This window comes from Streptomyces sp. NPDC006476, from assembly GCF_040612015.1.
Lineage (GTDB): Bacteria > Actinomycetota > Actinomycetes > Streptomycetales > Streptomycetaceae > Streptomyces > Streptomyces griseorubiginosus_B.
Genome location: NZ_JBEXPK010000009.1, coordinates 111,295 through 166,679, shown reverse-complemented (window position 1 = coordinate 166,679; position 55,385 = coordinate 111,295). Strand labels below are relative to the sequence as shown.

The following is a 55,385-nucleotide window of genomic DNA, read 5'->3' as shown; positions in this document are numbered from 1 at the left end:
GATGTAGTCGGTGCCCTTGGGGCGGCCGTAGCACATGAGCAGTTGGGTGAGCCGGTAGCGGCCGAAGACGGGGGAGGCCTCCTCGTACTGGGCCCGGAGCCGGGCCAGGTCCTTGGTGAGCTGCTCGGCGCTGGGGCGGTCGGGATCGTCGGCGCAGTTGATCGCCATCAGCGCCGCGGGGAGATTGTCGAGCGGGACGTCGTCCTCGTCGACCAGGCCGCCGTCCCCCGCGTGCGGTGCGGAGGGCGAGAAACCGCCGTGCGCGAACGCCATGACGCCGCGGGTGTCGCCGTCCTCCACGAGTTGGGCCAGGGCCCGCTCCAGCGAGGGCCACAACTCCTCGCTGTACAGGCCCTGTCCGATGGCGCCCACGAGGTCCTGGCCGGTGAACTGTTGGCCAATGTCGGTCGACACCGGGTCCTCGTCGAGGGAGTGGACCAGCTGCACGACCTGCTCACCGGCGCGCCGGGCGTCCTGGCCCAGCGGGCAGGCGATGTCCTTGACGCACCAGTCGACGAAGTCGTCCAGCGCCGTCTGCTGCCCCTCGGCGCCCGCGATGCCCTGCTCGGACATCGGTTCGGTGAGGGTGTCGACACCGTCGAGCACCAACCGGCCGACCTTCTTGGGGAACTGGGCCGCGTACACGGCGCCGAGCCGGGTTCCGTAGGAGAAACCGAGGTAGTTGAGCTTTTTGTCGCCCAGGGCCTGGCGCATCACGTCCAGGTCGCGGGCGGCGTACATCGTGCCTATGTACGGCAGGACGGGCCCGGAGTGCCTGGCGCACTCGGCGGCGGCCTTCCGCAACTGCCGCAGCACGTCCTGCGGATGGGCCAGGTCCGGGTCGCCCGCCTCCGCGACCGACGCCTCGTCGACACCGTTGCCGCAGCTGACCGGGGAGGACCGGCCGACGCCGCGCGGGTCGAACGTGACCACGTCGTAGGCGTTCGTCAGGCCCATGAAGTCCTTGCCGCCGCCCGCGAGTTCGCTCACGCCCGCCCCGCCTGGCCCACCGAAGTTCAGCAGGACCGAGCCGCGCTTCGGGCCCGTCGCGCGGTAGCGGGCCAGCGCGAGGTCGAGCGTGCCGGCGCGGGGGCGGGCGTAGTCGAGCGGCACGGTGATCTTGCCGCACTGCAGATCCGTCGGCACGTCCGCGCCCTTGCACCGGGTCCAGTGGATCTGCTGCCCGTAGAAGCGGGACAGGTCGGGGCCGGCGCGTTCGGCGGCGGCCGTCGGCAGCCCCGCGGCGAGCAGGGTCGCGGCGGCGGTCGCGGTCACCGCGCAGCGCCGCACCGCGGGCCGCGTCGACAGCTTGGCCAGCATCGATGCCTCCATGGGCGCCCGTCGCGGACCAGCAGAACGGCACCCTCGATCACGATAAGCGGACCCCGGAGCGCGCGCCTCCGGACGGGCGGGAGTGTCCGGGGTGCCGTACGCTCCGGCCGCGCCGGCAGTGATCGGACGGTTTTACGGCCAGTTCGACAACCGTGCCGCTCGATGGGGTGAAAGGCCGATAAGCCATAACTCGGATCGTTCGCCCGGCGTTTTACGCGGTGCGGGCAGCTGCCCGTCTCCCCGGCGCGGGCGGTGGCCCGCGACCACGTCTGGAAGGCAGCCAAGCCATGAGAAGGGTTACCCGAAACGGCGTGATCGCCGTCGCCGCCGCCTCCGGCGCGATGGCGCTGACGGCTCCCGCCCACGCCGACTCCTCGGCGGACGGTGCCGCGGCCGACTCGCCCGGGCTGATCTCCGGCAACACCGTGCAGCTGCCGGTGCACGTGCCGGTCGAGGTCTGCGGGAACACCGTGAACGTCGGGGGGCTCTTCAACCCCGCGTCCGGCAACCGTTGCGCCGACGAGGGCGGGCACCGCACCCCGGGCGCGCCCGCGGCCCACGACAGCCGGGCACACGGCGGAGGAAAGGATTCACCGGGCGTCCTGTCCGGCAACGGCCTGCAGCTCCCCGTGCACCTCCCCCTGAACGTCAGCGGCAACACGGTGAATGTGGTCGGCGTCGGCAACGCGGCCGTGGACAACCACTCCGCCAACACCTCCGGCGACCGCCCCCGCCACCCCACCCACCGCACTCCCGAGCCACCTGTCCCGTCCAAGCTCCACCCCGGCCCGCCTGCCGCCCCCGAGCACACCGCCGCGTCCCTCGCTCACACGGGCACGAACGCGACCTTGCCGGCCGCTGCGGCGAGCGCCGCGCTGATTCTGGCGGGAGCAGTTGTCTACCGCCGCTCCCGTCCCCGCGCGGACCGCTGAGCACACAGACCCACAGGCCGGAAGGCCGGCCGGCGAGCGATGGGCGGGGTTGCCGACGCGCCCTCGCGGGCGGGTGATCGGCGCGGCGCATCACTGAGCCGTCACGGCGGCGCGCCGACGCCGCCGGCTCAGCGAGCCGTTGCTGTCAGGAGGACCATGCCCGAGTCGCCATAGTTCGGGAGTGTCGGGTCGGTGTCGATCCGGGTGACGGACAGGGTCCGGGTGAGGGGGGTGAAGACCTTGGTGACCGTTTCCGGGCTCACCGGGCAGCCGGGCCAGATGGAAGCCGGGCCGATGCGGTACGTCGGCATGTTCTCCATGAAGGCCGCCACGAGATACCCGCCCGGTGCGACGCAGCGCACGAAGGCGCGGCAGAAGTCGGCGAACTCCGCGAGGTCCTCCGTGGCGCCCTCCGCGACGAAGTGCATGGACGCCAGGCCGTACGCCCCGGGTTCCAGCCCGCGCGCGTCGGCGTGGACGACGTCGACGTACGCCAGCGCTCCCGCCAGCGTGGCGGGTATGTCCGGATTGAGCCTCCGGCACAGCGCGTGGAACGGCAGCCAGCTTGCGTCGGGCCCGTGCCGCAGTTGCCGCTCCAGATAGGCGACGTTGCCCGCCCCCGCCTCCACCGCCTCGATACGACGGCTCGCGGCGGACGCGAGGATCAGCGGGTAGAGATTGGGCCCCGCGCCGAACTCGACCGACCGCTCGACACAGCCCGGTGCCAGCCGCCGGTAGAACTCCGAGTGGTGGGCGATGACCGCGGCGTCCGACGGATGCAGGTCCCGGTAGTTCTCCGCGAGGTAGTCCGCGATCGGCCACCGGTCCCAGTCCACGTCGTCGTTGTGCGTGGTCACGGCCGGCTCAGCCCTTCGCCTTCAGCGGGAAGCGCGCGGCCAGCCGACTGAGCGCGCCGGTCAGCACGTCGATGTCCTCGTCCGAGTTCAGGGCCGTGATCTGTATCCGGAACCCCACCCGGTCACGCGGTACGAGGGGATACGAGGCCAGCGTCACATAGATGCCCTCCTCCCACAGGAAGTCCGCCACCGCGTTCAGGTCGTCCGCGTTCGCCAGCGGGATCTCGATGATCGGCAGCCGGTCCCGGTTGAGCGTGCCGACGTTCAGGCCGTCGAGGTGTTCCAGGACCCGGACGGTGCGGCGGTACAGATCGGCGCGCAGCGCGTCGCCGCGGCGCTCGTTGACGTCGAGCCCCGCCAGCGCGGTCGCCAGGGAGGCGGTCGGCGAGGGGCCGGAGTACAGATACGGACCCGCGGCCGTCTTGAGCCGGTTCTTCAGTTCGGACGGCAGCGCCAGGAAGGCGAGCAGCGACGAGTACGCCTTGGAGAACCCGGAGCACAGCACGATCCCGTCGTACGACTCACCGGTGTGCCGCACGATGCTGTTGCCGCGCGAGCCGTAGGGACAGGGCTCGAGCGGCCCGCGCTCCCCGATCACCCCGAAACCGTGAGCGTCGTCGACGTACAGCGTCGCGCCCCCGGCCCGGCACACCGAGGCCAGCGTGGGCAGGTCGGGGATGTTGCCGCTCATGCTGTTGACGCCGTCGAGGCACACCAGCCGCGGCAGGCCCGCCGGCACCGAGGCCAGCAGGGCCTCCAGTTCGTCGGGCCGTTCGGCGTGGAAACGGTGCAGGGTGGCGCCCTGGCCGCGGGCCACGAGACAGCCGTCGTACACCGTGCGGTGCGCCGTCGCCTCCACGAAGACATGGCCGCTCTCGGCCAGGACCGGGATCACGGACGAGTGGATCAGGGTGAGCGTCGGCAGCAGCAGCGTGTCGGGGGCGCCCAGCAGTCCGGCGAGCCGCTCCTCGATGTCCGGGTACAGCCGCGGGCTGCCCAGCAGGCGGGACCAGCTGGGATGGGTGCCCCAGCGCCGTACCGTCGGTTCCACGGAGTCGATGATCTCCGGGTCCCAGTCGAAGCCCAGGTAGTTGCAGGACGCGAAGTCGATCAGCCAGTGACCGCCGCTGCGGATGTGCCGGCCGCGCACCTCGTCGAGGACCGCGTCGCTCATCGGGCTGGTCCGCCGCAGATGTTCGAGGTCCGCCCACCGCGCCACCCGCCGCTCCCCGTCCTCGGTCCGCGCGACCGGGACGCGCGCCGGCCCCGGGGCGACGGCGGGTGCGGGGCACCGTCCCTGGTGCTGCCGTAGCACGCGCTCGCTCTGCTGCACCGTCATCGGCCGGGCGAACAGGAAGCCCTGCCCGAACCGGCAGCCCATGGCCGCCAGCAGGTCGCGCTGTGCCGGTTCCTCGATGCCCTCGGCGATGACCTGCAGGCCCAGGGTGTCGGCGATGCGCACGATGCCCTCGACGAGCGCGACCTGCTGGGCGTCCCGGGTGATGTCGTCGATGAAGGTCTTGTCTATCTTCAGCGCGTCCAGGGGGAAGTCCCGCAGATAGCGCAGCGAGGAGAAGCCGGTCCCGAAGTCGTCGACCGCGATGTGCACCCCGAGTTCCTTCAGGGAGCGCAGCACGGCCTGGATCTGGGTGTCGCGGCGCAGCAGTACGGTCTCGGTCAGCTCCAGCTGCAGGGACCCGGGCGCCAGGCCGGGTGTGCGCAGCGCCTGGTCGACCTGGTCCAGGAAGCCCACGTCACGGAACTGGCGTGCGGAGACGTTCACGCTGACGTACGGCGGGACGGCGGGCCCGGGCAGTCTCTGCAGTGCGGCGATGTCGTTGACCGCGTTCTCCAGCACCCACGCCCCGAGCACCGCGATGTGCCCGGTCTCCTCGGCCATCGAGATGAACTGCTCCGGCGGCACCGGCCGGGACAGGGCCTGCGGCCAGCGGATCAGCGCCTCGAAGCCGACGACCTCGCCCGCGGTGATGTCCACGACGGGCTGGTAGCGCAGGGCGAACTCGTTGCCCTCGACCGCGCGGGCCAGCCGGCTCTGCAGGTCGTGCCGCTCGACCATCCGGGTGTGCAGCAGGGGCTGGAACCGGCGCCACTGGCGTTTTCCGGCCGCCTTCGCCGCGTACAGCGCGAGGTCGGCGTGGCCGAGCAGTTCGTCCGCGTCGGTGCTGTCCCGGGCCGTGGCCACGCCCACGCTGGCCGAGACGGTCACCGACTCGGAGGCGACGTGGAAGGGCCGGGCGAGGGTCTGGATCACCTGGGCGGCCAGCAGCTCCGCGTCCAGGGGTTCACGGGCGTCCTCCATCAGCACGGCGAACTCGTCACCGCCCAGCCGGGCCGCGGTGTCGGTGCGCCTGAGGGTCTTGGAGAGGCGGTTGCCGACGGAGACGAGCAGATGGTCGCCGGCCGAGTGCCCGAGCGTGTCGTTGACCAGCTTGAAGTCGTCGAGGTCGATGAAGAGCAGACAGGTCAGGGAGGACTCGCGGCGTCCGCGCAGCAGGGCGCGTTCGATGCGCTCCAGCAGCAGGGTCCGGTTGGGCAGACCGGTCAGCGAGTCGTGGAAGGCGCGCTGGGTCAGCTCGTGCGCCAGCCGACGCTGCTCGGTCACGTCGCGCAGGGTGACCACCAGGCCGTTCACTGTCCGCTCGTCCCGGAAGTCGCTGCACCGCACCTCCACCTCGACCCGGCCGTTGCGGCGCCGTACCCACCAGTGGTCGTGGGTGGCCCGCGGCCCGGACTCCCGCACGGCCCGCAGCTCGCGTACCGCCCGGTTGCGGTCGCGGGGGTCGACCAGGTCCGGCAGACAGGCGCCGACCACGTCCGCGGTGCCGAACACGCCGGCGGCCGAGGGGCTCGCGTAGCGGATGGTGTCGTCGTCCTCGACGATGAGGATGACGTCCGAGGTGTTGCGCACGAGGGTGCGGAAGTACGCCTCGCTCTCCCTGCGGACGATCTCCTGGCGCAGGGAGACCCGCTCCATGGCCAGGCCCGCGTGCGAGGCCAGGATCTCCAGGGAGCTGCGGGTCTCACTCAGCGGGCCGACCGGTCCGGCGACCAGCAGCACGCCCGGGACGTCTCCGTAGGGACGGTCGGGCGGGATCATCAGGCACACCAGGACGGTGTCGGCGGCATCGGGCCCGGTGTCGATGTCGAGCTCGCGGGCGGCCACGATCCGCCCGTGGTACTGCGCCAGCTCCGCCGCCCGCTCGGCCGGCAGCAGCAGCGTCCGGTGGCCGACGGCCGTGCCCAGCAGCCGGTCCACGGCTGCCTCGCAGGACTGGGCGACCTGCCCCGGCCGTACCGCCGAGACCAGTGAGGCGGCCGCCCGGCGCAGGGTCAGCTCCCGGGTGACGGCGCTGCGGTGGGCCACGACCAGAGCCGACAGCCGCAGGATCACCAGGAGGAAGAGCAGGCCGGAGAACGCGGCGATCACGGACGCGTCGTGGGCCTTGCGCGTCAGCCCCTCGTACAGCAGGATGCCCGGCGCGATCAGTGTCGCCGCGGCCAGGAGCAGCAGGCGTCGGCGGGGCGCCGGCAGAGCCCGCCGCTGCGGTTCGGCAGCGGTCAGCTGGGCCATGTCCGGGTGCAGCGCGGCCTGGGCCCACGCGGTGTAGAAGATGATCCAGCCGGCGTCGAGTGCCGTGCCGGTCTGCCACGAGGAGTTGAGCTGCAGGATTCCGTAGGCGATGTCGAAGCCGAGCAGGGTGACTGTCCCGATGACCAGGAGCTGCACCGACCGGTTGTGTCCGTCGACCGAACTCAGGGTGAGCAGGCGCGCGAGCAGGGCGAGGACGAGTACGTCACCGAGGGGGTAGGCGATGCTGATGGCCCGCTGCTGCCAGGTCAGCCCGTCCAGCTGGGTGAGCGGCTGCACCAGGTAGACCCACACCGGCAGGGCCAGGGCGGCGGTGAAGATCATCGCGTCCAGCAGGCTCGGCAGATCGTGGCCCGCCCAGCGGTAGTGCACCAGACCGGACAGGCCGATGGCGAACAGGGGATAGGTGGCCAGGTAACTGGCGTCCGAGGGAGAGGGGAAGGGGTTGGAGGCGTGGAAGTACTGCTCCAGCACGTTGTAGTACGTGTCCCCGGCGACGAAAGTGATCAATCCGGCGGCCAGCACCCACCAGGGCCAGCGGTGGGCGGGTCGGTTGACCTGGCTTCCGGCCACCACGGCCACGGCGCTGGAAAGGCCGATCAGGGCCCACAAGGGCGCACGTGAGGACGGAACCGTCATGTACACGACCGTGGCCGCGGCAACCAGCGTGCCATGAGCGGCCATTAGCCGTTGTGCCTGCATCAAAGGCAACGCCTCCCCTACGGGAGGAGACCTGGCGGTCCGCCTGGTCTGGTACCCCCAGATCGTAGGCACCCCTGACGCGGGGCTGCATCTCGGACGGCTTCGTGCCTCAGACGTCCCGGTGGTAAAAGCGCCGGTGCAGGGCGCGCACCTCCCCGGCCAGCTCCGGTACCGGACCGTCCACCGTTACACCCGGTGCCACGTCGTTGACGGACAGTGTGCGCACCGGCGGCGCGGGCACGCCCAACTCCGCCAGCCACCCGGCGAGTTGCTCCGAGGAGGCGACGTACACGATGCGGCCGAGGCCCACCCAGGCGTGCGCGGCCGCGCACATCGGGCAGTGCTCGCCCGAGGTGTACACCGTGGCGGTCGCCCGCTCCTCGGGGGAGAGCCGGGCCGTCGACCAGCGGGCCAGTTCGAACTCGGGGTGCCGGGTGCGGTCGCCGGAGGCCACCCGGTTGTGGTCCTCGGCGAGCACGGTGCCGTCCGCTCCCACCAGCACCGACCCGAACGGCTCGTCCCCGGCCTCCAGCGCCTCTTCCGCCAGCTCGACACATCGGCGCAGATACGGCAGTTCGGCGTCCCTCACGACCATGACGTACGGCCCTCCTCGCGTGGCGATCTTCGCGGGCAGCCTAGGCACGCCGCGGCGCGCCCGGAAAGTCCGCGCGGTGCAGCGGCGTAGCTGGGTGCGTAAAGCGGTTGCCGGGCGCGCGCCCCGATGCTGGAGTGATCACATGGATCACGCAGCGGTGCTCGCCCTCTTCGACCGGGACATGCGCGAGGGGGCGCAGCCGGACAGCCCCGACGCGCGGGTGGAGCGGGTGGGCGGCGTGGTCCGTCAGGTGTCCTCGGCGCGCGGCTGGAACGGCGTCGTGTGGTCCGACCTGGACGAGACGAACGCCGACGAGGTGATCGCCGGGCAGATCGCCTACTTCTCCGGGCTGGGTCGGGAGTTCGAGTGGAAGCTGTACGGGCACGACCTGCCGGTGGACCTGGGGGAGCGGCTGCGGAGCGCGGGGTTCACGGCCGAGCCCGAGGAGACGCTGATGATCGCCGAGGGCGCCGCCCTCGACCTCGACGCCCGGCCGCCCGAGGGCGTGCGCCTGCTGCCGGTCACTGACGCGTCGGGCGTCGACCTGGTGGCGGACGTGCACGAGAAGGCCTTCGGCACCGACGGCTCCCGGCTGCGCCACCAGCTGCTGGCCCGGCTGACGGGGGAGCCGGACACGATCGTCGCCGTCGTCGCGCTGGCCGGGGACGAACCGGTGAGCGCGGCCCGGATGGAGCTGGTGCCCGGCACCCGGTTCGCCGGGCTGTGGGGCGGCGGCACCGTGGAAGGCTGGCGCGGCCGAGGTGTCTACCGGGCCCTGGTCGCCCACCGCGCCCGCGCCGCCGTGGAGCGCGGCTACCGCTACCTCCAGGTCGACGCCTCCAGCCAGAGCCGCCCCATCCTGGAACGCCTCGGCTTCGCACCCCTGACCACGACGACGCCGTACACCTACGTGCCCTGGCGCAGCCCTGGGGCGGCGGCCCAGGGACCGGATGTCACATCCGCGGCGGTTCGATCCGTCGCAGGGGCATGACGACGAACCAGAAGAGCCAGAGCATCCTCCTCGCGGGCGCCAGCGGTGTCCTCGGCGGTCACATCACGCGCGCGCTGACCGAGGCGGGCCACAAGGTCACCGGCCTCGGGCGCGGGCCGGCGAACGGCGTACGGGCCGACCTGATGGACCGCGACGCGCTGCTGCGCGCGGTCGACGGGCAGCACTTCGACACCGTCATCCACGCCGCGACCGCCCTGCGCAAGGCGCCCATGCGCCACCGCGACATGTACGCCACCGACGCGCTGCGCACCGAGGGCACCGCCCATCTCGTCGAGGCCGCACAGGCCACCGGCGCCCGGCGCCTGATCAGCGAGTCGATGGTCTTCGGCTACGGCTACGGGGACTTCGGCGACCACGTCATCACCGAGGATGACGTGTTCGGTCCGCGCGGCACCACCCCGGAGCTGGAGCGGCATGTCGAGGGCATGCGCGTCAAGGAACAACTGACCTTCGAGGCCGCCGGGTTGGCGGGCATCTCGCTGCGCTTCGGCCTGTTCTACGGTCCCGGTGGTACCGACGCGATCCTGCCCATGCTGCGCAAGCGGCAGTTGCCCGTTCCCGCCGACCACGGACGGCTGCTGCCGTGGATCGAGCTCACCGACGCGGCCCGCGCGGTCGTCGCCGCCGTCGAACACGGTCGGGCCGGCCAGGCGTACAACATCACCGACCGGACCCCGTTCGGCTTCCGCGCCCATGTCGAGTGCGTGGCCGAGGAGTTCGGCCTGCCCAGGCCGATGACCGTGCCGCGGTGGCTGACCCGCCCGATGTCCTACGCGCACACCATGTTCGCGACGAACATGCGCGTGTCCTCGGCGAAGGCGGAGCGGGAGCTGGGCTGGACGCCCGTGCACCCGTCCTGCCGGGACGGTCTGGCAGCGCTGGCCGCACAGCGTTGACCGGCCGACCGGGGCCGTTCGGACCGGGTCGGGGGCCGAACGGCCCCCCGCCACGCAAGTCCGCGGCTGGGAACCTGACACGGGGGAGAGCCTCCCGGCGCCCGACTCTCCCGCTCGGGGCGCACGGTCGAGGCGGCGGGCCCGCCGATCGCCGAGGGGAGCCGCATCGGCGGGCCCGGCCCGGGCCGGGCGGGCGGGGGCCGTTATGCCTGTGCCCGCGCCGAGCCGCGTGGGCGGGATCGGGTTGGGCTGTGGTGCCCGGGCTCGTGAAGGGCCGGGTCGGTGGGCGGGGCTGGGGTCGCGGTGCCTGTGCCGGCGGCGAGCCGCGTGGGTGGGTCGGGCTCGGGCGGCGACGCCCACGTCGCGGCGAGCCGCGTGGGTGGGGTCGGGTTTGGGCGGTGGTGCCCGGGCTCGCGAAGGGCCGGGCCGGTTGGCCCGTCTCGGGCCCGACGCCCGCGCCATCGAGGGGCCGCATCGGCGAGCCGGGCTGGGGCCCCGACGCCCGTGCCCGCGCCGAGCCGCATCAGCGTGCCGGGTTGGGGTTGCGACGCCCGATTCCGCGCCGAGCCGGATCGGTGGGCCGGGCTGGGGCCCCGACGTCCGCGCCCGCAGCGGGCCGGATCGGCGGGACGGGCTCGGGTTGCGACCCCGTGCCCACAGCGCTCCCGGCGGGGCACCACACGCCCGCGCCCGCAGCGGCCGGGCGGGGCGCCGCACGCCCCGTCCGGACCCGTGCCGTCGTCTAGGGCCGCCCCGCCATCGTCAGCGGTGCGCCTTCGCCCGGTCCAGTGCGGCCACGCCGACCGCGGCCAGGCCGATCTGGATCAGCCACTCGATCCAGTCGACTCCCTTGGTGTCCTGGACCCCGATTCCGGCGGCGATCGCCGAGCCGATCAGCGCGGCCACGATGCCGACGAGGATCGTCCACAGGATGCCGATGCGCTGGCGGCCGGGAACCACGAGGCGACCCAGCACGCCGATGATGATGCCGATGAGAATGGCACTGATGATGCCCGAGATCTCCATCTCCGCCCCTCTTCGTCCGTACCCCCGCTCTTTCTCTCTGCCCCCAGAATGCGGAGGCAGTCCGCCCCTGTTATTGCCGGGACTTTCTGTTCACGCGGCAGTCGTGCCATGTACCTTTCAAGCGTTCAACGCGTGTAGAAGTCTGAACCCCCCATCTACGCGCGCAGATTGGCGCCCGCACCGCCTCTACCCCACCCCCTCACGGAGGTTCGACGGATGCTCCGATCCAGAAGATCCCGCCGCGGACTCACCACCGCCCTGGCCGGCCTCGGGCTGCTCGTCACCGGGGCAGCCCTCCAGGTCGCCACCCCGGCCACGCCCGCTCACGCGGCCACCACGCACCGTGTCCTGTTCGACGACGGCCACGCCGAGGAAGCCGGCAACGCCGACTGGATCATCTCCACCAGCAAGCCCGACCCGCTCGCCCAGGACTCCTCCCCGTCCGCCGAGACGGACTGGACCGGCGCGTTGTCGTCGTGGGGCGTCGCCCTGCAGAAGACCGGCAACTACAGCCTGAAGACCGCCACCAGCGCCCTCACCTACGGCGGCTCCTCGTCCACGGACCTGTCGAACTTCGACACCCTGGTCCTGCCGGAGCCGAACACGCTGTTCACGTCCGCCGAGAAGACGGCGATCATGAACTTCGTGAAGAACGGCGGCGGTCTGTTCATGATCTCCGACCACACCGGCGCCGACCGCAACAACGACGGCGAGGACGCGGTCGAGATCCTCAGCGACCTGATGACCAACAACAGCGTCGACTCCACCGACCCGTTCGGCTTCTCCATCGACTCGCTGGACATCAGCTCCGGCTACCCGGCCGCGATCAGCGACAGCAGTGACCCGGTACTGCACGGCTCCTTCGGCACCGTCACCAAGAGCCTCATCGCCGACGGCACGACGGCCACCCTCAAGCCGTCCGACAACTCCTCCGTCAAGGGCCTGGTCTACCGCTCCGGCTACTCCGGCAACACCGGCGCCTTCTTCCTGACGTCCACCTTCGGCAGCGGCCGCGTCGCCTTCTGGGGCGACAGCTCGCCGATCGACGACGGCACCGGCCAGTCCGGCAACACCCTCTACGACGGCTGGAACGACTCCGGTGCCACCAACGCCGCCCTCGCCCTGAACGCCACCGCGTGGCTGGCCGGCGACGGCAGCAGCAGCGGTGGCGGAGGCGGCGGGGGCAGTGGCACCTGCACTGCCGCCCAGCTGCTCGGCAACAACGGCTTCGAGTCCGGGAACACCACCTGGAGCGCCACCAGCGGAGTGATCACCAACTCCAGCAGCGAGTCGGCCCGTACGGGCTCGTACTACGCCTGGCTGGACGGATACGGCAAGGCCACCACCGACACCCTCTCCCAGACGGTGACCATCCCCTCCGGCTGCACCACCGCCGGGCTCAGCTTCTATCTGCACGTCGACACGGCGGAGACCAGCACCAGCACGGCGTACGACACGCTGAAGGTCCAGGTCCTCAACAGCTCCGGGACGGTCCTGAGCACCCTGGCCACCTACTCCAACCTCAACGCCGCCAGCGGCTACACCCAGCGCAGCTTCAGTCTGGCGAGCTACGCCGGCCAGACCGTCACCCTGAAGTTCACCGGCACCGAGGGCTCCACGCTGCAGACGTCCTTCGTCGTCGACGACACGGCGCTCAACGTCAGCTGACCCCGGTGGGGCCCGGCTTTCCCGCCGGGCCCCACACCGTCACTGCGCGGGGACGGTCCGCTCCGGCGTGTTCCAGCCGGAGACCCGCACACTCGGCGCCGAACCGCGCAGATCCGCCGTCCGGTAGGTGGCGGTCAGCGTCACCGACTCGCCGGGCCACAGGCTCACGTCGTCGTCGCTCCACTGCACGGGGAGCACCGGCTGCCCGTGCCCGTCCACGAGATGGACGTCGGTCAGCAGCGACGGCGTCCTGCCGCTGCCGGTGTTGCGCAGGGTGACCGTCGTCGTGGACGTACCGTCCGAGGAGACCGTCGAGGCGGTGGCCGAGACCGGCACCTGCGCCATCGAGGTCAGCCCCTTCAGGTCGGCGTAGCTGGTCGTCGGCGTGTAGTACCAGTCGGTGTTGGCCCAGTCGAGCGTGTCGGGCTTGGTGGACAGCCAGTAGACGTTACGGCTGACCTCCTTGCCGGAGCCGTCGGTCAGGGTCAGCCGCAGCAGATACGTCGTCACCAGTCCGCTCACCGACGAGGGCAGGGTGAGGGGCGAGGCGTGCGCGCCGTCGCCGTTGACCTTCACACCGGTGACCGTCTTGTCGTACTTCTGCGTACCGTCGGGGTTGAACAGCGTCGCCCGGACCGTGAGCCCGGAGGCCCCCGCGTGCCGGTTGTCGACGACCACCACCGAGCGGTCGTCGTAGGAGTACTGGACGTGCAGCGGCTCGTTCGCCTTCTTGGCCCCGAAGTAGGCGCCGCCCTGGTCGAGGTAACGGTCCATCAGCTGCCAGTGCAGCGATGTCCAGCCGCTGTTGAACATCCAGTAGACGACGCCCGTCGAGGGCTTGGAGGAGTCGGTGGCGTTGCGCCCGTACGCCTCGAACTGCGCCCGGACGTTCTCGTACTGCGCGAGCTGGGCCTTCCTGACGTAGTCGGTGAGGCCGGTCGGGGCGCCGTACCGGCCGGTGAGGGCGTTGTCGTAGAGCTTGAGGGTGCCGAAGGTGGAGGACGGCGAGCGGTGGTACTGCTTGGCGCTCGGGTCCTTCCACAGGGTGTCGAGTTCGGCCGGGGACATCATGCGGCGCAGCGTGTCGAGGGTGGGGATGTCGGGGCCCGCGCTGGTCTCGGAGTTGAAGCCGGTGGCGCCGCCCTCGCGCTTGGCGTACCAGTAGTTGGGCGGGATCCAGTCGTAGGGGCCGGTCATCTTCATGCCCGAACTGCCCAGCTGCGGTGAGGAGTTGTCGGAGGCGGCGGCCACGACGGGGACGTTCCAGTCGGCCGCCTTCAGGGCGTCGAGGTAGTTCTTCTCGATCGTCGCGTCGGGGGCGAAGTCGCTGCCGATGAGGAAGGAGATCACGCTCGGGTGGTCGCGCAGCCGGGCGGCCTCGGCGGCCATCGATGCCTGCGCGACCGGGTAGTCGGCGGCCGTCCACTTGTCGCCGGACTCGCCTCCGTTGACCTGGCCCTCCCACTTGTCGCAGCACTCCCAGCCGGGCAGCGTCAGGATGCCGTAGCGGTCGGCGAGGTCGAAGAACTCGTCGGGTTCGAGGTGGCCTTCGAGGCGGATGGTGTTGAGGCCCAGGTCGAGGGCGTACTTCAGCCGGTCCTCGACGTACGTCCGGTCCCAGCGCAGGAACTCGTCCGGCGACCAGCCGCCGCCCTTGATCAGCAGCTTGCGGCCGTTGACGCGGTACTGGCGGGTGCCGTCCGAGTTCAGGGGCGCCTGGACGTCACGGATGCCGAAGCTCTGGTGCGCGGTGTCGGAGGGGGTGCCGGAGACGGACGCGGTGAGGTTCAGGTCGTACAGGGGCTGGCCGCCCATGCCGGCCGGCCACCAGACCTTCGGGGAGGTGAGGTGGAGGCCGGGCACGTCGGACGGGGTGAAGGTGACGGTCTTCGTCTCGTGCGCGGCGAGGGAGACGGGCCGGGTGAACGTCGTCGGACCGATGCTGCCGGAGACCGTGGCCGTCACCGGCGCGTCGGAGTCGTTGCGGGCCTGCGCCCTGACGGTGAGGTCGGCCGAGGCGAAAGAGGGGACTTCCAGCTTCGTCACCACGTGGGCGTCCCGCAGGGCGACCGGGCCGCCGCGCCGGACGACGACGTCACGGACGATGCCCATGTTCTCGTCGGGCGGCGGCTGCAGCCAGTCGATCCAGCCCATGGTGAGGTTCTTGTTCGGGTCGTTGGGCTGGATCCGGAACGCCACGGTGTTCGTGCCCTGACGGACCAGCGCGGTGACGTCCAGTTCGTGGTCGGTGTAGGCGCCGGTGACGTCCTTCGTGGTGGCGACCTGCTTGCCGTTGACGTAGACGTCGGCCGCCGAGATCACCCCGCTGAAGTCGAGGTAGGTGCGCTCGGCGGTGTCGGCGACCGTGAAGTCGGAGCGGTACCACCAGGGGACCTGGAAGTCGGCCTTGGGGATCTTCTGCTGGTTGGTCGAATAGAAGGGGTCGGCGTGGACGCCGTCGGCGAGCAGGGCCGCGAGGACCGTGGAGCGGGGGCCTGCCGCATACCAGCCGCTCGCCGGATAGCCGGGGGAGGAGACGTCGGACGCCGGGTCGGAGACCTTCGCCGTCGACTGGATCGTGTAGCCGGACAGGGCCGTCGTACTGCCCGCGGCGGACGGGACCCGGGTGAGCCGGCCCGGTGGGGCGGCCCGGTGGTGGGGGTCGGCCCAGGCGCTGGTCGTCAGGGGACCCAGCAGACCCAGGACTACGGCGGCCGTGGCGAGACGGTGTCTGTTCACGGAGTCTCCAGCCCCTTCGTAAAGTTAGGAAACTTTACTAACGCGGGTCACGCTAAGGCGCCTCGTGGGCCGTGTCAATCACCGTGTGGCCCGCGCGAGTTGCTCAGGACGCGGCCGAACGGCGCTCGAACACCACGTCCCGGGCCGTCCCGAGCGCCGTCGCCACCGCGCCCAGCAGCACCGCGTCCTCGCCCAGCCGGCTGGGCGCGATCCTCGGCCGCAGCGGGGTCAGCGTCCGCAGATGATCCCGCACCGGCTTGAGCAGCAGGTCCACGCTGTGGCCGACTCCGCCACCGAGCACCACCAGATCGGGGTCGAGTACGGCCGCCGCGGCCGCGACCGTGTGCGCGATCCGCTCGCCCTCCAGCCGCACCGCCTGTACCGCCGCCTCGTCCCCCCGCCGGGCCGCGTCGAACACGGCCTTCGCGGTGAGCTGCCCGCTCATCCCGAACCGGCGTGCCGCCTCCACCACGGCCACCCCCGACACCGCGTCCTCCAATCGCTCCGGCTTCTGCTGCCCCGGCCACGGCAGGAACCCGATCTCCCCGGCCAGCCCGTGCGCCCCGGTGAACAGCCGCCCGTCGCTGACCACGCCCATGCCGAGCCCGGTGCCGATCAGGATGTACGCGAACAGCCTGCTGCCCGCGCCGACGCCGTAGGTGTACTCGCCGAGCGCGGCCAGATTGGCGTCGTTGTGCACCTCCAGCGGCACGCCCAGCTCCTCCCGCATCCGGTCGAAGAGCCCGGCCCGCCCCCAGCCCGGCAGGTGCATCGCGTACCGCACCCGGTGCTGCTTCTCGTCGTACACCCCCGGCGTGCCCACCACCGCGTGCACCACCTCGTCCGGCGCCACCCCGGAACCGGCGACCACCTGACGGGCCGTCGTCACCACCAGGTCGGCCATCGCCCGGGAGCTGCGGGCCCGGTTGCGCACCTCGGAGCGGGCGACCACGGAGCCGTCCAGGTCGGCGACCGCGACCCGCAGCCAGCTGCGGCCGACGTCGATGCCGAGCGCGTAGCCGGCCGCCGGGTCGGGTGCGTACAGAACGGCGATGCGGCCTCTTTCCGGTGCGTGCGTACCCACCTCGTGTACGAGTCCCGCCGCTGCCAGGGAGGCGAGGGCGCTGGACACCGTCGGCTTGGACAGACCCGTCTCCCGCGCGAGCTGGGCACGAGAGGCCGCCCCCGCGGCCCGCAGCCGGTCGAGCAGCAGGCGCTCGTTGGTGCTGCGCAGCCGCCGGCGGTTCCAGGGCTGTTCCTGCTGGTCTACGGCGTCACTGGCGGGCATCGCACCATTCTCACTTATCTGTTGGGGCCTCTTGACGCATCAAGTAAGCCTCCTTAACTTTATCGGCCAGTCAGTCTCGCCGGGCCAGCCTTGGGCTGCCCAGCGCCCGGTGCCTCGGGAGTCCCCATGTCCGGTAGTCCGCCACCCAATGGTGGTTTCGTCCGTCGCGTAGGCCTGTTCCAGGCCACCGCCATCAACATGAGCCAGATGTGCGGCATCGGCCCGTTCGTCACGATCCCGCTGATGGTCGCCGCCTTCGGCGGTCCGCAGGCGGTGATCGGGTTCGTCGCGGGCGCGGTCCTCGCCCTCGCCGACGGGCTGGTGTGGGCCGAACTGGGCGCCGCGATGCCCGGTTCCGGCGGCAGTTACGTCTATCTGCGCCAGGCCTTCCAGTACCGCACGGGCCGGCTGATGCCGTTCCTGTTCGTCTGGACGGCGATGCTCTTCATCCCGCTCATCATGTCGACCGGTGTCGTCGGCTTCGTCCAGTACCTGGGCTATCTCGCCCCGGACCTGACCAAGACCCAGGGCGATCTGATCGGCCTCGGCGTCATCGTGCTCGTGGTTGTCCTGCTGTGGCGGGGCATCGAGAACATCGCCCGGATCACCGCGGTGATGTGGGCGGTCATGATCGCCTCCGTGGTGCTGGTGATCCTCGCCGCGGCGACCGACTTCAGCGCGCACCTCGCCTTCACCTACCCCGCCCACGCCTTCGACCTGGGCAGCAACCACTTCTGGATCGGCTTCGCGGCCGGTCTGACCATCGGCATCTACGACTACCTCGGCTACAACACCACCGCCTACATGGGTGCCGAGATCAAGGACCCCGGCCGGGTCCTGCCCCGCTCGATCATCTACGCCATCCTCGGCATCATGACGATCTACCTGCTGCTGCAGATCGGCACGCTGGGTGTGATCGACTGGCACCGGATGACGGACGCCAAGGACATCGCCTCCACCTCGGTGGCCTCGGCGGTGCTGGAGAAGACCTGGGGCAAGGCGGCCGCCGACACGGTCACCGTGCTCATCCTGATCACGGCCTTCGCCTCCGTCTTCACCGGCCTGCTCGGCGGCTCGCGGGTTCCCTACGACGCGGCCCGTGAGCGGGTCTTCTTCCGCCCCTACGCCAAGCTGCATCCCAAGCACCGCTTCCCGATGCTGGGTCTGGCGACCATGGGCGTGTTCACGGCGATCGGCTTCCTCATCGGCCGGCACACCGACCTCGCGACCCTGATCCAGCTGCTGACCACGGTGATGGTCATCGTCCAGGCGCTGGCCCAGATCATCGCCCTGACGGTGCTGCGCAAGCGGCAGTCGACGCTGAAACGGCCGTACCGAATGTGGCTGTACCCGGTGCCGAGCATCGTCGCCTTCGTGGGCTGGTGCGTGATCTACGGATACGCCGACAAGAACTCGCCCGGCCGCCATCCCATCGAGTGGTCGCTGGCCTGGCTGGCCCTCGGCTGTCTCGCGTACGTGCTGTGGGCGCGCTTCGAGAAGGTGTGGCCGTTCGGCCCGAAGGAGATCTCCGAGGAGTACCTGACCCCGCCGGAACCGGAGCCTGCGGCCACCTGAAAAAGGCGCGGTGCCCCTGCCGCGCCTGGGCTAGAGTCTCGTCATCCGTGAAGCCTCCCCGGGCGGACCACCATCCGCCCGGGGAGGCTTTTCCCATGCCCGCTGAAAGGCAGGACCCCCGTGCCAGACGTGTCCGTCCGCCCCGCCACCGCCGAGGACCGCCCCACCGTCGAGCGGTTGTGGCTGATGTTCCGTCACGACCTGTCCGGGTTCATGGGCGTCCTGCCCCACCCCGACGGGACGTTCCGCAGCGAGCGGGTCGACGCCGCCTTCACCGAGGAGGGCTGGGCGCCGTACCTGCTCCTGCGCGGGGACCGGCCCGCGGGGTTCGCGTTCGTCCGCGGGCTGAACGGGCCGACACGCGTGCTGAACAGCTTCTTCGTGGTACGCGGCGCGCGCCGCGAGGGCATCGGGACACGCGCGGTCCGCGAGGTCGTACAGCGCCACCCCGGCCCGTGGGAGATCGCCTTCCAGTACGAGAACGAGCCCGCCGTCCGCTTCTGGCGCCGCGTCGCCTCCGCACTCGCCCCGGGCGCCTGGACCGAGGAGACCCGCCCGGTCCCGGACCGCCCCGACCTGCCGCCGGACGTGTGGATCTCCTTCCGCGCCGGGGGCGGTGCGGGGGAGGGGGCCTGACGCCGCCGGCCGCAGCGATGCGGTCAGTCCGCCGCCTTCATGAACCGGGCCCAGGCCCGCCCGGCGTCGGTGCCCCACAAGGGGTCGAGATCGGGGTCGTGGGCGATCCAGTCGCCAGTGAGGGTGCTGTCGGACGTACGCAGGCTGCGGTCGAGCTGGTTGAGGGCGGCCCTCGTGCAGTCCTGCAGCCAGTGGCCGGCGTCGTAGCCGTCCGGCAGACTGTCCTCGGACAGCATCATGGCGAGGGCGAGGAAGCACGCCGCGTTGTAGTGGGTCATCCAGCCGGCCGACCCTTTGCGCACCGGGCCCCAGTGCCGTGACGTGGCCCGCGGACGGGTGATGTTGGCGTGCCTGGCGGCGTCATGGTCTGAGCCGGCGCGGTGGTCGTCGAAGAGCAGCCGGCGGATCCCGGTGCCCCGCGGGCGGTACCAGGTTCCGACCAGCACCTCGTCGGCGACGCGGTCGAAGGCCCCACTGACCTCGCGCCGCTGCTCGTCGGGCTCCGCGCTCAGCGCCTGCTCCACCGCATTGCCCACACCCATGCCGCCCCCGCCGAGTAGTGCCGACGCATGCCGATGACATATCCGGAATAGGTGCGGAATAAGCCATTCGCCCCTGGGAGAACACCAGTTGACCGACGACACGTCTCGCGGCGGGCCGCTGAGGGGCAAGTGGGGACGACGGTCGGGCGGGCCTGCGGCGGCCGGAAACTCGCATCGGTCGTGCGTCGTAAGGTGGTCCCATGAGCCGGCCGCCCCCGCCCGGGCACACCGCGACCACCGGCGACGGCTCGCTGCGGGCTGCCGAGGCTGGCGGCGACGTCTCCTTGACCACGGGTGCGCTGGCACGCCGGCTCGGTGTCTCGCCGACCACGCTGCGCTCGTGGGACCGCCGGTACGGCATCGGGCCGGCGGTCCGCGCCGACGGACGGCACCGGCGCTGGAGCCCTGGGGACGTGTCGGTGCTGGAGGCGATGTGCCGGCTGACCTCGTCGGGGGTACCGCCCGCCGAAGCCGCGCGCGCCGCCAAGAAGACGGCCGGCGCGTCCCCCGGACACACCCCCGCGGCCCGTGGAGCCGGCGGCCCCGGAACGCTCGAAGGCAGCCGGCTCGCTGCCCCTCGGAGACGTGCGTCTGGAGTGCCGGGGGCTGGCCCGCGCCGCCGTACGCCTGGACGCCCCGGCCGTCGAGGAGCAGCTGACCGGGGCAGTGGCGCGGTACGGAGTCGTTGTCGCGTGGCAGGAGGTGATGGTGCCGACGCTGCACGCGGTGGGCCGCAAGTGGGCGTCGTCGGGCGACCGTTACGTCGAGGTCGAGCACCTGCTCTCCTGGCACGTCTCCACCGTCCTGCGGCGCAGTACCCGGCCCCCCGCGCCACGGGCCGAGGCAGCGGTCACCGGCCCCGTGCTGCTGGCCTGCGTACCGGCGAACAGCACACCCTGCCGATCGAGGCGCTCAACGCCGCGCTGAGCGAACTCGGCGTGCCCAGCAGGATGTTCGGCGCCGCCGTACCGGCGGAGGCGCTCGCCGCGGCGGTGCAGCGACTGGGACCGTCGGCCGTGGTGCTGTGGGCGCAGGCGCGCTCCACCGCAAGTGCGCCGTTGGCCGGTCATCTGGCCGGCACCCAGTGGGGGATGAAGGGCGCACGCCGCCGGCCCGTGGTCGTACTCGGCGGACCCGGCCGGTCCGGCCGGTCGGCCCGCGGCATGCTCAGGCCCCCCAGCCTCGAGGACGCCCTCGCCGTCCTCTCCGGCACACACCGCACCGAATCACCGCGGTAGACAGCGCTCAGTCGCCGCCGCGCCCCTGCCGGAAGCGGGCGAGACCGGCGGAGAGTTCCACCACGGGATCCGGGTAGTCGTCGATGGCGGCACGGTCCAGGCCCTGGAGTTTCCACGGCTCATGCACCGCGGGGCCCTCGACAGCGGCGAGCTCGGGGACCCAGCGGCGGACGTACGCCCCGTCGGGGTCGTAGCGCCTGGCCTGGGTGACGGGGTTGAGGACCCGGTTGGGGCGGCTGTCGGTGCCGGTGCCCGCCATCCACTGCCAGTTGAGCTGGTTGTTGGCCACGTCGCCGTCGACCAGGAGCTCCAGGAAGTGCCGGGCGCCCACCCGCCAGTCGACGTACAGGGTCTTGGTGAGGAAGCTCGCGGTCAGCAGCCGTCCGCGGTTGTGCATCCAGCCCTCGTGGCGCAACTGCCGCATCGCCGCGTCGATCACCGGGTAGCCGGTGCGCCCCTCCTTCCAGGCCCGCACGTCCTCGCGGGCGGTGCGCTCGGAGCGCCAGCGGTCGCGCTTGGTGCGGTAGTCGGCGGTGGCGGCGGTGGGCCGCGCGGCCAGCACCTGCCGGTGGAAGTCCCGCCAGGCGAGCTGCCGTACGAACGCCTCTGCGCCCGGGCCGCCCGCCGCGCGTGCCCGGTGGACGAGTTCGACGGGGGAGAGCGTGCCGAAGTGCAGGTGCGGCGAGAGACGTGACGTGCCGTCGCCCGCCAGGTCGTCGTGCTGGTCCTCGTACGACGCGATCCCGGCCCGCAGCCACGAGGCCAGCCGCCTCCGGCCCGCCGTCTCCCCGCCCTCGGCCAGGCCCGCCGCGAGCCCTTGAAGGCGCGTGCGCGAGGGAAGCTCCTCGGAACCGACACCGTCCGGGACGCGGAGGGCGCGCGGCGCCGCCAGCGCCTCACGCAGGTGCACCCCGGTCCACTGCCGGTAGTACGGGGTGAAGACGGCGAAGTGGTCCGAGGAGGCCGGGGTCAGCGCGCCGGGCGTCACGGCCGTGGTCACGGTGTCGTGGACGTGCAGCCGCCGCCCCTCCGCCTCCAGCGCCCGGCGCAGCCGCAGCTCGCGCCGGTGCGCGTACGCGCTGACGTCGGCGGCCATGTGCACCTCGTCGGCGTCCGTCTCGGCGGCCACCTTGCACACCTCCTCGACGACGTCACCGGAGCGCACGATCAGCCGGCCGCCGCGCTCGCGCAGCCCGCCGTCGAGATCCCGCAGACAGTCGGCGAGGAACGCGAGCCGGTTGGGCGCGGCGAACCCGGCGCCGGTCACGCCTCTGTCCCGGACGAAGAGCGGGACGACCTCGCGGGACTCGTTCGCCGTCCGCAGAGGCGGGTGGTCGTGCAGGCGGAGGTCGGCGGTGAACAGGACGATCGAGACGTTCATGGTGGTGCTCCGGGGGCGTGTGTACGGCTTCCGGTGACCTGCTTCCGACGCTGTGGACACGGCGGATGCGGCCGTCAACCGCGGGGTGCGTGTTCCCCCGCCGGGGTGACCGGCTCGCGGGCCGCCGCGAGGGCGATGTTGCGGGCCATGCCCCCGAAGACGACGGCGTGGAAGGGGGAGACGCTCCACCAGTAGGCGTGCCCGAGCAGCCCGTGCGGATGGAACAGCGCCCGCTGTAGGTAGCGGGTGCGGCCGTCGGGACATGTCCCGGCGTGCATCTCCAGCCAGGCGAGCCCGGGCAGGCGCATCTCCGCGCGCAGCCGCAGCAGACGGCCCGGCTCGATCTCCTCCACGCGCCAGAAGTCCAGCGAGTCGCCGGCCCGCAGCCGGGCCGCGTCACGGCGCCCCCGGCGCAGTCCCACACCGCCCACGAGCCGGTCCAGACGGCCCCGCACCGCCCAGGCGAGCGGGAAGGAGTACCAGCCGTTGTCGCCGCCGATGCCCTCGATCACCCGCCACAGGGCTTCCGGGGAGCCGTCGACGAGCACCTCCCGCTCGTCGCTGTACAGGCTGCCGCCCGCCCAGTCGGGGTCGGTGGGCAGCGGGTCGCTGGGCGCGCCGGGCACGGACGCCGAGGACCAGCGGGTGGCGACCCGGGCTTCACGGACTCGCTGCAGGGCCAGCCGTACGGCATCGTCGAAACCGATGGGATGCCCGGGAGGGTCGGGCACGTACCGGACGATGTCCCGCTCGTGGCAGACGACCTCGTGGCGCAGCGACTCGGTCAGCGGTCGCGCGATCCCCGCCGGGACCGGGGTGACCAGCCCGACCCAGTGACTGGACAGACCGGGGGTGAGGACGGGCAGCGGCACGATGATGCGCCGTGGCAGGCCCGCCACGGCCGCGTAGCGCAGCATCATGTCCCGGTAGGTCAGCACGTCGGGACCGCCGATGTCGAAGGCGCGGTTGACGTCGGCCGGCATCCGGGCGCTGCCGACGAGTTGGCTTAGCACGTCGCGCACGGCCACGGGCTGGATCCGGGTGCGCACCCAGCTGGGAGTGATCATCACGGGCAGGCGTTCGGTGAGGTAGCGCAGCATCTCGAAGGAGGCCGAGCCCGAGCCGATGACGACGGCCGCCCGCAGCACGGTGGTGGGCACGCCCGAGTCCAGCAGGATCCGGCCCACCTCGGCCCGGGAGCGCAGATGCGGCGACAACTCCTGCTCCGCGACGCCCGAGGGCGTCAGACCGCCCAGATAGACGATGCGCCGCACGCCCGCGGCCCGGGCGGCCTCGCCGAACAGGCGGGCGGCCCGGCGGTCGGTCTCCTCGAAGTCCTCGCCCGTGCCCAGGGCGTGCACCAGGTAGTAGGCCACGTCGACTCCGCGCAGGGCCGCGGCGATGGAGTCGGCGTCCGTGACGTCGCCCCGCACCACCTCCACCCGGCCGGCCCAGGGGTGGTCGCGCAGCTTGCCCGGCGACCGGGCCAGGCAGCGCACGCGATGGCCGGCGGCGAGAAGCTCGGGCACCAGCCGGCCGCCGATGTATCCCGTCGCCCCCGTGACCAGGCACGTCAGACCCGGTGCGTCCTCGTCAGCGTTCATCGGCTCCAGTCCCTCCGCGGAAGTTGCTCCCCGATATCACTTCCACTGTCGCCGCCGTCGCGGATGCAGCGCCTCCGCAGTCGGCCGCGCTCACGCCTGTCGACAGGTCCGTCCGTGAACGGTGGACATGTCCGCGCCGATAGGGGGCACGCGAACACTACGCAGCCGTTGTCGGAAGTCGAGGTTGAAACTGGAGGTGCTGCTGCTATGGGCGCGAAGGTGTTGGAGCGGTTTCCTGCGGGAGCTCCGCGCGGATCGTGGCCGGCAGAGGAGTACGCGGCGAGGCGCCGCGCCGAGGGCGAACCGGCGACGGTCGTCATGGACCTGAAGTCCGACGCGTTCCTCGTGGTGATTCCGAGCGGCGACGAGGACTGAGCGGGTCTCCGCAGCTCCGGTCACCCGCTGGGGGTGAGGCCGTGGGGCGTCGGGACGGTCGATTCTGCGAGGGTACGGCCGACCGGGGCATGACGCCTCCCGCCGGAAGGAGTGCCCGTGACCACCGGCAGCGACACCCACTGGGCGGTGGACCGGCTGCGGGCGGTCCCCGGGGTGCGAACGCTGTCGGACTACCAGCGGCCGTGGCTGGTCAAGGACGTGGTCGCCGGGGCCGCCCTGACGACGCTGCTGGTGCCGCAGGGCATGGCGTACGCCGAACTCGCGGGTCTACCGCCCATCACGGGTCTGTACACGACGATCCTCTGTCTGCTCGGCTACGCGGTGTGCGGTCCCTCCCGGATCCTGGTGCTGGGCCCCGACTCCTCGCTCGGACCCATGATCGCCGCCGCCGTCCTGCCCCTGGTCGCGGCGGGCGGCGATCCGGACCGGGCGGTGGCCCTGGCGTCGATGCTCGCCGTCATGGTGGCCGGCATCATGATCCTCGCCTCCGTGGCGCGGCTCGGTTTCATCGCCGACCTGATCTCCAAGCCGACGATGATCGGCTACATGAACGGCCTGGCCCTGACCATCCTCGTCGGTCAGCTGCCGAAGCTGCTGGGCTTCAAGGTCGAGGCGGACAATCTCATCGGCGAATGCGCCGGCCTGGTGCGCAAACTCGCCGACGGGGCGACGGTACCGGCCGCTGCCGCCCTCGGAATCAGCGGACTGGTGCTGATCCTCGTACTGCAGCGGTTCCTCCCGAAGGTCCCCGCGGTGCTGGTGATGGTCGCGCTGGCGATCCTCGCGTCCTCGGTCTTCAGCCTCGGTGAGCACGGCGTCGGACTCGTCGGGCCGCTGCCGGAGGGCTTCCCGCCGTTCACGGTGCCGCATGTGCGGGTCGACGACCTGGCGCCGCTGTTCGGCGGTGCGCTGGGCATCGCCGTGGTGTCGCTCGCCGACACCATCTCCAACTCCTCGGCGTTCGCCGCCCGCACCGGTCAGGAGGTCCGCGGCAACCAGGAGATGGCGGCGGTCGGAGTCGCGAACCTGGCGGCGGGGCTCTTCCAGGGCTTCCCCGTCAGCGCGAGCGGCTCCCGTACGGCCGTCGCCGAGCGCGCGGGCGCCAGGAGTCAGCTGACCGGGGTCGTCGGAGCGACCCTGATCGTGCTCATGCTGGTCCTGGTACCGGGCCTCTTCCGCAACCTCCCCCAACCCGCCCTGGCCGCCGTGGTCATTGCCGCGTCCCTCTCGCTGGCCGACCTGCCCGGGACCGTACGGCTGTGGCGGCAGCGGCGGGTGGAGTTCCTGCTGTCGGTCGCGGCCTTCCTCGGTGTGGCCCTGCTCGGGGTGCTGCCCGGCATCGCGATCGCCGTCACGCTCTCCGTCCTCAACGTCTTCCGGCGCGCCTGGTGGCCGTACGACACCGTGCTGGGCAGGGTCCCGGGCATCGAGGGCTACCACGACATCCGTTCCTATCCCGAGGCCGAACGGCTGCCCGGGCTGGTGATCTACCGGTTCGACGCGCCGCTGTTCTTCGCCAACGCCAAGACCTTCCGCGACGAGGTGCGCCGGCTGTCCGCGACCAGCCCGCCGCCGCGCTGGATCGTGATCGCGGCGGAGCCCATGACGGACGTGGACACCACCGCCGCCGATGTCCTGGTCGATCTCGACGTGGCGCTCAACGCCCGGCACGTGCATCTCGTCTTCGCCGAACTCAAGGACCCGGTGCGGCGGAAGATCGAGCGCTACGGACTCACCCGCACCATCGATCCGGCCCATTTCTACCCCACCGTGGAGACCGCCGTGGCCGCCTTCCGCCGGCACACCGGAGCCGAGTGGGCCGCCGGGGCCTCCACGCCAGCACTCGGTGAGGGGTGAGCGCGATGAGCGTTCCCGACAGCCCGACCCCGCCCGTGCCGTCGCCCGACGGCTCCTTCCTGCACGCCACCCGCCTGGCGCTGGGCCTGACCGACCTGGCCGTACGGACCGCGGCGAGGGCAGGAGGCGTCCGGGTACGCGAACGGCACCCGACCGCAGCGGCCGCTTCCGATGCGGCTCTCGGTCTCGCCCTGGAAGCCCAACACCGGCTGTCCACGGCGCTGTTGGGTGCTGCGGCGCGGACCGCGCCCGCTACCCGGGCGGCCGTGCGCGGTCTCGTGCCGTCCGGCGCCACCGATGCCGTCGGCCGTCGTGTGGCCCACTGGAGCGCGCGTGGCGCTGCCGAACGCCTGCGGGCGCGGGACGAGGCGCTGTCGGCGGCCCGGAGGCTCGTACAGGTGCTGGCGGCGGCCGTCCTCGACGAGATAGACCTCGACGCCGTGGCCGACCGGCTCGATGTCGATCGTGTCGCCTCCCGGATCGACATCGACGCGGTCCTCGCCCGCGTCGACCTGGTCACGTACACCGAACTGGTCCTGGAGGAAATGGACATCGGCCGGATGGTGCGGGACACGGGCGGCAGCATCACGGCGGAGACGCTGGACGCGTTCCGGGAACAGAACGCGCGCGCCGACCGGCTCGTGCAGCGCATCGCGGACCGGCTGCTGCGCAGAGCGGGCACGGATTCCACCGACCGGCCCGCCGCCGGGCCCGTTCCCCAGGTGGAGGCGCTGTGACAGCGTCGACGCGCCCGCGTGGCCTGCCGGTCGTCCAGGGAGTGCCGGCCGGGCTCGTGTCGCGTACGGTGGCCGCCGCCGTTGACGTCCTCGTCGTGCTCGCGCTCCTGTTCTTCCTCGAACTCGCCTACGCTGCGGCGCGGTTCCTGCTGACGGGCCCTCCGTTCTCGTTCCCCGACCCCGATCCCGTCGTCACCGCCGTCCTCGGTTACGTCCTCTTCGTCGCCTATCTCGCGGGCAGTTGGTTCCTCGGCGGTCGCACGGTGGGGGACCAGATGATGGGCCTGCGCGTGACCGGTCGTTCAGGGCGACGGATGTCCCCGGGCAGGGCCCTCCTGCGTGCCGTGCTGTGCGCGCTCGTGCCGCTGGGGCTGCTGTGGATCCCGGTCAGCCGACGCGGCGCCTCCCTCCAGGACCTCGTCGTCGGCACCACCGTCGTACACGACTGGTACGGCAGCACGGGCCCCCGCCTCGGCGGCCCGGGCGGGCTCACCTCCGGAGGGTGAGGCGCGGGCGGGGCCGATCGGGCTTGATGAGTCCCGGGCGGGGGAGAGGAGAGACGCCATGACGACACTCGGGCCCGTGCAACTGGTGACCCTCGGGTTCGGCCCGGACACGCAGTTCGAGGGCCGTGTCCTCGAAGAGCTGGGAGCGCTGGAGAGCAGCGGGCAGATCCGTGTCCTCGACGTGCTGTTCCTGCAGAAGGACGGCGAAGGGGACACCGTCGGACTGGACTACCGGGCCGAGGGCATGGGCGAGATGATCGAGGCGCTGCTGGGGCTGGCCCCGCACTTCGAGGAGGCGACGGGGGCGGAAGCCGGCGCGGGGGAGGAGGACGGCCCCGCACCGAAGGACGTCGGGTTCACACCGGACGACCTCAGGTCTCTCGCCCAGGAACTCCTTCCGGGCACCGCGGCCGGGTTCGTCCTGCTGGAACACCTGTGGGCCAAGCACCTGCGCGAAGCCGTCCGTGAAGCGGGCGGCCTGCCCCTCGCGGAGGGGTTCCTCACGCCCGAGGCACTCGCGCCGGTGGCGGCCGAACTCCTCGCGACGACCCAGACCGTCGACGACCTGACCGCCGCGCAGGAGGCCGCCGGGCGACCGCACGACCGGCCTCTGTGACACAACTCCCCGCGCTGTCAGGGAGCTTGGCCCGGGTGGACGCCGAAACGGCGTACCACTCGGGCCGATTCGGCTCAGGTGGCGGGTGCGCTCCGTCGGCGGTGCGGGGCGAGGCGGCCCAATCCGAGCCTCGCCGCGCGGGGCCGGTCCGTGGGGGGCGCTGGGCGAGCTCACGGCCTGGCGTCTGTGGCACGATTCGCTGCGTTGTCAGGGGTTTTGGCCCGGGTGGACGCCGAACGGGCGTGCCACTCGGGCCGATTCGGCTCAGGTGGCGGGTGCGCTCCGTCGGCGGTGCGGGGCGAGGCGGCCCAACCCGAGCCTCGCCACCCGCGGCCAGTCCGCGGGGCCACCGGACGCCGGCACTCCGGGCCGGTGACGCGGCACGACCACCCGCAGGGCCGCGGGGGCGGACCGGCACACCACCGGTGCCGGCAGCGTGACGTACTCCCCGTCGATGCCGACCGCCACGGCGTCCGAGTCCGCCTCGACCACGACTACCTCGGCGTTCAGCCGCATGACCGACCCGGACCGCGGGCCGCGCATCAGACGGGCCGCCTGAGCGGTGTTGCCGACGCGGACGCACAGCACACCGAGCCGTCCCGAGTCCAGCCGTTCCCGGCGTCCCGGATGGGCCGAGTCGACCGCGCGCCGGTAGGGGTTGTTGCTGACCAGGAGCGCCTGCAGGCGCTCCGCCTCGGAGCCCCCGGCCCGCATGCGCAGCGCGGGCGCGTCCTTGCCGGTGAGGAGTTCGGGAAGGGTCTGCAGGGCGGTGTGCACCTTGGCGTCCCGGTAGGCGGGGTCGGCGACCACGGACGCGTAGGTCCCGAAGGACGCGTTGTTGACGAACACCCGGTCGGCGGCGAACCCGAGGTCGACGCGGAGCTCCACGCCGTCGGTGAGTGCCTCCAGGCTCGCGGCGGGATCCTCCCGGTCCAGGCCGAGGTCGAGGGCGAAGTGGTTGCGGGTGCCGGCGGGGATCACGGCGAACGGCACGTCGTGATGCGCCGCCACCTCGGCCACCAGCGCCTGGGTGCCGTCCCCGCCCGCCACGGCCAGCAGATCGGCCCCCTCGGCCACGGCCCGGCGCGCGAGGTCCACGACGTCCTGCCCCGCCTCGAGCAGCACCACCCGGGCGCCCGCCGCCCGTGCCTTCTCGGCGAGATGGAACCGGTTCACCTTGCCCCCGCCGGAGCGCGGGTTCATCAGGATCCAGGGGCTGTGCGGGGTCTCGGCCGTCTTGGGCTGCCGGGCGGTCTGCGAGGGTGCCAGCGCGGTGTGCGCCGCGGCGACGGCCAGGGCCCACAGGGCCAGCGACAGACAGGCGGGACCCAGCATGCCGGAGGACGCGTACAGGGCGAGCACGGCCAGGGGCGCGGTCACCGACAGCACCACCCCGAGGACACGCAGCACACCGGTGTGGGCCAGCGTCCACCACACGCCGACGGCGGCGAGCGCCAGGCCGGCGAGGCCGACCAGCGCCCACAGCACGCTGCGCAGACCTGCGACGATCAGCGGCACGAGCACGCTGCCCAGCAGGGCGAGCAGCGCGACCCGTGCCCTGAGGACACTGCCCGAGGGCGGGTCCGCCGCAGGCTTCGTGCTCGTGCCCGAGCCGCGGTGCCGACCCATGTCCTTACCCGTCCGTCACATCGCGGAGGTGTCGTCCCGCCGGACCACGCACAGGGCCCAGATGATGAACCCCGACATCGCGATCATCACGACCGACCACACCGGGTAGTACGGCAGCGAGAGGAAGTTGGCGATGATGACGAGGGCCGCGACGCCCACCCCTGCGACACGCGCCCAGGTGGACGTCACGAACAGTCCCATGCTGACGATCACGGCGACCACGCCGAGGGCGAGGTGGACCCAGCCCCAGCCGGTGAGGTCGAACTGGAAGACGTAGTTACGGGTGTTGACGAAGACGTCGTCCTCGGCGATCGCCATGATCCCCCGGAAGATGGCGAGGAGGCCGGCGATCGTCAGCATGACGGCGGCGAAGGCCGTCAGGCCGGAGGCCCAGTTCTGCTTCGTCGAGGGAGCGTGTGCGGTGTGCGTGGCGGTCATCCTGAGTACCTCGTTCCACTGAGCACCAGATCCTTGGCCCTGGCGTACTCCTGGTCGGTGATGTCGCCGCGGGCGCGGATCTCCGACAGCCTGGCGAGTTCGTCCACGCTGCTGGACCCGCCGCCGCTTCCGGCGGTCCTGCGGATGTGGGAGTCGAACTCCCGTTGCTGCGCCTGGGCCTGTGCCACCTCACGGCGGCCCATGCTCTTGCCGCGGGCGATCACGTAGACGAACACCCCGAGGAAGGGCAGGAGGATGACGAGCGCCAGCCAGCCGGCCTTCGCCCAGCCGCCCATGTCGTCGTCGCGGAAGATGTCGACGACGATCCGGAAGAGCAGGACGAACCACATGATCCACAGGAAGAACACCAGCATGGACCAGAAGACGCTCAGCAGCGGATAGTCGTACGCGAGGTACGTCGGCGTGCTCATGGCTCTCCTCCGTCCCGGGCGGCCGTACGGCCACCTTTCTCTGCCTTCTCAGCGTGCGCACGGCAAGTAGCGGACGGCCTCACCCGGTGCGGGTGAACGGGGGCGTCAGGTCGCCGCCGAGGGGCCCGGTCCGCCCATGACGCCCGACCTGCGCAGAGCCGCCCGCCAGGCGAGGGCGAGCACCAGCTCCATCAGGCCCAGCAGGACGAGCCACAGACCCAGCAGCCGGGTCAGCGCGCGGGCCGACTCGGTCGGCAGGGCGAGGACCACGACCCCGGCGAGGATGCCGAGCACCGCGGCGCCCAGGACGAAGCCGCGGTGCGGCAGGTCCTCGGCGGTGATCGCCGTGTAGAGGGTGAGGATCCCGGACACGAGCCAGAGGATCCCGACGACCAGCGAGAGCGCGGTCACGGTCTGCAGCGGGTTGCGCAGGCACAGCACTCCGGCCAGCACGTACAGCACGGCGATGAGCAGTCCGGCGATCCGCTCGCCGATTCCCTGTCCGGCGAACAGCGCCACGAATCGGAACGCCCCGTTCACCAGCAGGTACAGACCGACGAGGACGGCCAGGACGTGCAGGGTCTCGTCCGGCCAGACCAGCACCAGCACGCCCGGGACGAGCGTCGCGACCGCGGACCCCAGGATCCAGGTCCAGGAGCGGCCCAGCTGCTCCAGGGCCCGCTCGGTGCCGTCCTCCTGATCGCGGACCGCCCCGTCGGGACTGAACTGCGGTCCGGTACGCGGTGCCGTACCACGCGGAACGGTCATGGCTCCTCCTCGCGTGGGTCGGGCGGGTCGGCACCGGACCGCCGACGGGGCGGTGTGCGGGGACCTCGGGGCAAGCGTCCTCCGCCGCACCGGCGGCCGGGTCACCCGTTCCGGGTGATCCGGGCGGCGTCGCCGTGCCGGTGGGCTGGAGGCCGCGACACCGCGTGGCGGAACGCGCGATCTCAGGGAGGCCGGGCCATGACCGTACCGAACTTCAGCGCAGCCCTGTCGACCGCCGAGCGGGCCGCGATCGGTCGGCACGCCCGGGTCCGTGCGTCGCGTTCGTGCCACGGGTGGTTCGAGGCCGGCCCCGACCGGTTCGGTCCCGTCGAGATGATGGAACGTCAGTCGGCTTCCTGGGTACCGGAGTTGGTGCCGGTCCGTCACGGCCGCATGCTTCAGTCGCCGTTGTGTTTCTACTGCGGCGCGGCGGCGGTCATGGCCGCGGACCTCGGGCCCACCCCCAACACGGGTCTGGGAGTGCAGCTCTGCGGTGACGCGCACCCGCTGAACTTCCGGCTGTTCGCCTCACCGGATGGCCATCTGGTCTTCGACATCGACGACTTCGACGAGACCTTCCCCGGACCCTTCGAGTGGGACGTCAAACGTCTGACCGCCGGCTTGGTGATCGCGGGCCGGGAGAACGGCTTCTCCCTCCAACAGCAGAACCGGGTCGTACGGTCCTGCGTGCGGGCCTACCGGGAGCGGGTGCGCGACTTCGCGCACATGCGCACCCTCGACGTCTGGTACGCCCAGGACGACGCGGACCGGCTGCGCAGGCTGCTCGCCTCCTCGACGGACAAGGACGCCAGGCGCCAGGCCGCCCGGGCCGTCGCGCCCGCCCGAACCCGCACGCACCTGCAGGCTTTCGAGAAGCTCACCCGCACCACGGTCGAGGGCCGTCGCATCACTCCGGACCCACCGCTGATCACTCCGCTGGGGGACCTGGTTTCCGCTTCGTCGGGTGACGAGGAGGAGAAGATGCTGCGGCTCGTGGTGGAGGGATACGCCCGCACCCTGCCTCCCGAGCGCCGCCATCTGCTGCGCCGCTACCACCTGGTCGACATCGCCCGGAAGATGGTGGGCGTCGGCAGCGTCGGCACCCGCTGCTGGATGCTGCTCCTGCTCGGCGGGAACGACGACGATCCCCTGCTGCTGCAGGCCAAGGAGGCACAGGAGTCGGTGCTGGCCGCTCAGATGGGCGGCGACCGCTACGACAACCAGGGCCGCCGGGTCGTCAACGGGCAGCGGCTGATCCAGGCGACGAGCGACATCCTCCTGGGCTGGACGCACACGGTGGGTCTGGACGGCAAGGGCCGGGACTTCCATGTGCGACAGCTGCACGACTGGAAGGGCGTCGCCAGGCCGGAGACCATGGGACCGGATCTGCTGAACCTCTTCGCCCAGCTGTGCGGCGCCAGTCTGGCACGGGCCCACGCCCGGTCCGGCGACCCCGTCGCCATCGCCGCGTACCTCGGCGGCAGCGACCGCTTCGACCGGGCGATCGCCGAGTTCGCGCAGTCCTACGCCGACCGGAACGAGCGGGACTTCGAGGCGCTGCGGGCCGCGGCACGCTCCGGCCGGATCACCGCGTCGGAGCTGTGAGCCGGCCTCGCTCACTCGGGGCTCACTCGGGCGTCTGCCGCATCTCCAGGACGCGCAGACCCAGCGACTGGCAGCGGGCCAGCAGCCCGTACAGCTGGGCCTCGTCGACGACGGAACCGAACAGGACCGTCTGGCCCGACATGAGGACGTGGTCCAGCTCCGGAAAGGCCTTGGCCAGCGTCTCCGACATGTTTCCCTCGACCCGGATCTCGTAGCGCATGGGCTTTGCTCCCGCGAGCGACCTGGTGCGGCGGTCTGCGCCCCGTACTGAGATCGTCCGGCCGTTCGGCCCACCCGGCCTCACCCTGCACAGGTGAACCGTCGTCCCGATCGCCGGTCGTCCGAGGAAGGCACGGTCACAGCAGTCCCATCTCCCGGCCACGGCGTACCGCGGCGCTGCGGCGGTTGACCGCCAGCTTCCGGTACAGGCTCTTGAGGTGGGTCTTCACCGTGTTCACCGACACGAACAGGTCCGCGGCGATCTCCTGGGTCGACATCATCTGGGCCAGTCGCTGAAGGACCTCGAGTTCCCGTGTGGTGAGCTCCTCCACGACGATCGGCAGGGGGAGCGGCTGAGACCCGGCCGGCCCCGTGTGCGTCGAGGCACCGGCGGTGAGCCACCCCGCCGCCAGCTCGTTCAGCGGTGCCGTGACCAGGAGCGGGCGGATCCACCGCCCGGCGTCCAGGAAGGGGCGCCGCAACTGCTCGCGCCGGGCGTCGAGGAGCGCCTGTGCGACGAGTCGGTGGGCGGCGTCGGCGTCCCCCGCGGCATCCGCGGCCTGGGCTCTGACCAGAGTCGCCCGGACGGTCACCGCCGGGCCGGGCCGGCCGGCCGCGGGGACACAGTCGAGAAGGTCGACGGCGGCCTCCTCGTTGCCCACGGCCAGCTGGATACGAGCGGCTTCCACGGCGCACGACGGCTGGTCGTCGGCGAGCTGCCGCAGGACGTCGGCGGCCTGCTCGGGCCGGCCTTCGGCCAGATAGGCGGCCGACGTCACCAGCGTCTCGTGGCTGTCCGCCCACGGTGAGGCCACGGCGGCGGAGACATCCGGGTCCGCCGCCTCGACGGCGGCCGGGGCATTGCCCTGGGCGAGCTGGAGCCGGGCCGTCACGATGGCCCGTCCGGCGGCCGTCACCGGGTCGTGCGGCGCGACGGAGAGCTCGGCGGCCTCGTCGAGGAGGGCCCTGGCCCGGCCCAGCTCGTTGCGGTCGATGGCCACGGCCGCCAGAACCACCTGCCCGATCCCGGAGCCGGACGGCGGGGAGAGGCCGTAGCGCTCCGTCTCGCTCACCGCCTCCAGGGCCTTGTGCTCGGCTCGGGCCGGCCAGCCGTTCAGATAGTCGATCAGCGCCAGGTGGCCCATCGACTCCTCCCGTGCCAGTACGGTGGAGGCCTTGCCGGGAGAGGCCACCACCTGGGACAGCGCGGCTCGGGCGTCCTCGAACCTCCCCGCCCACAGACGTGCCGAACCGAGATGGGTCAGCAGCAGGGCAGGAAGTTCGGGGTGCTTGTCCAAGAGGTGCGGGGGAAGTTCCGGCCTGGCTTCCTCGGCCGTCTCGGCGGCCCGCTCCGCCAGCTCGGGTGATCCGGTCAGCCGGGCCGCGAGCGCCTCCAGGAGTGCGCGGCTCAGCTGGACGGCCGCAGGATCGTCGGCGCCGGTGGCCGGCTTGGCCTCTGCGTCGCGCAGATGGGCCAGGCCGTGCTGGAAGTCGCTGCGGGACAGGTCACGGGCGGCCCGTACGAGGTCGGTGGCGGGGCTGGTGGCCTCGGGCCCCATGGCGGAGAAGAGCCCCGTCAGGTCGTCGGAGCCCAGGCCCGTGAAGAACTGCCCGATGGCCAGGTCGTCGACGAGGGCGCCGGCGGTGAAGTCCCAGGCGCCGGCGGCGGCACCGTGCGCGAGAGTCTCCGGAAGCGAGCCTGCCCGGCGCAGCCACCGCGCGGCGCTCAGGTGGAGCTCGGACTCCAGACCGGGACGGTGCACGCGCAGATAGGTCCGCAGGATCTCCCCGAACAGCGGGTGCAGACGGAACCAGGAGTGACCGAGCTGCTCGACGAACGCGTTGTCCCGGTGCAGGTCGGTCAGGATGCGTTCGGCGTCGTTCCGGCCGGTCAGCGAGTTCACCAGGTCGGGACAGAAGCGGTCCAGCACGCTGACGCGCAGCAGCAGGTCCTGCGTCTGCTCCGGCTGCCGTTTGAGCACCTCGCCGACCAGGTAGTCGGCGATGGTGCTGCGGTCCGCCTCGAACTCCTTGAGGTAGGCCGCCGGGTCCGGGCACTCGCGGGCGGCCAGGGCACACAGGCGCAGCCCGGCTGCCCAGCCGCGCGTGCGCTCCACCAGGGCCCGGGCGGCGGCGACCGACAGTGTCAGACCGTGCCGCTCCAGTAGCGCGACGGTCTCCTCGGGGGTGAAGGCCAGCTCGGCGTCGCGGATCTCCGTCAGCCCGCCCGCCGCCCGGTACCGGTGCAGCGAGAGCATCGGCTCGGTGCGGGTGACGAGGATCAGATGCAGCCCCTGCCCGGCATGCCGGAGGACGAACTCCAGCTGGTCCGCGATCTCCGGTGCGGTCACGCGCTCGTACTCGTCCAATACGACGGTCAGGGCCGGACCGGCCGCGTCCAGATTCTCGGCGATCGCGAACAGCACCCGTTGATCCACGCGGTCCGCGTCGGTGGGACCTCCGACCCCCGCGGGCAGGGTCCCGCCGCCGGCGCGCACGGCCTCGAGGAAGTACGCCCAGAACATGCCCGGCCGTTTGCCCTCCGCCTCGACGGTGAGCCAGGCGACGGGCTGCTCCAGGCCGGCCGCCCAGTCCGCGACCAGGAGTGTCTTGCCGGCACCGGCAGGACCGTTGACCATGGTCAGCGGCGTGTCGAGGGCCTGGTCCAGGTGCTGGGTGAGCCGGTGCCGGGCCAGGAAGGTGCCGGGTCTGGCGGGCAGGGCGAAACGGGTACGCAGGAAGGGGTCCCCGAGCGGGTCGACGTACTGTCCGGTCGGAACCGGTTGGTCCTCGGTAGCAGCCACGGCGCTCACCGCCAGTGTGAGTCAGGTCATGGGCAGCGCTCCCCATCGCTCAGCATCCCATTTTCCTCACACATGCGCCTGGCACACCCGGCCCGAAGACCTCATCGCAGGGTCGGACGGCCCCATGAAAGGCCCATGGGGCCTACGAGGTGGGCGTACAGGAAACCGGAACGGCCTCGGGTCCGCGATGCGAGATCACTACGGCTTTCCTTGACGCTTCTCGCCACCGGCTGCCACGATCGTCGACATGAAGATGCGACTGGACCTCACGCGGCGACGCCACGTCGACCTCGCACGCGTCTCCAGCGCCTCCTGTTGCTTCGCGGCCTGATCAATTTCTGGATCCGCCGCGTTTTCTGTCTTCCCACGTCGGAATTCACCGCACCCGCGCCTGCGCTGAAAAGGCGCCGTTCTCGAATTCGGCGTGCCCGGAAACATTCGGCCTCCGCTCCCAAGAGTGCACATCCCGGCGCCACCCCCGCGCATCCCCGAAAGAGGACCCATGGCCACCGTCCTGTCCGTCTCCGGCAGTCCCTCCGCCTCCTCCCGCACCAACCGACTGCTGCGCCACCTGGACCAGCGGCTGACCGCCCAGGGCCACGAGGTGATCCCGCTCGACGTGCGCACCGTGCCGGCCGAGGCCCTGCTGGGCGCGGACTTCCGCCACCCCGCCATCGTCGAGGCGACCGAGTTGTTCGAGCGGGCCGACGGGGTCGTCGTCGGCACCCCCGTCTACAAAGCGTCGTACTCCGGCGTGCTCAAGGCGCTCCTCGACCTGCTCCCGCAGTACGCGCTGGCCGGCAAGACCGTGCTGCCGCTGGCCACCGGTGGCTCCACCGCCCATGTCCTGGCCATCGACTACGCGCTCCGGCCGGTCCTGTCCTCGATGGGCGCCGCCCACATCGTGCAGGGCTGGTTCACCCTCGACAAGGACATCACCGTGCACGAGGACGGCTCACTGACGGTCGCGCCCCCCGCGACCGAGGCGCTCACCCAGGTGGTCGACCAGTTCTCGACGGCCCTGGGCAGCCCCCGCGTGCTGGCCGCGGCAAGCTGACCCCCGCCCTCGGCGCGCCGTTCCCCCACGCAGCCTGATCGGAGATCCCGTGTCCCTCACCTTCCACTGGTTCCTGCCCACCAACGGCGACAGCCGCCATGTGGTCGGTGGCGGCCACGGCACGCCGGCGACCGCCTCCGGTCGGGACCGGCCGCCGACGGTCGCCTATCTGAGTCAGATCGCCCGTGCCGCCGAGGACTTGGGCTTCGTCGGCGCGCTCACGCCGACCGGTGCCTGGTGCGAGGACGCGTGGCTGACCACCGCGATGGTCGCCCAGCAGAGCGACCGCCTGAAGTTCCTCGTCGCCTTCCGGCCCGGCTTCGTCTCGCCGACGCTGGCCGCGCAGATGGCGTCCACCTTCCAGCGGCAGTCCGGCGGACGGCTGCTGCTGAATGTCGTCACCGGCGGCGAGAGCCACGAGCAGCGGGCCTACGGGGATTTCCTCGACAAGGACGACCGTTACCGTCGTACCGGCGAATTCCTCCAGATCGTAAGGGGATTGTGGGAGGGCAAGACCGTCGACCTGCACGGTGAGCACCTTCGGGTCGAGGACGCCCGGCTGGCCCGGCTGCCCGATCCCGTCCCCGAGGTGTACTTCGGCGGATCCTCGCCGATCGCCGGACAGGTCGCCGCGAAGTACGCCGACACCTATCTCACCTGGGGCGAGCCGCCCGCGCAGGTGGCCGAGAAGATCGCCTGGATCCGGGGGCTCGCGGCGCAGGAGGGGCGCACCCTGCGTTTCGGGATCCGGCTGCATGTCATCACCCGCGACACCGCCGAGCAGGCGTGGGCGGAGGCGAACCGCCTGCTGGACGGTTTCGACCCCGAGACGGTGAGGAGCGTCCAGGCCGGACTCGCCCGCAGCGAGTCCGAGGGGCAGCAGCGGATGCTCGCCCTTCACGGCGGCGGCAGCAGGGACGGCCTGGAGATCCACCCCAATCTCTGGGCCGGCATCGGACTGGTGCGCGGCGGCGCGGGCACCGCTCTGGTCGGCAGCCATGACGAGGTCGTCGAGCGGATCAAGGAGTACCACGCCCTGGGCATCGACGAGTTCGTCCTCTCCGGCTACCCGCACCTGGAGGAGGCGTACTGGTTCGGCGAGGGGGTACTGCCCCGCCTCGCCGCCCAGGGACTGTGGCAGCACCCGTTCGGCAGTCCGACGGCAGCGTCGGCCCAGGTGCCGTTCGCGAGCTGAGGTGCCTTACCGGGAGCGGTTGGCCAGGGCCCGACGCACCGTCCGGGTGAGGATCGGGGGCATCAGGTCCACGCCTATGCGGCGGGCGCGGGAGCGCGGGCGGCGGGGAGCGGGCACGGCGGCCGGGGCGGGGGCTGCCGGCTGCTGCGGCTCGGGCGGTGTGTAGTGCCGGGAGTGCGGGAAGGGCGGGGCCTGCATGCCCTTGTTGGCGCGGGTGCGCACCAGCCGGTGCCCGGCGGCGTCCTGCACGCTCAGACCGATGTCCGTCCGCTCCTCCAGCATCGCCAGCAGCTCCTCCTGCACCGGCTCGGGATCGCCCCACGTGCCGTACAGCTTCTGGGTGCTGAGGCAGATCGGGCGCAGCCCGCGGTTGAGCACGGCCTCCCAGGTGGCGACCGAGACGCCGGGGGTGTGCTCGGAGCGGAAGTCGTCGAGGACGACGATGCCCTCGGGCAGCAGGAGGTCGCGGGCGGCCCCGATGTCGTCGCGTACGTGCTCGTACAGGTGGGAGGCGTCGATGTGGACGAAGCGGCAGGTGCCCGGTTTCACCTCCGCCGAGATCACGGAGGACGGGGCCTCCAGCACCCGCGGCAGGGTCTCGTGGAACGAGAGGTAGTTGCGCTCGAAGGCCTGCCGGGTGAGGGAGGAGTACGACTTCGCCGTCTCGGCCTGGTTGGCGCCGTCCGGTGCCTCACCGCCGAAGAGGTCGCAGACCGTGAACTCCTCGTCGTCCTGCCGGTGTTGGCCGAGCAGGATCGCGCTCTTGCCCATGTACACGCCGAGTTCCACCAGATCGCCCCGGAATCCGCCCTTTTCCTGCCGCTCCAGGAACCAGGTGAACAGGAGCTGGTCCAGCGGAGGGAACCAGCCGGGGACGTCTTTGAGCTCGGCGGGGTTCTTGTCGATTGACTGTGCGATCGCCATGGAACGAGTCTGCTCATCCGGCGCCGGAGAAAGTGGCCGCCGACTGAATGTCCAGTGAACAGCTCAGTCGGCCCACGGCGCGGCCAGAGCGTCGAGATGGGCCCGGCGCACCTCGGCCGTCTGACCCTGCACGAGGAGGAACATCCCCTCACGGGCGAGGCGTTGGGCGGTCCCGGCCAGATCCATGGCGCGCCCGCCGCCCGCCACGATCGCCGCGGTCGTCGCCGCGCGCATCAGGTCGTACGACCGCGTCTTGAGTGCCAGGCGTTCCTCGACGCGCTCGTGCGGGACCGGGTGTTCGGCCAGGGCGTACACCTGTCGTCGCACGTCGTCGAGGCGCCCGCGCAGGGGTCGTGCCGTCTCCGCTTCCCCGGCCTCCTCCAGCACCCGCAGCGCGGCGTACGCCACGCCGAAGACGGCGGGGGAGGCGTTGGTGTTGCGCGGCCGGTCCACCAGGGCGAACTTCTCCTGCGGGGTGCGCAGTACCACCGACTCCTCGGGCAGCCACAGCCCGTCCAGCTCCAGGGAGACGGTACGGGCGGCGGTGAGCGCCGCCAGCCGCATGGGCGGTGACGGGCGCAGCCCGGGCTGCTCGCGCGCCTCGGTGAAGGCGAACACCACCTCGTCCGTGCCGGTCACCCCGGCGAGCAGCATCACGTCGTTCAGGCCCCAGCCCGTGTACCAGGGCACGGTCCCCTCGAAGCGCCAGCCGCCGCGCTCGGCGCTCGCACGGACCGGGACGCGAGGAAAGGCACGCACGTGCGCGAAGGCGATGCCCGCCAGCAGCTCCCCGGTGGCCAGGGGTCGCAACAGCCGCTCCCTGACCGGCAGTTCGGACTGTGCCAGCAGTTTCACCGGGGTGTGGTGCTGGGTCTGGACGAACCAGGTCGAGCAGCAGGCCCCGGCGAGGATCTCCATGATCTCCCGCGCCACCGCGTCGGGAGCACCGGCGCCGCCGTAATCCCGCGGCGCGCTCACGCCCAGCAGGCCCGAGCGCTTGATCGCCTCGATGTGCCCCGTCGGCACGCCCTCCTGGTCGACCCGCGTCGCCTGCGGGACGAGGAGGGAGCCGGCGAGGGCCCGGGCGGTGGTGACGAGCGGGTGGGGTGCGGTGGCCGGGTGCGGTGCCGTGGTCATGGAAAAGTTTCTCCCGATCTCGTCGTGCGCGGTGTCGATCCGGGGGAGTGGCGTTCGTGTAGGAGGTGAGAGAACGACGCGACCCCGAGGAGGACGTCATGCAGTACTACCTGCTCAGCGTGATCACCCCGGCCGACGGCACGCCGCCCGGGCCCGAGGCCATGGCGGAGATCCGCCGCAACCTCGACACCTTCCACACCGAGCTGCGCGAGGCCGGCGCCTGGGTGTTCGCGGGCGGGCTGCACGGCCCCGAGACGGCGACCGTGCTGCGCCCCAAGGACGGCGAGGTGCTGATCACCGACGGACCGTACGCCGAGGGCAAGGAGTACCTGGGCGGCATCTGCCTCATCAAGGCGCCCGACCTGGACGCGGCCCTGGAGTGGGGCAGGAAGGCGACCCGCGCCACCACCCTGCCCATCGAGGTGCGGCCGTTCCTGCACCAGGCCGACGACTGATGCCACAGCCCGCCGAGGTCGAGGCCGTCTTCCGCGCCGAGTACGGGCGCGCGGTCTCCGTCCTCGTCCGCTTCCTCGGCGACATCGACCTCGCCGAGGAAGCGGTGCAGGACGCGTTCGCCACGGCGCTCGGCAAGTGGCCGCAGACCGGCGTGCCGCCGAGCCCGGCCGGCTGGATCATCACCACCGCCAGAAACCGCGCGCTCGACCGGCTGCGCCGGGAGGCGAAACGCGACGCACGGCACGCCGAGGCCGCCCTGCTGCACACCCCCGACGCACCGGCCGAGGAGGGCCCCGTGCGCGACGACCGGCTCCGTCTGATCTTCACCTGCTGCCATCCCGCGCTCGCCCCCCAGGCCCGGGTCGCCCTCACCCTGCGCCTGCTCGGCGGCCTGACCACACCCCAGATCGCCCGTGCCTTCCTGGTGCCCGAGCCGACCATGGCCCAGCGGATCGTCCGCGCCAAGGCCAAGATCCGCGACGCGCGGATCCCCTACCGCGTGCCCCGGGACGCCGACCTCCCGGACCGGTTGCAGGGCGTCCTGGCCGTCGTCTACCTGATCTTCAACCAGGGGTACGAGGGCACCCCCGAACTGACGTCGGAGGCGCTGCGCCTCGGCCGGCTGCTCGTCGACCTGATGCCGGACGAGCCGGAGGCCGTCGGCCTGCTCGCCCTGATGCTCCTCGTCGACTCCCGCCGGGACGCCCGCCAGGACGAGCGCGGCGAGCTGGTGCCGCTGCCGGAACAGGACCGCGCCCGCTGGAACAGGGAGCTGATCGCCGAGGGACAGTCCCTCGTACGACGCTGTCTGCGCCGCGGCCGGCCCGGCCCGTACCAGATCCAGGCCGCCATCCAGGCCGTCCACAGCGACGCGGCGACCGCGGAGGACACCGACTGGGGGCAGATCCTCACGCTGTACGACCAGCTGACGGCCTTCACCCCGAGCCCGGTCGTGGCGCTGAACCGGGCGGTCGCGGTGGCCGAGACCGAGGGCCCGCGCCCGGCGCTGGAACTGGTCGACGCCCTGGACCTCGACGCCTACCACGTCTTCCACGCGGTCCGCGCCGACCTGCTGCGCCGGCTGGGCCGCGACACCGAGGCGGTGAGGGCGTACGAAGCAGCCGCCGAGCGGGCCGAGAGCCCGGCCGAGCGTGCCTTCCTGGAACGGCGTCGGCGGGAACTCCTGCGGAGGTGACGGGAGGTGACGGGAGGGTGCCGTCTCGCCGGCGGAATTTATTTTGGTGTATGAAAGGTTGGCATATACACCTGACCGGGCCACAAGGCCGTACACCAGCAGCGAGGCACCGTGAACCACCCCACCCCCGAGCAGCCCGCCGAGATCGTCGCGCGGCTGCGCGCCACCTTCCGCACCGGCCGCACCAAGCCCGTCGAGTGGCGCACCGCCCAGCTCGGCCTGCTGCGCCGACTGCTCACGGAGAACGGTCCCGACCTGGCCGCGGCCCTCCACGCCGACCTCGGCAAGAGCGCCGCCGAGGCGCACCGCACCGAGATCGACTTCACGATCCGCGAGATCGACCACACCCTGGACCACCTCGCCGACTGGCTGCGCCCCGAGCCCGCCCCGGTCCCGGCCCACCTCGGCGCCGACGCGAGCGCCTGGACGCAGTACGACCCGCTCGGTGTCGTCCTGGTCATCGCCCCCTGGAACTATCCGGCCCAGCTGCTGCTCGCCCCGCTGGTCGGCGCGCTGGCCGCGGGCAACGCGGTGGTCGCCAAGCCCAGCGAGCTGGCCCCCGCCACCTCCGCCGCGATCGCCCGTCTCCTGCCCGCCTACCTCGACACCGACGCGGTCGCCGTCGTCGAGGGCGGTGTCCCCGAGACCACGGCCCTGCTCGCCGAGCGCTTCGACCACGTCTTCTACACCGGCAACGGCACCGTCGGCCGCGTCGTCATGCGCGCCGCCGCCGAACACCTCACCCCGGTCACCCTCGAACTCGGCGGCAAGTCCCCGGCGTTCGTCGACCGCGACACCGACCTCGACGTCGTCGCCGACCGCCTGGCCCGCGGCAAGTTCCTGAACGCGGGGCAGACCTGCGTCGCCCCCGACTACGTGCTCACCGATCCGGAGACGGCCGCCGCCCTGGAACCCGCGCTCCGCCGCGCGGTCGAGGCCCTGTACGGCACCGACCCGAAGGCCTCCGGCGAGTACGGCCGCATCGTCAACGAACGCCACTTCGACCGGCTCGCGGGCCTGCTGGACTCGGGCCGCGTCGTCGTGGGCGGCGACCACGACCGTACGGTCAAGTACATCGCGCCGACCGTGCTGGCCGACGTCGACCCCGCATCGCCGGTGATGCGGGAGGAGATCTTCGGCCCGATCCTGCCCGTGATCACCGTGCCGGACCTCGACAAGGCCATCGGCTTCATCAACGACCGCGACAAGCCCCTCGCGCTGTACGTGTTCTCCGAGTCGGAGGAGACCCGCGCCCGGATCGCCGCCGAGACCTCCTCCGGCGGCCTCGGCCACGGCCTCCCGCTCGCCCATCTCACCGTCTCGGACCTGCCCTTCGGCGGGGTGGGGGAGAGCGGCATGGGCAGCTACCACGGCCGCTACTCCATCGAGACCTTCAGCCACCGCAAGGCGGTGCTGAGCAAGCCGCTGAGCTGAAACCGTATATCGGCTGCTGCTTATATAAGCGATCGCTGATACATTGGCCGCATGCACGCCTTCGATGTGCTCGGCGACCCGGTGCGCCGACGGATCCTTGAACTGCTGGCCGACGGCGAGATGACCTCCGGAGCGGTGTGCGAGGTCATAGGGGAGGAGTTCGGGATCTCGCAGCCCGGCGTGTCGCAGCACCTGAAGGTGCTGCGGGACAACGGGTTCGCGACCGTGCGCCCCGAAGGAGCCCGACGGCTCTACGCGGTCAACACCGAGCCGCTGCAGGACATAGACGCCTGGCTCGACCGCTTCCGCCGCTTCTGGACCCCGCACCTGGACGCCCTCGCCACCGAACTGGCCCGCGGCAAGCGCGCGCGCCGGCTCGGTGGCGCCGACGAGACCGCCTGACAACGTACGGAGCACCTCATGACCGACGTGACCCACGACATCAACGACGTACACCGGCAGGTCGGCCGGCGCGCCTTCCGGCAGGGCGAGGCCCGCGTGGTGACCGTGGCCCGGTCCTACGACGCCCCGCTGGACGACGTGTGGGACGCCTGTACGAACGCCGAGCGCATCCCGCGCTGGCTGCTGCCGGTGTCGGGAGAGCTGCGCCTCGGCGGCCGCTACCAGCTCGAGGGCAACGCCGGCGGCGTGATCGAGCGGTGCGACCCGCCACGCGGCTTCACGGCGACCTGGGAGTACGGCGGAGAGGTCAGCTGGATCGAACTCCGTCTGACACCGGAGGACGGCGGCGGCACACGCTTCGAACTCGACCACATCGCCGACGTCGACGACACCAAGTGGGCGGAGTTCGGCCCCGGTGCGGTGGGCGTCGGCTGGGATCTGATGGTCCGGGGCCTGTCCCTGCACCTGGGCAGCGGCGGCGCGCCCGTCGACCCGGAGAAGTTCATGGGCTGGATGGGCTCGGACGAGGGCCGTCGGTTCATGACGGACAGCAGCGAGGCCTGGTACGCGGCGAACCTCGCGGGCGGCGAGGACGAGAAGACGGCGCGCGCGGCGGCGGACCGCACCATCGCCGCCTATACCGGAGCCGGTGAGCCCGACGAAGGCTAGGACGGGCTAGGACCTGTGGCCCGGGCTGTCCCCCGCAGGTATGTTCGTCCCGATATGTTCCGATAGTTGGAGCGACCACCGCGTGTGGCGCCGAAATCGGGAGGACCCATCGCCGGGACGACGTCGGAGGGCCGCTCGGAGGCCGCGGCGCGCAGTCAGCCTCCGGAAGCCGATCTGCTGAGGACCATGCTGGGCCGGCCGGAGTACCGCAAGGCCCTGGTGTTCTGCGGGCTGATCGGCGTTCCGGTGGCCCTGGTCGCGTTCTGGTTCCTGGTGGCCCTGCGCCAGCTGGAAGACCTGCTCTGGACGACCTGGCCCAAGGACCTGGGCTGGAAACAGGCGCCCTGGTGGTGGGCGCTCCCGCTGCTGACGGTGGCCGGTGTCGTCGTCGGCCTGGTGGTCGCCCGGTTGCCGGGTCGGGGCGGACACCTCCCCGCCGGAGGTCTGCACGCCGGAGGCGTCTCCAGCACGGCGCTGCCGGGTGTCCTGATCGCCGCTCTGGTCGGGCTTCCGCTCGGCGTCGTGCTGGGACCCGAGGCGCCGCTGATCGCGATGGGCGGCGGACTCGCACTGCTCTTCGCGAGCCTGGTCCGCGCCCCACAGACCCAGGCGAGTACGGCGCTGCTGGGCGCGGCGGGGGCGGCGGCCGCCATCTCCGCGCTCTTCGGGAACCCCATCGTGGGCGCGGTGCTGCTGATGGAGGTCGCCGGGGTGGGCGGCCCGCAGCTGTTCGCGGTGATGCTGCCGGCCCTGCTGGCCAGCGGGGTGGGAGACCTGATCTTCACCGGATTCGTCCACTGGACCGGCCTCGATACCGGGACCCTGAACATCGGCCTGCCCAAGCCGCCGCCACTCGACTGGGGTGACGTGCTGTGGGTGCTGGTACTGGCGCCCGCCCTCGCGTTCCTCGTCCACTGGATCTTCGTGGGCGGACGGTTCGCGGCCCGTTTCGTGGCGACCCGGACGGTACGGAACACGACCTTCTGCGCGCTCGGCGCCGGGGTCTGCATCACCCTCTACGCCCTCGCCACGGGACGCTCACCGGCCGAGGCGGCCCTGTCCGGGGAGGACACGCTGGCCCGGCTGGCCCAGGACCCGCACGCCTGGCCGGTGGGCGCGCTCATCGCCGTACTGGCCTTCAAGGGCCTGGCGTACGCGCTGTGCCTGGGCAGCCTGCGCGGTGGCCCTGTGTTTCCCGCCCTGTTCCTGGGCGGGGCGGCCGGGGTGCTGCTGGCACCGCTGCCCGGACTGGGGGTGGTCCCGGCGATGGCGGTCGGGATGGCGGCCTCGGTGACCGCGGCCCTGCGACTGCCGGTGAGCTGCGTCGTCCTGGTCGTGCTGCTGCTGGGCAACGTCGAGACGGTGGCCCTCGTCGTGCTGGCCGCCGTCGTGTCGTTCGTGGTCGTCCAGATGCTGCCGCAGGGCCCGAGCCTCCCGGTGGCCGGCGAGCAACCGGCCGAGCAGCCGGCTCACTGACGCGCTTTCTCCCCGGAACGGTCCTCTACATGTCGTCGGGCGGCGCGTCCGGCAGCACGGGCGTGCCCAGACGGCGGGCCGCCCAGGGTTCGCGGGCGATGACAGCGCCGGCGGTGACGCACAGGGTCACGACCACGCAGAGCGTGATGAGCCAGGACAGCAGGGTGAAGACGGCGCCCAGCGAGCCGTACTTGGCCAGGCTGTGGTTGAGGACCCTGGGCACGTACAGGGGCGCGGCCGAGGTGAGGACGGTCAGGGCCGCTCCGGTCAGCACCGCGCCCGGCAGCAACGGCCGCCAGGGCACACGCGCCACCAGCAGCAGATGCTGCGACCACCACCAGATGGCGACCTCCGCGATCAGCAGCAGGGGCACGCCGAGCCACAGGCCGAGGCCGAAGCCGTTGCGCAGGCTCCCCTGCAGTGTGATCATCAGCAGCCAGGCCGCGAGCCAGACGACCCAGCGCCAGGCGGCCACCCGTGCACCCGCCTTGGGCAGGCTCCAGGCGCGCTGGCACATCCGTTGCATGGCACGGCTGCACGCGGTGGCCGAGATGAGCACCATCAGCCCGCCGACCACACCGGTGGTCTGCTGAAGCTCGTCGGACGGGGCACCGGTGCCCTGGACGGCCTTGCTGAGTTCGGCGTTCGCACTTCCGGACAGTCCGAAGGCGTCGTGCAGGGAGTTGACGAGCTGGTCGCGCAGGGCCGGCGGGGCGATGGACGCCACCACGAACAGCAGCGGGACGGCCGTGAGGAACGTCTGGGCCGCCAGCCGGGTCGCCGAGTCGAGCACGTTCACCGAGATCAGATGCGACAGCAGATGTGTGATCACCGGGAAGCGGGTCTCGGCCCTGGTCCGCAGTCCCACCAGCCGGGCCCGCGTCGAGGCGAGGCGTTTCCGGCGCGATTCCCGGCGCGACGGGCGGTCCGGGCTGTTTCCTCCGGTCCCTGTCCCTGACTGCATGCTGCCAGGGTGCCCTCACTGGGGCCGCTTGGCCCAGGCAGGCGCACACCGCAGGGCCGAACGGGTCAACAAAACGGCGTGAGCAGCGGCGAACGAGAAGCATGGCCACGTGATCGGGTGAGCCGCTCCGCCGCCGACGAATGGTGAGCCGTGCGCCCAGCGGTGAGACTGAGGCCATGGGCGAACGCCGTTCCGTGTCCGGGCGGGCAGGATCGCGCGGGGGCCGCGATGGTGCTTGACCTGGTGTTCATCGGCCTCGCGATCGCCGTGTTCCCCCTGTCGGTGACCGCGTTCGTCCTGGTGCTGTCGGCTGATCGCGGAATCCTGAAGGGCCTGGTCTTCATCCTGGCCTGGCTCGCCTGTTTCGTGGCCGTCCTGGCCGTCGTCCTGCTCACCACCGGCGGCAAGCCGCCGGCTCCCAGGTCCCCGCCCTCCACCGCATCCTCCGCCGTCAAGCTCGCCATCGGCGTGGGGCTCGTCGGGTACGGCTGGTACCGGCACCGGTCGCGGCACGGAAACCATGAGCGGAGCCGGCACCGGCACAACTCGTCCGGCGGCGGGTTGATGGCGCGGCTCGACCGGCTGTCCCTGTGGGGCACGGCGGGGATGGCTCCGCTGCTCCAGCCCTGGGGGCTCGTGGCGGCCGGCGCCGCGACGGTGGTCGGTGCCGACCTGTCCCACTCCTCCTCGTACCTGGCCCTCTTCGGCTACTGCCTGCTCGCCACGAGCAGTCTGCTGGCGATGGAGGTCTACACGACGTTCGCCCCGGACTCGGCCAGGGTGCGCCTCGGGAAGCTGCGCACCTGGATCGAGACCCACCAGGAACAGGCGCTCGTGGCCGTGGCACTGGTGGCCGGGCTGTTCCTGGTGAGCAGGAGCATCAGTCAGCTGACGTCCTGACGTCCAGGAACTCGCGGATGGCGAAGGCGGCCAGCACGATCACGGCGGTCCAGATCACCACCGCCGTGGTCGGATAGCTCCAGGTGAACAGGACGATCGCGGCCACCGCGAGGATCGCCGCTCCGATCCACTTCTTGAAGCGGTGCACGAACCGGCCCACCGGGCCCAGCCGCAGCCCCGCCGAGACGGACGCGTCCCGCCCCGCGCCGATGCTCCTGCTGAAGAAGTGCCGGGTGAAGACGGCGGGGCGGGACGGGCCGACGAAGAACGCGCCGATGGCCGTGACCAGGGCCAGCGCCCCGACCGCCCGCACGCTGGAACGCAGGAACCGCACCAGTGCGTCGTACACGGCGCCCGCGGCAGCGGAGTTGGTGCCCGGCGGCAGATGGTCCAGATACACCGCACGGAAGACGCTGAGGGTCACACCGAGCAGCACCATCGCGAGGAAGAACCCGATCGCGGCCCCGATCAGCGCCCGTCGGCGGTGGAACGCCAGGAACACGCCCGCGGCGGCGACGAGGACAGCGATGATCGGCAGCCAGTCGCCGATGATCTGCAGGATGCGCAGATACGTCTTGACCTTGCCGATGTCCTTGCCCTGCACCACGACGAAGTCCGTGTGGACCGTGGGGATTTTCGCTGCGACCCCCAGACCCGACGCGACGAGGCGCTCCTTCACCTGGTCCACGATCGGCCCCACGTCGATGGCGACCGCGTTGTCCTTCAACTGGACGACGCTGTCGCTGTTGCCGGTCAGCGCCTTGTCGACGGCGCTGTGGGCCCGCCGGTTGGCGTTCTTCCAGGCCGTCGCGAAGGCGGAGCTGGAGACAACACGCTGCACCGTGGTGCTCACCAGGGTCTTCAGACCGTTGGTGATCGGTCCGTCCAGGTTGCCGACCAGGGTCGCGACCTTCGGCGGCACGCCCTTCTGCGCGGCCGCGTCGCTCAGCTGCTTGACGAGACCGTCCACGTCGACCCGTTGCAGTACGGCGTCCGTGACCCGGTTGGTCACCGCCTGCTGCACGTCGGGGTTGGACGCGAGGGGCGCCACGGTGGCGACGTAGCGATCGGTGTCCCGGATGATGCTGTTCGCCCAGACCGCGACCACCGCCAGCAGGGCCAGCAGGGACGCCAGAATGATCAGCACGGTCGAACCGAGCGCCCGCAGCCAGTGCTTCGGCTCGCGCTGGGTGCTCTCCAGTTCACTGACCCGGCGCCGCAGTTCCTCCAGCTCACCGCCGTTCGGGCGGTCCGACGGGGGCGTGTCGCTGCTCGTCATGCCTCCGAGGAGATCCCGGGATGGGGCATCGGGCGAGCCGGGAGGGCCCGGAGGAGTGACGCGGGCACGAGGTGCGCCGGTCCATGTCCGGTGATGCAATGGCAACCAGGGGGAGTCCGGGCCTGCCAGAGGTGACCGCCATGAGCGAGCAGTTCGACGACATGGGACCCATCGACTACGTGGTCGTGGAGTTCCCCGGCAACCGCATGACGGGCGAGGCCTTCCCGCTGCTGGTGGACCTGGTGGACCGCGGCATCATCCGCATCCTGGACCTGAGGTTCATCAGGAAGGACGAGGACGGATCGGTGACCGCCCTGGAGATCGCCGACCTCACCGGTGACGGCCGGCTCGACCTCGCCGTGTTCGAAGGCGCCAGCTCCGACCTGCTCGGCCAGGACGACCTGGAAGAGGCGGCCGCGGCCGTGGAGCCGGGCAACTCGGCCGGTCTGCTCGTCTACGAGAACCTGTGGGCGGCGCCCTTCGCGAGCGCCCTGCGGCGCGCCGGCGCCCAGCTCGTCGCCTCCGGACGCCTGAACGTGCAGGCCGTCCTCGCCGCCCTCGAGGCCGCCGAGGCCGCGTCCTGAGATGAGAAGCGCGGGATCGTGGAACGCGCACGTCATACGCCATGCCGAGATGCCGCCCGATGAGGGTGATGGTGCAATGGACGTGGTGTCTTCCATCGACTTCGGGTAAGAGGCGATTGCCATGCCAGGTCTACTTCGCGGAGTTGCGCGTACCGCCGTGGTCGCGGGCACGGCGACCGCGGTCTCCAATCGGGTGTCGCGCCGCCAGCAGGGCCGCTGGGCGGCGCAGGCCCAGCAGCAGCCCGCCTACCAGGAGCCCCAGAGCCCACAGCAGGGCTACCAGGCGCCGCCGCCCCCGCCCACCACCCCTGCGGCCGACGACATGACGAACAAGATCGACCAGCTCAAGCAGCTCGGCGACCTGAAGGCCCAAGGCGTCCTGACCGAAGCCGAGTTCGAGGAACAGAAGCGCAGGCTGCTCGCCTGACGGCCCATCACAGCCCCACGAACCCCGGTGTCTTCGCACCGGGGTTCGTCACGTGCGTGCACACTTCCGGAACGGGAACAGGGTTGACTGGTCTACACCCTTGACTGGTACAGACCAAAGGAGTTGAGTGTGGCTCCACAACCCCCCACCACGGCCGTGCCCCTCACCGGGTACGGCCGCGGGCGGCAACCTCTCCTGCTGACGGCGGCCCCGCGGCATGGTGTCATGCACCTGATCACCTGATGCACCTCGGACGAAGGGCACCACCATGCGCACCCCCCACGCCCTGCTCGCCACGGCCGCGGCGCTCGCCGGCACGGTCGTGGCGCCAACGGCCCACGCGGCAGCAGCGGTTGCGGCACCCGGCCTCTACTACGTCCAGAGCGCCACGACCGGGCTGAACGCCGCCGACAACGCCGGAGCCGTCGAACAGCACAGACCCAAGGGCAACGAGGACCACCAGCGGTGGAGACTGACGGCGAGCGGATCGTCGTACCTCCTGGAGAGCACCGACACCGCCGGCAGCTGTCTCGGCCGCTCCGGCGACCAGGCCAGAACCCTCACCTGCGCGAGCCCGGACGCGGCGTGGGAGATCGCCCCCTCCGGAACCGACCAGTACACCCTCAAGGCACCCGGTACGGACCGCTACTTGACGGTCGCCGCCAAGCCCTCCGGGGTCAACTACCCCGCCCAGCTGGCCGTCGGGGCATCCGGCGACCTGTCCGGCTGGTACCTCACCCCGGTCACCACGCCGACCGCGCCCATGCCGCCCCAGGACCAACGCACCCTGGACCAGGTCACCTTCCTCACCGCCCACAACGCCTACGCCAACGGCGTCGACGGCGGTTTCGCGCCGCCGTTCGTCAACTTCTTCCCCAACCAGGCGCGTGGCATCAACCAGCAACTCGCCGACGGCGTAAGGGGGTTCATGCTGGACATTCACCAGACCCCGGACGGCGCGATCCTCTGCCACGACAGCTGCACCCTGGTCAGCAGGCCCGTCGCCCTCTGGGTCGACCTCCAGCGCATGGTCGACTTCCTCAGGGCCCACCCCGACCAGGTCGTCACCGTCTTCCTCGAGGACTACGTCGATCCGGGCGTCCTGCGGTCCGAACTCGCCCGGGTCAGTGGCCTGTACGACGTCCTGTACCGCCCCGACCGCACCGGCGTCCGGCAGCACGGCTGGCCCCGACTGGCCGACCTGATCGCCGCGAACCAGCGGCTGCTGATCTTCACCGATCACAGCCGCTCCTCCGACGAGTCGGCCGGCCTTACCCGGGACAGCTTCGGCGTGATGTACCAGCGTGAGTGGACCGTCGAGAACTACTGGTCCATGGGCTCCGGCGTCGGCTCCTCCGACTGGTCCTGCTACAGCCGCTGGTACGACGCGAACACCAACGTCCCGCTGACCCGTACGGAGAGCGGCTTCCGTCCCCTGTTCGTCATGAACCACTTCCGGGACGCCGCCGTCGCCGGCACGGCCGGCACGGACAACACCAAACTCGCCGACCGCGCCCAGCGGTTCTGCCAGCCGGCCGCCCGCAAGAAGCCCAACTTCCTCGCTGTGGACCGCTACGACCTGGGCAACCCCGCCTCGGCGGTCGACGCCCTCAACTCCTACACGTATCCGTAAAACGATCGGCGGAGCACGGGGGCTGTGCGAGACTCCGCCGATGACCTCCGAAACGATCACCGCGGATGCCGCGGGCACCTGTAAACTCGCCGATCTGACCGTCAACCGCATCGGCTTCGGAGCCATGCGGCTGACGGGCAGCGCCGCCTTCCATCTCGGCGCCCCCAGCGACCGGGACCGCTCGATCGCCGTCCTGCGCAGGGCGATCGAGCTCGGCGTCAACCACATCGACACCGCCGCCTTCTACTTCTCCCAGCTGCGTTCCGCCAACGAGATCATCAACAGCGCCCTGGCCCCGTACCCGGACGACCTCCTCGTCGCCGTGAAGGTCGGCCCCTTCCGCGACTACCACGGCGAGTGGGGCACCTCCGCCCGGCCCGACCAACTGCGCGGCCATGTCGAGGAGAACCTGCGCCAGCTCGGCCGCGACCACCTCGACCTGGTCTATCTGCGCAGGATGCGGCAGGAATCCGTCGCCGAGCACTTCGGCGCCCTGGCCGAACTGCGCGAGGCGGGCCTGATCAGGCACCTGGGCCTGTCCGACGTCGAACCCCGGCACCTGGCCGAGGCGCAGGCCATCGCGCCGGTGGTGAGTGTGCAGAACCGGTACGCGCTGGACGACCCGAACCCCGACACCGACGAAGTCCTGCGCCTCTGCGGCGAGCAGGGCATCGCCTTCGTGCCGTTCTACGCCGTCGCCGGCAAGAGCGGTCCGCGCGCCGCCGCCGATCACCACGACACCGCGGTACGTGCCGTCGCCGAGGCCCATGGGGCCAGTCCCGCTCAGGTCCGGCTCGCCTGGACCCTGCACCAGGGCCCGCACGTCCTCGCCATCCCCGGCACGAGCAACCCCGACCACCTCGTCGAGAACGTCGCCGCGGGCGCGTTGCGGCTGACGGACGAGGAACTGCGACGGCTGGGTGCCCTGCGCGGACAGAGCGACTGACCGCCCGCCGCACCGGTACCTCCCGGCCCGTCCTGCGAAGGCGGGCCGGGGCGGCCGGAGAGCCTTTCCGATACCGACTGGCGTTCCCCGAGTTTTACGTATAACCTCACCCGTCAACCACTCACCCCGAAAGGCCCCGATGAGTCGCATCGCCCTGGTCACCCTCGTCGTCGACGACTATGACGAGGCGATCCGCTTCTACACCGAGGCCCTCGGATTCCGGCTCGTCGAGGACGCACCGCGCCCCGACGGCTCCCGGTGGGTGGTCGTCGGTCCCGGCACCGACGCCCACGGCACCGGCCTGCTGCTCGCCCGCGCCAAGGGCGAGGCGCAGCGCGACCGGGTCGGCGACCAGACGGGCGGACGGGTCGGCTTCTTCCTGCACACCGACGACTTCGCCCGCGACCACGCCCGTATGCTCGCCGCCGGCGTGACCTTCCTGGAGGAGCCGCGGCATGAGCCCTACGGCTCCGTCGCCGTCTTCCAGGACCTGTACGGAAACCGCTGGGACCTGCTCCAGCCCGCCGAGTAACCCACGCCCCCCAGAACCGCCTGTCGTAGAAAGCGCCCGCCATGACCGCTACGCGCGTAGACGCCGATGTGATCCGTCGCCTCCCCAAGGCCGTCCTGCACGACCACCTGGACGGTGGCCTGCGCCCCGCCACCGTGGTGGACCTCGCGGCCGCCGTCGGTCACACCCTGCCCACCACCGACCCCGACGAGCTGGCCGCCTGGTACTTCGAGGCCGCCAACTCCGGTGACCTGGTGCGTTACATAGCCACCTTCGAGCACACCCTGGCCGTCATGCAGACCCGCGAGGGCCTGCTGCGCGTCGCCGAGGAGTACGTGCTCGACCTGGCGGCCGACGGGGTCGTCTACGCGGAGGTGCGTTACGCGCCCGAGCTGAACACCCGCGGCGGGCTGGCGCTCAGCGAGGTCGTCGAGACCGTCCAGGAGGGTCTCGCGGCCGGCATGGCGAAGGCCGCTGCCGCCGGTACCCCCGTCCGGGTGGGCACCCTGCTGTGCGGCATGCGGATGTTCGACCGGGTCCGCGAGGCGGCCGATCTGGCCGTCGCGTTCCGGGACGCCGGCGTCGTCGGCTTCGACATCGCCGGCGCCGAGGACGGTTTCCCGCCCGCCGACCACCTCGACGCCTTCGAGCACCTGCGCCGCGAGAGCGTGCCCTTCACCATCCACGCCGGCGAGGCGCACGGACTGCCCAGCATCCACCAGGCCGTACAGGTGTGCGGCGCGCAGCGCATCGGCCACGGAGTGCGCCTCACCGAGGACATCGTCGACGGCAAGCTCGGCCGGCTCGCGGGCTGGGTGCGCGACCGCCGCATCGCGCTGGAGATGTGCCCGACCTCCAACCTCCAGACGGGTGCGGCCACCTCGATCGCCGAGCACCCGATCACGGCCCTGAAGGACCTGGGCTTCCGGGTCACCCTCAACACCGACAACCGACTGGTCTCGGGCACGACGATGACCCGGGAGATGTCCCTGCTGGTGGAGGAGGCGGGCTGGACGGCCGAGGACCTGCGCACCGTCACGGTCAACGCCGTCAAGAGCGCGTTCATCCCGTTCGACGAGCGCAAGGCCCTCATCGAGGACGTCGTCCTGCCGGGCTACGCAGCAGCGCTCTGAAGCAGCCCGCGCACATAGGCGGCCTGTCCGACGTGCTGCAGATCGTCGGACAGGACGCTGACCAGACGCACGCCCAGGGTGACCGGCGGCTCCCAGCGTTCGTCGACGACGCGGTCCAGGTCTCCCGAGGCCAGGTCACCGAGAACGGCCAGGGTCTGTTCGTGCACGGCGTCGTAATAGCCGGTCAGCAGCTCGCCGGAGTCGACCCGGACCTTGCCGACCCTCGTGGAGCTGTGCCCGTAGCCGGTGTCGTGGCGGGGCAGGTCCAGGCCGAAGCGCTTGAACCAGTCCTGGGTGAGCCAGACCTGCTCCAGCCCGAAGGCGTCGGCGACGTGGTCGTCCTGGACCCGGGTCAGATGCCAGACCAGCCAGCTGACGGAGTTGGCGTCGTGCGAGGGGCGGGCGTTGAGCTCGTCCGGGCCGAGCCCCTCGACGACGGAGTGGACTTCTTCCCGGATGCGGCCGTAGCCGTCGATGAGGATGTCCTTTGCATGCATGACTCCACCATCGCGCATCACACGCCGTCGTGTGTCGCCTGTTCCAGAAGCGCCATCAGTGCCCGCGCCGCCGGACTGGTCGCCTGGGCCGGCGGCAGCAGGGCCACCGTCTCGTAGACCGTCTCGCCCGTGCCCTTCACGGGCAGGGCGGTCAGCGCCTCCCGCTTGTGCCGGAAGTGCCGGGGGACGACGGCCACGCCGAGGTTCTCGTCCACCAGGTCCAGCAGACTGTGCACGTCGTTGACCTCCAGCGCCACCGTGCGCCGTACACCCGCCGCCGTGAAGGCCGCGTCGGTGGTGCGGCGCGGGCCCCAGTCGGGCTGGAAGTCGACGAACACCTCACAGCCCAGATCGTCCGGGGTCACCGCCGCGCCGTCCCTCGCCAGGCGGTGGCTGGGATGGCACAGCACGGTCATCGGCTCGGCCGTCAGCGACACCGAGCGCAGCTGGTCGGTGTCCGCCTGCGTACGGTAGGCGAACGCCAGGTCCAGCCGTCCCGCCGCGACCTCCTCGGCGAGTTCCACCGAGCCCGCCTGCCGCAGCCGGATCTCCACGTCCGGATGCCGGTGCCGGAACGCCGCCAGCAGCCGCGCCACGTGCACGCCCGCGATGCACTGCTCGGTCCCCACCGACAGCGTGCCCCGCAGCACTCCCTGCACGGCCGCGACCGCCTCGTGCGCCGCCCGCACCTGCGCCAGGATCCGCTCGGCCTCGCCCAGCAGCGCCCGCCCGGCCTCGGTGAGCGTCACCCTGCGGGTGGTGCGCACGAACAGCGGCGTCTGCAACTCCCGCTCCAGCGCCCGGATCGAGGCCGACAGCCCCGACTGGGAGACCATCAGCCGTTCGGCGGCCCGGGTGAAATGCTGGTCCTCGGCGACCGCGACGAAGTGCTGGAGATGGCGGAGTTCCATGATTGTGCAGCCTATC

Annotated in this window: 49 protein-coding genes and 2 pseudogenes (1 of these 51 running past the window's edge); 29 read left to right on the top strand and 22 right to left on the bottom strand. The window is 71.7% G+C overall.

What is annotated here, in order from left to right:
• Window positions 1-1,320: the 5' portion of an alpha/beta hydrolase gene (locus tag ABZZ74_RS12810; RefSeq protein WP_356764042.1), read on the bottom strand. Its footprint begins 255 nt before the window's first position; 1,320 of the gene's 1,575 nt are visible here — the first part of the coding sequence; its start codon is at window positions 1,318-1,320; its stop codon lies off the left edge, out of view.
• A gap of 299 nt (window positions 1,321-1,619) precedes the next feature.
• Here ABZZ74_RS12810 and ABZZ74_RS12805 point away from each other — a divergent pair, with 299 nt between their 5' ends.
• Window positions 1,620-2,264, top strand: a complete 645-nt coding sequence (locus ABZZ74_RS12805) for a chaplin (protein ID WP_356764040.1) — start codon at window positions 1,620-1,622, stop codon at window positions 2,262-2,264.
• Window positions 2,265-2,392: 128 nt separating this feature from the next.
• Here the strand turns inward: ABZZ74_RS12805 and ABZZ74_RS12800 are convergent, their stop codons facing one another.
• From ABZZ74_RS12800 to ABZZ74_RS12790, 3 genes are all read right to left on the bottom strand, one after another.
• Window positions 2,393-3,121 (bottom strand): class I SAM-dependent methyltransferase, encoded by a 729-nt coding sequence (locus tag ABZZ74_RS12800; RefSeq protein ID WP_356764038.1) that lies wholly within the window; start codon window positions 3,119-3,121, stop codon window positions 2,393-2,395.
• 7 nt (window positions 3,122-3,128) lie between these two features.
• Window positions 3,129-7,415 (bottom strand): aminotransferase class I/II-fold pyridoxal phosphate-dependent enzyme, encoded by a 4,287-nt coding sequence (locus tag ABZZ74_RS12795; RefSeq protein ID WP_356764170.1) that lies wholly within the window; start codon window positions 7,413-7,415, stop codon window positions 3,129-3,131.
• Window positions 7,416-7,542: 127 nt separating this feature from the next.
• Window positions 7,543-8,028 carry a nucleoside deaminase gene (locus ABZZ74_RS12790; RefSeq protein ID WP_356764036.1) on the bottom strand — a complete coding sequence of 162 codons (486 nt, stop codon included), beginning with the start codon at window positions 8,026-8,028 and terminating at the stop codon, window positions 7,543-7,545.
• A 142-nt stretch (window positions 8,029-8,170) separates the two neighbouring features.
• Between ABZZ74_RS12790 and ABZZ74_RS12785 the strand changes: the two genes are divergently transcribed.
• Window positions 8,171-9,019, top strand: coding sequence for a GNAT family N-acetyltransferase (locus ABZZ74_RS12785; RefSeq protein WP_356764034.1), 849 nt, complete (start codon window positions 8,171-8,173; stop codon window positions 9,017-9,019).
• On the top strand, window positions 9,016-9,936 hold the full coding sequence (locus ABZZ74_RS12780) for an NAD(P)-dependent oxidoreductase (RefSeq protein WP_356764032.1): 921 nt from the start codon (window positions 9,016-9,018) through the stop codon (window positions 9,934-9,936). Before ABZZ74_RS12785 ends, ABZZ74_RS12780 begins: the two co-directional genes overlap by 4 nt.
• A 762-nt stretch (window positions 9,937-10,698) precedes the next feature.
• Here ABZZ74_RS12780 and ABZZ74_RS12775 read toward each other — a convergent pair.
• Window positions 10,699-10,962, bottom strand: a complete 264-nt coding sequence (locus tag ABZZ74_RS12775) for a GlsB/YeaQ/YmgE family stress response membrane protein (protein ID WP_208778572.1) — start codon at window positions 10,960-10,962, stop codon at window positions 10,699-10,701.
• Between the two features lie 216 nt (window positions 10,963-11,178).
• Here ABZZ74_RS12775 and ABZZ74_RS12770 point away from each other — a divergent pair, with 216 nt between their 5' ends.
• Entirely contained in the window at window positions 11,179-12,630 is a 1,452-nt protein-coding gene (locus tag ABZZ74_RS12770) for a hydrolase (protein ID WP_356764029.1), read from the top strand.
• Between the two features lie 39 nt (window positions 12,631-12,669).
• Here ABZZ74_RS12770 and ABZZ74_RS12765 read toward each other — a convergent pair whose 3' ends face one another.
• A complete protein-coding gene (locus ABZZ74_RS12765; RefSeq protein WP_356764027.1) occupies window positions 12,670-15,369 on the bottom strand; it encodes a sugar-binding domain-containing protein in 2,700 nt (899 codons plus the stop codon).
• Window positions 15,370-15,472: 103 nt separating this feature from the next.
• Window positions 15,473-16,657: an ROK family protein gene (locus tag ABZZ74_RS12760; protein WP_356764025.1), complete on the bottom strand. Its 1,185-nt coding sequence runs from the start codon at window positions 16,655-16,657 to the stop codon at window positions 15,473-15,475.
• Between the two features lie 126 nt (window positions 16,658-16,783).
• On the opposite strand from ABZZ74_RS12760, the gene ABZZ74_RS12755 reads away from it, so the two are divergent.
• Both ABZZ74_RS12755 and ABZZ74_RS12750 read left to right on the top strand, forming a co-directional pair.
• Window positions 16,784-18,232: an APC family permease gene (locus ABZZ74_RS12755; protein WP_356764023.1), complete on the top strand. Its 1,449-nt coding sequence runs from the start codon at window positions 16,784-16,786 to the stop codon at window positions 18,230-18,232.
• Window positions 18,233-18,352: 120 nt separating this feature from the next.
• The gene (locus tag ABZZ74_RS12750; RefSeq protein WP_356764021.1) at window positions 18,353-18,868 is read left to right on the top strand and encodes a GNAT family N-acetyltransferase; all 516 of its coding nucleotides are present in this window, start codon (window positions 18,353-18,355) and stop codon (window positions 18,866-18,868) included.
• Between the two features lie 23 nt (window positions 18,869-18,891).
• Here the strand turns inward: ABZZ74_RS12750 and ABZZ74_RS12745 are convergent, their stop codons facing one another.
• A complete protein-coding gene (locus ABZZ74_RS12745) occupies window positions 18,892-19,410 on the bottom strand; it encodes a hypothetical protein (protein ID WP_356764019.1) in 519 nt (172 codons plus the stop codon).
• Between the two features lie 200 nt (window positions 19,411-19,610).
• On the opposite strand from ABZZ74_RS12745, the pseudogene ABZZ74_RS12740 reads away from it, so the two are divergent.
• Window positions 19,611-20,648, top strand: a pseudogene (locus ABZZ74_RS12740) (MerR family transcriptional regulator).
• A gap of 7 nt (window positions 20,649-20,655) precedes the next feature.
• On the opposite strand, the gene ABZZ74_RS12735 reads toward ABZZ74_RS12740, so the two are convergent.
• Window positions 20,656-22,029 carry a deoxyribodipyrimidine photo-lyase gene (locus ABZZ74_RS12735; protein WP_356764017.1) on the bottom strand — a complete coding sequence of 458 codons (1,374 nt, stop codon included), beginning with the start codon at window positions 22,027-22,029 and terminating at the stop codon, window positions 20,656-20,658.
• 74 nt (window positions 22,030-22,103) lie between these two features.
• The gene (locus ABZZ74_RS12730; RefSeq protein WP_356764015.1) at window positions 22,104-23,633 is read right to left on the bottom strand and encodes an SDR family oxidoreductase; all 1,530 of its coding nucleotides are present in this window, start codon (window positions 23,631-23,633) and stop codon (window positions 22,104-22,106) included.
• Window positions 23,634-23,840: 207 nt separating this feature from the next.
• On the opposite strand from ABZZ74_RS12730, the gene ABZZ74_RS12725 reads away from it, so the two are divergent.
• The 5 genes from ABZZ74_RS12725 to ABZZ74_RS12705 all read left to right on the top strand — a co-directional run bounded on the left by ABZZ74_RS12725 (window position 23,841) and on the right by ABZZ74_RS12705 (window position 27,745).
• On the top strand, window positions 23,841-24,008 hold the full coding sequence (locus ABZZ74_RS12725) for a hypothetical protein (protein ID WP_165955108.1): 168 nt from the start codon (window positions 23,841-23,843) through the stop codon (window positions 24,006-24,008).
• A gap of 117 nt (window positions 24,009-24,125) precedes the next feature.
• Window positions 24,126-25,886: a SulP family inorganic anion transporter gene (locus tag ABZZ74_RS12720; protein ID WP_356764013.1), complete on the top strand. Its 1,761-nt coding sequence runs from the start codon at window positions 24,126-24,128 to the stop codon at window positions 25,884-25,886.
• 5 nt (window positions 25,887-25,891) lie between these two features.
• The gene (locus ABZZ74_RS12715) at window positions 25,892-26,623 is read left to right on the top strand and encodes a hypothetical protein (RefSeq protein ID WP_356764011.1); all 732 of its coding nucleotides are present in this window, start codon (window positions 25,892-25,894) and stop codon (window positions 26,621-26,623) included.
• A complete protein-coding gene (locus ABZZ74_RS12710) occupies window positions 26,620-27,129 on the top strand; it encodes an RDD family protein (RefSeq protein WP_356764009.1) in 510 nt (169 codons plus the stop codon). Before ABZZ74_RS12715 ends, ABZZ74_RS12710 begins: the two co-directional genes overlap by 4 nt.
• Window positions 27,130-27,187: 58 nt before the next feature.
• Window positions 27,188-27,745: a DUF1269 domain-containing protein gene (locus ABZZ74_RS12705; protein WP_356764007.1), complete on the top strand. Its 558-nt coding sequence runs from the start codon at window positions 27,188-27,190 to the stop codon at window positions 27,743-27,745.
• A 264-nt stretch (window positions 27,746-28,009) separates the two neighbouring features.
• Here the strand turns inward: ABZZ74_RS12705 and ABZZ74_RS12700 are convergent, their stop codons facing one another.
• The 4 genes from ABZZ74_RS12700 to ABZZ74_RS12685 form a co-directional block, all read right to left on the bottom strand.
• Window positions 28,010-29,374, bottom strand: coding sequence for a diacylglycerol kinase family protein (locus tag ABZZ74_RS12700; RefSeq protein WP_356764005.1), 1,365 nt, complete (start codon window positions 29,372-29,374; stop codon window positions 28,010-28,012).
• 15 nt (window positions 29,375-29,389) lie between these two features.
• Window positions 29,390-29,812, bottom strand: coding sequence for a hypothetical protein (locus ABZZ74_RS12695; protein WP_356764003.1), 423 nt, complete (start codon window positions 29,810-29,812; stop codon window positions 29,390-29,392).
• Window positions 29,809-30,243 carry an SHOCT domain-containing protein gene (locus ABZZ74_RS12690; RefSeq protein WP_356764001.1) on the bottom strand — a complete coding sequence of 145 codons (435 nt, stop codon included), beginning with the start codon at window positions 30,241-30,243 and terminating at the stop codon, window positions 29,809-29,811. Before ABZZ74_RS12690 ends, ABZZ74_RS12695 begins: the two co-directional genes overlap by 4 nt.
• A 105-nt stretch (window positions 30,244-30,348) precedes the next feature.
• The gene (locus ABZZ74_RS12685) at window positions 30,349-31,011 is read right to left on the bottom strand and encodes an HdeD family acid-resistance protein (protein ID WP_356763999.1); all 663 of its coding nucleotides are present in this window, start codon (window positions 31,009-31,011) and stop codon (window positions 30,349-30,351) included.
• A 198-nt stretch (window positions 31,012-31,209) separates the two neighbouring features.
• On the opposite strand from ABZZ74_RS12685, the gene ABZZ74_RS12680 reads away from it, so the two are divergent.
• Window positions 31,210-32,616, top strand: coding sequence for a DUF2252 domain-containing protein (locus ABZZ74_RS12680; protein ID WP_356763997.1), 1,407 nt, complete (start codon window positions 31,210-31,212; stop codon window positions 32,614-32,616).
• A gap of 22 nt (window positions 32,617-32,638) precedes the next feature.
• Here ABZZ74_RS12680 and ABZZ74_RS12675 read toward each other — a convergent pair whose 3' ends face one another.
• Window positions 32,639-32,836: a hypothetical protein gene (locus tag ABZZ74_RS12675; protein WP_133048506.1), complete on the bottom strand. Its 198-nt coding sequence runs from the start codon at window positions 32,834-32,836 to the stop codon at window positions 32,639-32,641.
• A 136-nt stretch (window positions 32,837-32,972) separates the two neighbouring features.
• Entirely contained in the window at window positions 32,973-35,639 is a 2,667-nt protein-coding gene (locus tag ABZZ74_RS12670; protein WP_356763994.1) for a LuxR C-terminal-related transcriptional regulator, read from the bottom strand.
• 247 nt (window positions 35,640-35,886) lie between these two features.
• Here ABZZ74_RS12670 and ABZZ74_RS12665 point away from each other — a divergent pair, with 247 nt between their 5' ends.
• From ABZZ74_RS12665 to ABZZ74_RS12655, 3 genes are all read left to right on the top strand, one after another.
• Window positions 35,887-35,970, top strand: coding sequence for a putative leader peptide (locus ABZZ74_RS12665; protein ID WP_356764168.1), 84 nt, complete (start codon window positions 35,887-35,889; stop codon window positions 35,968-35,970).
• A 171-nt stretch (window positions 35,971-36,141) separates the two neighbouring features.
• Window positions 36,142-36,696: an NADPH-dependent FMN reductase gene (gene ssuE, locus ABZZ74_RS12660; protein WP_356763992.1), complete on the top strand. Its 555-nt coding sequence runs from the start codon at window positions 36,142-36,144 to the stop codon at window positions 36,694-36,696.
• Window positions 36,697-36,745: 49 nt separating this feature from the next.
• On the top strand, window positions 36,746-37,891 hold the full coding sequence (locus ABZZ74_RS12655; protein WP_356763990.1) for an LLM class flavin-dependent oxidoreductase: 1,146 nt from the start codon (window positions 36,746-36,748) through the stop codon (window positions 37,889-37,891).
• Between the two features lie 6 nt (window positions 37,892-37,897).
• Here ABZZ74_RS12655 and ABZZ74_RS12650 read toward each other — a convergent pair whose 3' ends face one another.
• The gene (locus ABZZ74_RS12650; RefSeq protein WP_356763988.1) at window positions 37,898-38,815 is read right to left on the bottom strand and encodes a class I SAM-dependent methyltransferase; all 918 of its coding nucleotides are present in this window, start codon (window positions 38,813-38,815) and stop codon (window positions 37,898-37,900) included.
• A 63-nt stretch (window positions 38,816-38,878) separates the two neighbouring features.
• Window positions 38,879-39,952, bottom strand: a complete 1,074-nt coding sequence (locus ABZZ74_RS12645) for an acyl-CoA dehydrogenase family protein (RefSeq protein ID WP_356763986.1) — start codon at window positions 39,950-39,952, stop codon at window positions 38,879-38,881.
• Window positions 39,953-40,050: 98 nt separating this feature from the next.
• Between ABZZ74_RS12645 and ABZZ74_RS12640 the strand changes: the two genes are divergently transcribed.
• The 6 genes and pseudogenes from ABZZ74_RS12640 (at window position 40,051) to ABZZ74_RS12615 (ending at window position 45,584) form a co-directional block, all read left to right on the top strand.
• The gene (locus tag ABZZ74_RS12640) at window positions 40,051-40,407 is read left to right on the top strand and encodes a YciI family protein (RefSeq protein WP_208778595.1); all 357 of its coding nucleotides are present in this window, start codon (window positions 40,051-40,053) and stop codon (window positions 40,405-40,407) included.
• Window positions 40,407-41,603, top strand: a complete 1,197-nt coding sequence (locus ABZZ74_RS12635; protein WP_356763984.1) for an RNA polymerase sigma factor — start codon at window positions 40,407-40,409, stop codon at window positions 41,601-41,603. The genes ABZZ74_RS12640 and ABZZ74_RS12635 overlap by 1 nt, the downstream gene beginning before the upstream one ends.
• 108 nt (window positions 41,604-41,711) lie before the next feature.
• Window positions 41,712-43,037 (top strand): annotated as a pseudogene (locus ABZZ74_RS12630) (aldehyde dehydrogenase family protein); the annotation flags it as partial.
• Between the two features lie 51 nt (window positions 43,038-43,088).
• A complete protein-coding gene (locus ABZZ74_RS12625; protein WP_356763982.1) occupies window positions 43,089-43,439 on the top strand; it encodes a metalloregulator ArsR/SmtB family transcription factor in 351 nt (116 codons plus the stop codon).
• An 18-nt stretch (window positions 43,440-43,457) separates the two neighbouring features.
• Complete coding sequence (locus tag ABZZ74_RS12620) at window positions 43,458-44,108, top strand: SRPBCC family protein (RefSeq protein ID WP_356763980.1); 651 nt, start codon at window positions 43,458-43,460, stop codon at window positions 44,106-44,108.
• Between the two features lie 186 nt (window positions 44,109-44,294).
• Window positions 44,295-45,584, top strand: a complete 1,290-nt coding sequence (locus ABZZ74_RS12615) for a chloride channel protein (RefSeq protein WP_356763978.1) — start codon at window positions 44,295-44,297, stop codon at window positions 45,582-45,584.
• A 25-nt stretch (window positions 45,585-45,609) separates the two neighbouring features.
• On the opposite strand, the gene ABZZ74_RS12610 is transcribed toward ABZZ74_RS12615, so the two are convergent.
• Window positions 45,610-46,548, bottom strand: a complete 939-nt coding sequence (locus tag ABZZ74_RS12610; RefSeq protein ID WP_356763976.1) for a YhjD/YihY/BrkB family envelope integrity protein — start codon at window positions 46,546-46,548, stop codon at window positions 45,610-45,612.
• 228 nt (window positions 46,549-46,776) lie between these two features.
• Between ABZZ74_RS12610 and ABZZ74_RS12605 the strand changes: the two genes are divergently transcribed.
• A complete protein-coding gene (locus tag ABZZ74_RS12605) occupies window positions 46,777-47,448 on the top strand; it encodes a GAP family protein (RefSeq protein ID WP_356763974.1) in 672 nt (223 codons plus the stop codon).
• On the opposite strand, the gene ABZZ74_RS12600 is transcribed toward ABZZ74_RS12605, so the two are convergent.
• Window positions 47,429-48,727, bottom strand: a complete 1,299-nt coding sequence (locus ABZZ74_RS12600; RefSeq protein WP_356763973.1) for a hypothetical protein — start codon at window positions 48,725-48,727, stop codon at window positions 47,429-47,431. The genes ABZZ74_RS12605 and ABZZ74_RS12600 overlap by 20 nt on opposite strands.
• Window positions 48,728-48,867: 140 nt before the next feature.
• Here ABZZ74_RS12600 and ABZZ74_RS12595 point away from each other — a divergent pair, with 140 nt between their 5' ends.
• The 6 genes from ABZZ74_RS12595 (at window position 48,868) to ABZZ74_RS12570 (ending at window position 53,961) form a co-directional block, all read left to right on the top strand.
• Window positions 48,868-49,311, top strand: coding sequence for a DUF6325 family protein (locus ABZZ74_RS12595; RefSeq protein ID WP_356763971.1), 444 nt, complete (start codon window positions 48,868-48,870; stop codon window positions 49,309-49,311).
• Between the two features lie 121 nt (window positions 49,312-49,432).
• Window positions 49,433-49,738, top strand: a complete 306-nt coding sequence (locus tag ABZZ74_RS12590) for an SHOCT domain-containing protein (RefSeq protein WP_356763969.1) — start codon at window positions 49,433-49,435, stop codon at window positions 49,736-49,738.
• 268 nt (window positions 49,739-50,006) lie between these two features.
• The gene (locus ABZZ74_RS12585; protein ID WP_356763967.1) at window positions 50,007-51,371 is read left to right on the top strand and encodes a PI-PLC domain-containing protein; all 1,365 of its coding nucleotides are present in this window, start codon (window positions 50,007-50,009) and stop codon (window positions 51,369-51,371) included.
• Window positions 51,372-51,411: 40 nt separating this feature from the next.
• A complete protein-coding gene (locus ABZZ74_RS12580) occupies window positions 51,412-52,317 on the top strand; it encodes an aldo/keto reductase (protein WP_356763965.1) in 906 nt (301 codons plus the stop codon).
• 139 nt (window positions 52,318-52,456) lie between these two features.
• A complete protein-coding gene (locus ABZZ74_RS12575; protein WP_356763963.1) occupies window positions 52,457-52,849 on the top strand; it encodes a VOC family protein in 393 nt (130 codons plus the stop codon).
• 41 nt (window positions 52,850-52,890) lie between these two features.
• On the top strand, window positions 52,891-53,961 hold the full coding sequence (locus ABZZ74_RS12570; protein WP_356763961.1) for an adenosine deaminase: 1,071 nt from the start codon (window positions 52,891-52,893) through the stop codon (window positions 53,959-53,961).
• On the opposite strand, the gene ABZZ74_RS12565 is transcribed toward ABZZ74_RS12570, so the two are convergent.
• Both ABZZ74_RS12565 and ABZZ74_RS12560 read right to left on the bottom strand, forming a co-directional pair.
• Window positions 53,943-54,458 carry a DUF664 domain-containing protein gene (locus tag ABZZ74_RS12565; RefSeq protein ID WP_356763959.1) on the bottom strand — a complete coding sequence of 172 codons (516 nt, stop codon included), beginning with the start codon at window positions 54,456-54,458 and terminating at the stop codon, window positions 53,943-53,945. The genes ABZZ74_RS12570 and ABZZ74_RS12565 overlap by 19 nt on opposite strands.
• 17 nt (window positions 54,459-54,475) lie before the next feature.
• Window positions 54,476-55,369 carry a LysR substrate-binding domain-containing protein gene (locus ABZZ74_RS12560; protein ID WP_356763957.1) on the bottom strand — a complete coding sequence of 298 codons (894 nt, stop codon included), beginning with the start codon at window positions 55,367-55,369 and terminating at the stop codon, window positions 54,476-54,478.
• Window positions 55,370-55,385: the final 16 nt, after the last annotated feature.

What these genes read in the sequence shown, in the direction of transcription:
- ABZZ74_RS12805 (WP_356764040.1), top strand. Translation starts at nt 1,620, where the DNA reads ATGAGAAGGGTTACCCGAAACGGCGTGATCGCCGTCGCCGCCGCCTCC.
- ABZZ74_RS12795 (WP_356764170.1), bottom strand. Translation starts at nt 7,415, where the DNA reads ATGGCCGCTCATGGCACGCTGGTTGCCGCGGCCACGGTCGTGTACATG.
- ABZZ74_RS12790 (WP_356764036.1), bottom strand. Translation starts at nt 8,028, where the DNA reads ATGGTCGTGAGGGACGCCGAACTGCCGTATCTGCGCCGATGTGTCGAG.
- ABZZ74_RS12785 (WP_356764034.1), top strand. Translation starts at nt 8,171, where the DNA reads ATGGATCACGCAGCGGTGCTCGCCCTCTTCGACCGGGACATGCGCGAG.
- ABZZ74_RS12780 (WP_356764032.1), top strand. Translation starts at nt 9,016, where the DNA reads ATGACGACGAACCAGAAGAGCCAGAGCATCCTCCTCGCGGGCGCCAGC.
- ABZZ74_RS12775 (WP_208778572.1), bottom strand. Translation starts at nt 10,962, where the DNA reads ATGGAGATCTCGGGCATCATCAGTGCCATTCTCATCGGCATCATCATC.
- ABZZ74_RS12770 (WP_356764029.1), top strand. Translation starts at nt 11,179, where the DNA reads ATGCTCCGATCCAGAAGATCCCGCCGCGGACTCACCACCGCCCTGGCC.
- ABZZ74_RS12760 (WP_356764025.1), bottom strand. Translation starts at nt 16,657, where the DNA reads ATGCCCGCCAGTGACGCCGTAGACCAGCAGGAACAGCCCTGGAACCGC.
- ABZZ74_RS12755 (WP_356764023.1), top strand. Translation starts at nt 16,784, where the DNA reads ATGTCCGGTAGTCCGCCACCCAATGGTGGTTTCGTCCGTCGCGTAGGC.
- ABZZ74_RS12745 (WP_356764019.1), bottom strand. Translation starts at nt 19,410, where the DNA reads ATGGGTGTGGGCAATGCGGTGGAGCAGGCGCTGAGCGCGGAGCCCGAC.
- ABZZ74_RS12735 (WP_356764017.1), bottom strand. Translation starts at nt 22,029, where the DNA reads ATGAACGTCTCGATCGTCCTGTTCACCGCCGACCTCCGCCTGCACGAC.
- ABZZ74_RS12730 (WP_356764015.1), bottom strand. Translation starts at nt 23,633, where the DNA reads ATGAACGCTGACGAGGACGCACCGGGTCTGACGTGCCTGGTCACGGGG.
- ABZZ74_RS12725 (WP_165955108.1), top strand. Translation starts at nt 23,841, where the DNA reads ATGGGCGCGAAGGTGTTGGAGCGGTTTCCTGCGGGAGCTCCGCGCGGA.
- ABZZ74_RS12715 (WP_356764011.1), top strand. Translation starts at nt 25,892, where the DNA reads ATGAGCGTTCCCGACAGCCCGACCCCGCCCGTGCCGTCGCCCGACGGC.
- ABZZ74_RS12705 (WP_356764007.1), top strand. Translation starts at nt 27,188, where the DNA reads ATGACGACACTCGGGCCCGTGCAACTGGTGACCCTCGGGTTCGGCCCG.
- ABZZ74_RS12700 (WP_356764005.1), bottom strand. Translation starts at nt 29,374, where the DNA reads ATGGGTCGGCACCGCGGCTCGGGCACGAGCACGAAGCCTGCGGCGGAC.
- ABZZ74_RS12695 (WP_356764003.1), bottom strand. Translation starts at nt 29,812, where the DNA reads ATGACCGCCACGCACACCGCACACGCTCCCTCGACGAAGCAGAACTGG.
- ABZZ74_RS12690 (WP_356764001.1), bottom strand. Translation starts at nt 30,243, where the DNA reads ATGAGCACGCCGACGTACCTCGCGTACGACTATCCGCTGCTGAGCGTC.
- ABZZ74_RS12685 (WP_356763999.1), bottom strand. Translation starts at nt 31,011, where the DNA reads ATGACCGTTCCGCGTGGTACGGCACCGCGTACCGGACCGCAGTTCAGT.
- ABZZ74_RS12680 (WP_356763997.1), top strand. Translation starts at nt 31,210, where the DNA reads ATGACCGTACCGAACTTCAGCGCAGCCCTGTCGACCGCCGAGCGGGCC.
- ABZZ74_RS12675 (WP_133048506.1), bottom strand. Translation starts at nt 32,836, where the DNA reads ATGCGCTACGAGATCCGGGTCGAGGGAAACATGTCGGAGACGCTGGCC.
- ABZZ74_RS12665 (WP_356764168.1), top strand. Translation starts at nt 35,887, where the DNA reads ATGAAGATGCGACTGGACCTCACGCGGCGACGCCACGTCGACCTCGCA.
- ssuE (WP_356763992.1), top strand. Translation starts at nt 36,142, where the DNA reads ATGGCCACCGTCCTGTCCGTCTCCGGCAGTCCCTCCGCCTCCTCCCGC.
- ABZZ74_RS12650 (WP_356763988.1), bottom strand. Translation starts at nt 38,815, where the DNA reads ATGGCGATCGCACAGTCAATCGACAAGAACCCCGCCGAGCTCAAAGAC.
- ABZZ74_RS12645 (WP_356763986.1), bottom strand. Translation starts at nt 39,952, where the DNA reads ATGACCACGGCACCGCACCCGGCCACCGCACCCCACCCGCTCGTCACC.
- ABZZ74_RS12640 (WP_208778595.1), top strand. Translation starts at nt 40,051, where the DNA reads ATGCAGTACTACCTGCTCAGCGTGATCACCCCGGCCGACGGCACGCCG.
- ABZZ74_RS12635 (WP_356763984.1), top strand. Translation starts at nt 40,407, where the DNA reads ATGCCACAGCCCGCCGAGGTCGAGGCCGTCTTCCGCGCCGAGTACGGG.
- ABZZ74_RS12625 (WP_356763982.1), top strand. Translation starts at nt 43,089, where the DNA reads ATGCACGCCTTCGATGTGCTCGGCGACCCGGTGCGCCGACGGATCCTT.
- ABZZ74_RS12620 (WP_356763980.1), top strand. Translation starts at nt 43,458, where the DNA reads ATGACCGACGTGACCCACGACATCAACGACGTACACCGGCAGGTCGGC.
- ABZZ74_RS12615 (WP_356763978.1), top strand. Translation starts at nt 44,295, where the DNA reads ATGCTGGGCCGGCCGGAGTACCGCAAGGCCCTGGTGTTCTGCGGGCTG.
- ABZZ74_RS12610 (WP_356763976.1), bottom strand. Translation starts at nt 46,548, where the DNA reads ATGCAGTCAGGGACAGGGACCGGAGGAAACAGCCCGGACCGCCCGTCG.
- ABZZ74_RS12605 (WP_356763974.1), top strand. Translation starts at nt 46,777, where the DNA reads ATGGTGCTTGACCTGGTGTTCATCGGCCTCGCGATCGCCGTGTTCCCC.
- ABZZ74_RS12600 (WP_356763973.1), bottom strand. Translation starts at nt 48,727, where the DNA reads ATGACGAGCAGCGACACGCCCCCGTCGGACCGCCCGAACGGCGGTGAG.
- ABZZ74_RS12595 (WP_356763971.1), top strand. Translation starts at nt 48,868, where the DNA reads ATGAGCGAGCAGTTCGACGACATGGGACCCATCGACTACGTGGTCGTG.
- ABZZ74_RS12590 (WP_356763969.1), top strand. Translation starts at nt 49,433, where the DNA reads ATGCCAGGTCTACTTCGCGGAGTTGCGCGTACCGCCGTGGTCGCGGGC.
- ABZZ74_RS12585 (WP_356763967.1), top strand. Translation starts at nt 50,007, where the DNA reads ATGCGCACCCCCCACGCCCTGCTCGCCACGGCCGCGGCGCTCGCCGGC.
- ABZZ74_RS12580 (WP_356763965.1), top strand. Translation starts at nt 51,412, where the DNA reads ATGACCTCCGAAACGATCACCGCGGATGCCGCGGGCACCTGTAAACTC.
- ABZZ74_RS12575 (WP_356763963.1), top strand. Translation starts at nt 52,457, where the DNA reads ATGAGTCGCATCGCCCTGGTCACCCTCGTCGTCGACGACTATGACGAG.
- ABZZ74_RS12570 (WP_356763961.1), top strand. Translation starts at nt 52,891, where the DNA reads ATGACCGCTACGCGCGTAGACGCCGATGTGATCCGTCGCCTCCCCAAG.
- ABZZ74_RS12565 (WP_356763959.1), bottom strand. Translation starts at nt 54,458, where the DNA reads ATGCATGCAAAGGACATCCTCATCGACGGCTACGGCCGCATCCGGGAA.
- ABZZ74_RS12560 (WP_356763957.1), bottom strand. Translation starts at nt 55,369, where the DNA reads ATGGAACTCCGCCATCTCCAGCACTTCGTCGCGGTCGCCGAGGACCAG.